This is a genomic window from Psychrobacter sp. AOP30-A2-5 (assembly GCF_052378115.1).
Lineage (GTDB): Bacteria > Pseudomonadota > Gammaproteobacteria > Pseudomonadales > Moraxellaceae > Psychrobacter.
This window is the reverse complement of sequence record NZ_JBQSXK010000005.1, coordinates 1-57671: the sequence shown is the minus strand read 5'-3', so window position 1 is coordinate 57671 and position 57671 is coordinate 1. Positions and strand designations below refer to the sequence as shown.

Sequence of the window (57671 nt, the reverse complement as noted above, 5' to 3'; positions counted from 1 at the left end):
ATTTTTTACCTTTAGCTTTATTTTTCCTGTAATTTTTTTATAACCTCGCCATCAAGCTGTTATCATAAAGAGAAAGCTTTGATTAAACTGTGCAATTTTACGCTTATGCCATTTTATGCTTATATAGTATCTAAACCTTATAACAAATAATAAATCCTCAACCTCGTTTCATCGTTATAGAGACCATTATGACCTCTCCTTCTCAGTCTATACCAACCGTCACGCCTTCGAAGCAAAATGCCGATAAAACACTCACTCATAAGTTATTGCTGGTTAATGGGGTCAATTTGAATTTATTGGGTAAGCGCGAACCTGAGATTTATGGTCATACGACACTAGCAGATATCGAGGAACGTCTGATCGCACGTGCAGCTCAGTACGGTATTGAATTGATATGTATACAATCCAATCATGAAGGTAAACTGATAGATGACATCCAATATCATGGACTTTTAGCGGATACCGCCCTGCAAGTAGATGCCATTATCATTAACCCCGCCGCCTTTACTCATACCTCGGTTGCGTTACGTGATGCGCTCTTGGCCACACAAAAACCGTTTATAGAGGTACACTTATCCAATGTGCATGCGCGCGAACCTTTTCGCCATCATTCCTATCTAAGCGACGTCGCTGTTGGTGTTATTTGTGGTTTGGGGCATCTGGGTTATCAAATGGCATTGTCCTACTGGCTTGATAGCCTCTACTCTGTCACAATCAGCGACTAATGGTTAATTCTGATAACCGAAAACCGAAAACCGAAAACCGAAAACCGAAAACCATGAATGGTATAACTATGCTTTATCAATAGCACACGAGTTAAACAGCAATTGTTTGACTAAAATACTAAAATTATGGCTGAGCAAACAACCCACTATATGGTGATATGAATGGCAAAATCGTCTGGAAAGCGCTTTATGAAATTGGCTGGCATGACAGCAAGCATTGCCGGCAAAGCAGCTAAAAACTCATTTAAGCACCTCTCAAGTGACGAAGAAAAACGTTTGCAAGCACGCTCAGAGCTGATGCAAGATGTGGGCATTCAGATAGCCGAAACGTTGGGTGAAATGAAAGGCGCGGTGATGAAGGTCGGACAAATTGCCTCGCAATATAAAGATGTGTTCCCACCAGAAGTGGCGACAGCGTTAGAAAAGCTGCAAAAAGATGCGCCGCCCATGCCCTATGCACAGATACGTGCACAAATTGAGCGCGAGCTTAAAGCGCCTGTTGCAGAATTATTTAGCGAATTTGAAGAAACACCGTTTGCGGCGGCTTCCATCGGTCAAGTGCATAAAGCCGTTTTGCCATCTGGTCAAAAAGTGGTGGTTAAAGTTCAATATCCTGATGTCGATGAAAACTGTGACAGTGACCTCAAACAAGTACGCATGGCACTAAAAATCGCGGGTGTGCTCAATATGAGCAAACAATTGCAAGAGCAACTGTTCAACGAGATTCGCCAAAGTTTACATGATGAATTGGACTATATTAAAGAAGCGCATAACTTACGAGTGTTTGGCGCATTTCATGCAGAAGACAAAGGTCTTATTATTCCTAAAGTCATTAGCAGCCACTCTTCTAAACGGATTTTAACCCTAACAGAAGAGATGGGAGAAACCCTAACGGTCGCGGCGACTTGGGATAATGACATCAAACAAGACATAGCCAAGCGCCTGTTCCACTTTACCGCAGGACAACTATTTGGCTTATACCGTATGCACTGTGACCCACATCCCGGCAACTTTGCCTTTCGCAAAGATGGCAGTGTGGTGGCTTATGATTTTGGCGGCATTCGTAGCTATAGTGACAGCGAAGTTCAATTGTTCCGCCGTTTTGCCAGGCATGCCATTAAAGGAGATGTGACTGCCCTTGAGCAGGATCTCATCGCTCTTGATATTCGCCGTGATGACGATAAAAATATCCCCGGAGAGTTTTATGAGAAATGGCTATCCATTGGGCTAAAGCCTCTGTCTATTCAACCTTATCAACAAGGCGCTTTTGATTTTGGTCAAAGTCAGGTTCATCACGAAGTCATTGCTCAAATGCGGACGTCGTTGAAGTACTTTGGTCAATTCCAACCTTCTGCAACCACCATGATGCTAGATCGCACGGTATCAGGACAATACTGGAACTTGGTCAACCTCGGTGTTGAGATTGACTTATCACCGCTCGTTAGTGAATACATTGATGTATAACGATATAAAATATAAATATTTACGAAAGCAGACAACGCACAAACACGGCTAAATATGCAAAGCGTGTCCACAACGATCACAGAATTCTGCTGCAATGGCATGACCGAACTTGCCACAATTAGGACAGGTGACGGGATTGAGTTGCGGACGCATATTACGTGCCAGCTCAGAAGTAAAAATCCCCGTTGGCACTGCAATGATCGAATAACCCGTAATCATGACCATGCTCGCAATCGCTTGACCTAGCGGTGTTTTGGGTGACATATCACCGTAACCGACCGTGGTCATGGTGACGACTGCCCAGTAGATAGACAGCGGAATACTGGTAAAGCCATTTTCAGGGCCTTCTACCACGTAAATAATCGAGCCGAAAATCGTGACCAATAATACCAGCGACAAAAAGAATACCGTGATTTTTTGCTGACTGGTTTTAAGCGCCGAGGCCAAAAATCCCGCTTGTTGCATATAAGCTTTGAGCTTGAGTACGCGAAACACACGTAAAATACGCAAAACCCGTATCACTAATAGATACTGTACCCCCACAAACATAAGGCTTAGGTAACTTGGTAGCACAGACAATAAATCGACTACCCCAAAAAAACTAAAGACGTAACGCACGCGGTTTGGTGCTGAAAACAACCTGAGCGCATACTCTATCGTGAATAAAATGGTAAAAAACCATTCAGCATAGAAGAATATAGTGCCATATTGCAGGCGCATGTATAGCACACTGTCAAGCATGACCACAGCCACACTGGTCAAAATCGCAATCAATAATACAATATCAAAAAGTTTACCCAAACGGGTATCTGTGCCTTCAATAATAATATGAATGCGGTTACGCAGGTGGGTAATGGCTTCAGCCGTCGGTTGCTTCATATAGTCAGTAGTATCGAGTCAGTAGCGATATAAAATTAATGGATTGATGGCAACCAATGATTTAAAATACGCTGGATAAGGCCAAGTTAGTCAAAATAGATAAAATTGGTTTATAATATTGCTCACAGGTCACATGTGAATACAATCACTAAGTTGCCACAGTGTAGCAAAAAAGCACTCTCAACAAAATACAAATCGTTAACGTGTGGGTAGCTCTGTTACTTCAAAGAGATAGTGAAAGCTATATCATAGAAACAGGTAATCTGAGGTGTGTCATCATGCAGATTGAAAAATCTTAAAATGTATAAATACGCTCATTCATGACACACTCATAGTAAAAGATTGTTATTAAAACTTGTTTTAAGCACAATAAATAATACGCAAAACTTAAGGATGTTATATGGCAGGCCATTCAAAATGGGCAAATATTAAACACCGTAAAGCCCGTCAGGATGCGGTAAAAGGTAAAGTATTCACTAAAATTATTCGTGAAATTGTCTCTGCTGCCAAGCAAGGTGATCCTGACCCTAACAAGAATCCGCGCCTACGTGCTGTCATTGAAAAAGCCCTGTCTGTCAATATGACACGAGATACCATCAACCGTGCAGTAGCTCGTGGTACAGGCGGTGATGACAATGACAATATGGACGAAGTAAGCTATGAAGGCTATGGCATCGGCGGCGTTGCAGTACTTGTCGAAACCTTGACTGACAATCTTAACCGAACAGTCAGTGAAGTACGCCACGCCTTTACCAAAAATGAAGGCAATCTAGGTACTACTGGCTCGGTCGCTTATCTATTTAATAAGCGCGGTGAAATCATCTTTAATGATACAAGCCTAGAAGATGAAGTCATGCTAGTGGCATTAGATGCAGGTGCGCTTGATATCGAGAATGATGGTGACAGCTTGCTCGTCATCACTGAATGGGAAAATTTCGGTCATGTTAAAGATGCGCTTAATGCTGCAGGTTTGGTCTCCGACAATGCTGAAGTGACCATGGCACCGTCTACCAGTGCTGAAATAGACAATGTCGATGATGCACTAAAAGTCATGAAAATGATTGATATGTTAGAAGATATCGATGATGTGCAAGAGGTTTATAGCAATGTGAACTTCTCAGATGCGGTAATGGCGCAACTTGAGCAATAGTTTTATCCAGCAACCCTTTATGTCTCACACATCAAAAAGCCAAACGTTTTAAATGTTTGGCCTTTTTTTGTTTAGCAATATGTGACGAATGCTTCGCTCCTACTAGGTTTTGCAAGTGACACCTTCGAGCGCTAGCAAGTATGTTTTCTTATCTAGTCCACCTGTATAGCCACCAAGCTTACCATCGCTAGCAATGACTCGATGACACGGAACAATAATGCTAAAAGGGTTTTTACTATTAGCATTAGCAACCGCGCGAAACCCTTTGGGACTAGCGACATTTTGTGCCAGTGTCGCATAGCTTATTGTTTCGCCATAGCCAATATCTTGTAACGCTTGCCAAACTCGTTGCTGAAACTTGGTTCCTAAGCTTATATCTAATGGCAAATTGAATGCCTGACGATCACCTTTAAAATACGATTTTAATTGCGCTATAGTCTCTATGAGTAGCGCTTGGGCAGGCTCATTTTCGCTTAGGCTGTCCTCATTGATAAACGTAAAGCTCTGATCGACAAGCCCATAATGCTTCTTAAGTTTGGGAATAGATTTTGAGCTATGCCAAGAGTCACCTGCTATCAGCCAATTGACTTCTACCAGCTTAGGACGACTATGCTCATTGACACTCGCAATTAACGTTAGCTGGTGTGCGCCAAAAGCGGCTGTGGTGACTATCATGATGCTTCCTTTCAAATGATGATATTTTCAAAAATCGTTCATCGACTAAAATGATCTATTAAAATGACCTATCGAGCGCTACTCTTTATCATCGGTCTCAAATAAGGCGGCGACAAATTGTTTTGGACTAAAGGCACGTAAATCATCAATCGACTCACCAACACCAATATAGCGAATCGGCACATCCGTCGTTTCAGCAATATTAAAGACCACGCCACCTTTTGCAGTGCCATCTAGTTTGGTAATGGTAATACCGGTTAATGGTACGATTTTGTTAAAGAGTTCTACTTGATTAATCGCATTTTGACCCGTGCCAGCATCGAGGACAATCATGCCTTCGTGCGGTGCGCTTGGATCAGCTTTACGCATGACGCGTACCACTTTTTCAAGCTCTGCCATCAGGTGGGTTTTATTCTGCAAGCGTCCAGCAGTATCAGCGATTAATACATCGATATTTTTTGCTTTGGCAGACTGCATGGCATCAAAGATAACAGAGGCACTATCAGAGCCGTGACCTTGAGCGACGACTGGAATGTTATTACGCTCACCCCAAATTTGTAGCTGTTCAGTAGCAGCGGCACGGAAGGTATCGCCAGCAGCCAGCATAACGGATTTACCTTCGCCTTGTAGACGCTTGGCAAGTTTACCAATCGTCGTGGTTTTACCGACACCGTTGACACCCACAACTAAAATCACAAAAGGTTTTTTGCTGGTATCAATAATGAGTGGTGCGACTTTTGGCGTTAAAATATCAACCAATTCAGTTTGCAACGCTTTATATAATGAATGTGCATAAATTAAATCACCACGATCTGTCTGCTCGGTCAGACTTTTGATAATACGATTGGTCGCGTTGACACCGATATCGGCCACCAATAACTGATCTTCGACTTCTTCCAATAGCTCATCATCAATCTCTTTGCCACCGATCAAAATACTGACCATACCTTCGGCAAGATTTTTACGCGACTTACTTAGCCCCGTTTTCATGCGGTTAAACCAGCTGCCTTTTTTCTTGTTTTCTTGCAGCTCTGTAGATTCGATTTCTGCTTGAGTGGTCGCTTGTACCGCACTACTCGCAGGACTGACATTTGGGCTATCGCCAAGCTGCTCTTGTAATGGCATGGTTGGGGCAGTAGAAATAGTGCTAAGCTTAGTATCAATATTTTTATTATTATCGTTATCAGTTGAGGAAGCGCTTATAAAGCTTTCAGAGGCGTTCTTAGACGTGCTTTGCTCTTCTGTCCTCACAATTGGCGCACCCAAAGCAATGTTTTGTGCCGCACCAGCACTTGAGACATCTTTGTTTATCGTGCTGTCTTGTTGCTGATCTTCGATGCTTTGATCATTGGGCGCTTGGATGGAGCCTGCATCTTCTTTCTCATCGATAATGGGCACAGATTGCGAAGGCAGACTGGGTAAGGTAATATCATCGTCATCTAAGTCATCAAGATTGCCATCGAGATTAATGATTACACGACTGCTATTATTGGAGTTATTCATAAGCTTGCCCTAAAAGTTATCACGGTCAGTTATTTGATTATTTTAAATGGGTTGGTATATCGTCATGTTTTTGTCATGGACCATGACCCACGACAGTCAATTTTTAGCCTAGTTTATCATAATTCGAGTTGTGCTCAGACCTTACCATCATAGCCTATCGTCAATTTTTGCAAATCTGGCAAGTCATACCATCCCTTTAGAAAGTTTCGCTTAAGATTTGGCAACAAAAATCTGACCTTACACATGCTAAACTTCGCCTACTCTACCAGAGTTTATTGTAGAACAAGCCTTATTCCAAAACTTAACAACTACTTCACTATCGCTCACTCAACCCTCATTTTTAGGAATTATCTATGCCATCACTATCTAATACTGACAAAACGTACGGTAAAAAAGCAATCAGCATCAGCGCAGCTTTATTAGTAGCAACACTGGTGCTATCTGCGACAGGATGCAATACCACCCAAGAATTTAAGCCAACAGCCAGTGTGATGGTTGGGGCACATAAATCTTTATAAAACCTGCTATCTATCGCTAGTATTGAGAGTGTTCTAACCACTGATCAATTTACAAGTTGCCATTTTATATAAGTAGAATATACCATGCCACTGCCTTTATCACCGTCGCCCTTACCTGCCGCCTCTCTACGTCTTGCCTGTGCCTTAGCAATAGCAACGACTCTTGCTGCTTGCCAAACCAGTACTATCAGCGCCAACACATTGTCGACTGCTCAGAAGCCAGTCATTCAAAATACCTTGGGTAAAGATGGGCTAAATACCGCTAAATCAGGTCAAGACATTCAGCCCTCATCAGCATTGACCATGGATATGTCAGGTCGACACGAATATCAATTAGAAAACGGTCTAAAGGTAGTGGTAAAAGAAGACCATCGCGCACCTGTGGTAATGACTCAAATCTGGTATCGAGTTGGGTCAGCAGATGAGCCACTGGATAAAGGGGGCATCTCGCATTTGCTTGAGCATATGATGTTTAAAGGCACTACTAACGTTTCGAGCGACGACTATGAGCGCTTGATTGCTAAATTTGGCGGCGTCAATAATGCGTTTACTAGCTACGACTATACGGGCTATTACGAGCTATTCCCTGCCAACCGCTTTCCTTTGGCATTAGAGCTAGAAGCGGATCGTATGAAAAACCTACTGTTTAATGAGCAGGAATTTACCAAAGAGCACCAAGTGGTCATGGAGGAGCGCCGCCAACGCACTGATGATAATCCACTTGCCAAGGCTTATGAGTCATTTCGCTTATTGGCACTCCCGAATAGTCCAAAAGGCGAATCCGTTATTGGTCCGATGGATGAGCTTGAATCCATCACCCTTACAGATTTAAAAGACTGGTATAAAACATGGTACGCACCAAACAATGCAACGTTAGTCATCGTTGGCGACGTTAAACCGCAAGAGGTGTTGGCTCAAGTCAAACGTTACTTTGGTGAGCTAACACCAAGCGATCTACCTAAACGTCCTGCCGTCAGTCAAAAAGGCTTCCGTGGCTATCAACAAGTCGACTCCGAGCAAGCCGTACAAGTGCCAGTATTGTTAATGGGTTATAACGTACCCAGTCTCGTCACTGCTGGTGCAGCTAATGAAAAACAAGCTTATGCGCTCTCACTGGCTCAAGATGTATTAGACGGTGGTCTCTCTGCGCGCCTTGAAAGTCGATTGATACGCGAGCAAGGTCTGCTGACCACAGTGGGCACTTCATATGACTTGCTAGATCGTGGCGATGGACTGTTTTTGATACAAGCGACTCCACGTGAAGGTGTCAGCTTAGAGCAAGCACAACAAGCCATTATTGCTGAAATAGAAAAGCTCAAAACCGATCCCATCGCCGCCGATGAAATCGAGCGTGCCAAAACCAATACGGTCACAGGGCTCGTCTATGCGCAAGACAGTATGGAAGGTCAGGCGCAGATGATTGGCTCATTACAGTCTATCGGTCTTGACGATACGCTGCTTGCTGAATTGCCCACCAAACTCGATAGCGTGACGATTGCTGACATACAAGCTGCTAGCAAAAAGTATTTGGTAAAGGAGAATTTAACAGTGATGCATGTCATCCCACCTAAAAACCAAACAGCCACAGAGAAATAATCGCGCCGTGTTAGCTCTTTATTCGATACAAGCGCCAATCATAAAGACCTTATTTATAAGAAGAAAACCATGACTCAAAATAGTGATTTGTTGCAAAATAGAAAAAAAGCGTGCAGCTCAATACCATCAGCAACCGCCACCATGCAAAAACTGTCGCATCTTAGTGTTGGCATCTTGCTAGGTCTAACAACGTTGACGATGACAGCACAAGCAAACACAACAGGTGCTGAAGAATATCGTGGCTCTTCGGCAGTGGATACCAGCGCACCGATTGCCGCACTATCAAAGCTAACTAGCCTTGACGATGATAAACCGTTAACCGTTACCATCCCAACGATTCAGCAGTTCAAAACCAAGGCAGGCGTTCCCGTACGTTTTGTACAAACAACAGCCTTACCGATTGTCGATATCGACTTGCGTTTTAACGCTGGTAGCGCCCGTGATGGCAGTATTAGTAACACAGGTTTTGGTATTGCTAATATGACTGCCACTATGTTGACGCAAGGCTCTAAACGCTTAGACGAAAATGAATTTACTCGCGCTGTCGAAACCTTGGGCATCAATCTAAACAGTAGTGCTTATAAAGACATGTTTATTGTCTCGCTACGTAGCTTATCTGATGATAAGCATCTACTTCCAGCCGTTGATTTAATGACTCAGATGCTCAGCGAACCCGCTTTTGACGACAGCATCCTAGCACGTAATAAAGCACGATTATTGGTTGGCTTACAGCAGCAAAAACAAGATCCCAACAGCCTTGCTAGCATCGCATTTAGCAAAGCATTGTATGGCGAGCATCCTTACGCCCATCCATCAGCGGGTACGCTTGAAAGCGTTCCTACTATCGAAAAGCAACAGCTAATAGATTTCAAAAACCGCTACTTAGTCGCAGCAAATGCCTCTGTTGCCATCACTGGTAATCTAACCTTAGAGCAAGCAAAAAAACTTGCGGAAGATATCACTAGCAAATTACCGAAGGGTCAGCCTGCAACTGAGCTGCCTGAACCAAAACCACTGAGCCAAGCCAAGCACATTCATATCCCTTTTCCAAGTACTCAAACCACCGTACTTATGGGACAATTGGGAGATAAGCGCGCCACCAATCCCCAGTCTCAGCAGAAGCAAACCAACTTTGCGGTTGGTAATGAGGTACTTGCAGGCGGTGATTTTAATGCGCGACTCATGACTGAGATTAGACAAAACTTGGGCTACACTTATGGCATATCAGGCTCTATGAATCCCATGCTGGCACGAGGACCGTACCAAATCGGTTTTTCAACGCGTAATGACAAGGCGCGCGCGGCCATTGATGCCAGCTTAGCCGTTATCAATGACACTTTAGAAAAAGGTATCACCAGCACTGAGATGCGCTTAACGACGGACAATCTTAAGAATAGCTTTCCGATGGGTTTTGCGAGCAATGCGGGAATTAATGGCTTACTTGGGATGATGAATTTTTATCAATTACCAAATAGCTATCTGACTGATTATGTCAAACGTGTGGACCAAGTACAGCTATCAGAAGTCAATCAAACCATGCAAGATACCCTTAAGCCTGATGATTTCCTGATTATCACCGTTGGACAAGAGGATCCTTGGAAAGATAAAAAGACCAATAAATAGCCGCACAAAAAAATGCTGGGCAACACTATTTAGTATTGCCCAGCACTTCTTTATAGGTTAGCACTCTTTATGAGTGGTAATAAAAGTCGATAGTGGGTTGTCCATACAAAAAATAAGGGGCTGTAATAGATAAGGATTAAATATCACACCATATTCTTAGTATCTTAAGCTGATTAGACGGTGCGCCATAGTTAGCCCTAAACTCGCACTCTTTCAAAAATAAATGGAAATGCTTCTTATCGATCCCATTATGTTTTCTGAGTGTTCGTTTAGACTGATTCCAAAAGTTCTCAATGCCATTGATGTGATTGCTTTTACCGCAAGTAAACTCTTTAAAGTGATTGACTCTGAGGTGTTTAAACTCGCTCACATCCAATGCATGGTAAATTCGATAACTATCAGTATAAACAAAGCTGTCAGGCTTGATTTTACGCTTGATAACGGGCATTAGGGTAATCTGATTCTTGTAATACTTACAATACAGCTATTTCATATGATATGTCATATGAATAAGTCGCAAGTTAGAAAGCTAAAAACCCTTTATACTATTTTTCGCATAGCATAAAGGGTTTTTAGCTTTCTTAGATGACGTTGCCAATGTTCAACACGCCCTAATTTATTAGCTAGCGAGCTTAAGCTTTTTTACATTACCCATAAGTGCACTAAGATTTTTCTCAAGTTTACTTTTTTCTAGCTTCATTCTAACGACAACCTTAATAATCTCATCAGCCATCTCTTTATTGCCTTCAGCCACTGCCTGCTGCAATGCTAGGCCTTCACGCATAATAGCAACCCTTAAAGGCTCGATCTTATAAATAATGCGGTTGATAGATTTATGCAGATCCGACTGTCTATAGCACTTTTTTACCTTAGATGATTTATATAAGAGACTGTTTTTATCACTTTTTGCGCGGGCTAACGTCTCGATATAATCAGCCGCTATCTTGTCAGCATAATCATCTTGAATACCAATCTCTAAAATATTTTTTACTAATATGATATCTGTTTTTTCTAATTCAGTTTCTTTAATGGCACTTTTTAACATTTCAAACAGTCCTTCGTAAATGTTGGGATTAGGGTTGAATTAAGTGGTTATCGCGTATAAAAAGCAAAGCCATCGGCGTCACTATAACTGGCATGTGGATTCGTTGTTTGCGCACTCTTATATTCACACTCGTACAAAAGTTACTTTCACAACCATGCCAATCAATTCGTAATTGAGCTCACTCAAGAATATTTATATAATGATACACTTATGTTCATTCTAACCTAAGAGTACAAGTGTACACAATAGACATTCAACCCCTTTGATACAAAGGTTATGAAAAGCGGCTATCAAACCGCCATAGATTGATATTTATTTTGAGAATAGTACTGTTGAGGTCTATCAAGATAGTGAGGGTAAACAGCTCCTTCACTATTAGAGATTGTTTAATGACGCGTGGATTCTTGCTAGACATATCTAAAATAGATTGATGAAATATTTACAAAGAAATGAGTGAGCTACTTTTGCTAAGAAGGGAAAATCACTGGCTCATCGCCATCTTGCCAAGGTTGAAACTTGGTCATGGCTTGTATGAATAATGGATGCGCAAGCCAGTTTTTTAGCCATATTTGCAGCTTCGGATAAGGCAAACTGTAAAAAACGTCGCGATCTACATGAGCAAATTGGCGGACAAATGGCATAATACCGATATCGGCAATGGTCACACTGTCTCCTAGCAAATAAGTATTTTTAGTAAGCAACTCTTCTAAAATCTGTAGAAATGCTTCACCTTTTTGCCGATATTCTGTTTGGGTCATTTCAAGATGACGGTCAGCATATTTATAGCGATCTAGCCAATGCTTAAACTCCTGATCGTTTTGCTCAATTAACGTATTACCTTGATGCAAAGTCTTAGGGTTCAACAGCTCTTGTGGATCTTGCTGTTCAAGCGCCCACTCCATTATTTCCCGACTCTCTTCAATCACAACACCATCAGCGAGCTGTAAAACGGGCACGGTGCCTTTTGGACTAATCGCTAGCATTTTCGCAGGTTTGTTTTTTAAGGTTATCTCCCGTAGCTCTACCGGCAACTCGGCAAACAACAGACCGAGACGCGCGCGCATGGCATAAGGACAGCGACGAAAAGAGTAAAGACAAGAAAGGGAGTAAGCAGTCATATATTTTTTCACAGTTAAAACGAGATCAGCAGCCTTAGAGTCACTAACATCAAGAGTCATTTAGTTTCGTTACTGATCTCTATTAAGGGTTGGTAAAATTAATACTTCAAAGCATTGAACAAAGCCAGTATCATAGCGGCATTGAAAAACCCTTACCTTATTTATTATAAAACAAAAGGAAGATATAGTGTCGCAGGCTCAGACAACTATCACAGAGACACCTCATCTCACAAAAGATCAGAACTCTGTATTAAAGATTCTTACGATCATGGGTTACTTAGAAGGTACGTCCTTTTTATTACTACTTTGCATCGCCATGCCGCTAAAATATATGATGGGTATTGCAGAAGCGGTCACCTACATAGGGATGGCTCATGGCGGATTGTTCATCGCGTATATTTTAATGCTGTTGATAGCCACTACCAAAATAAAAATGCCGCTTTGGGCGATGCCAGCAGGGGTACTCGGATCCTTTTTGCCCCTTGGTCCGTTTATATTCGATCATTTATTAAAAAAGAGCTTGAATAAAAAAGCTTAAAACCCCTTCAAAGTAATGTCAAATAACTTACTGAACATGACGAACATTGGTGATTTTAAGATATAGCGCTATTTAAGCGCTGGACGGTATGTATTAATGACTGATCATGATGGCTGATTATAGTTATTCGTCAGTCATTAATTTTCCTATAAAAACTATTCACTTACTGCGACTGGCACTTTACGAATCAGCCATAAAAAGTACGCACCACCAATGATAGCCGCAATCGTACCCGCAGGCAGCTCATAAGGGAAAATGACATAACGCCCAATCCAGTCTGCTATTACCATCACCCCTGCGCCTAACAAAGCCGCTAATGGCAACTGGCGCTCAAGCTTTACCGCACCAAGTGACGTCGCCAAATGTGGCACCATTAGACCAATGAAACTCAATGGCCCAACCGCAAGCGTACTGGCAGTACTTAGCGCCGCTACCAACACCAATAACGCGAGTGTCACTGGTGTCACTGCCACCCCTAAATTACGAGCGACCCCTGTACCCAAACCAAGCACTCTTAAGGGTTTGATAAGCAGTAAGCTGAGGGCAAATAGAATGAGAGCAATGCCGATAAGATACCACACCGTGCTAGGCTGAGCGCTATAAGTGGTTCCAGACAACCAGCTAAGCATCGCCTCTAAACGAGGGTCGCCAGATAGCTTGACCATGTGCATCACCCCATCCATCATCGCGGCAATACCGATACCGACCAGTAATAGATAGCCAGAACTTACCTTACGTGCCAGCCAAATCACCAGCAATAACACAGCCATCGCTCCTGATAGTCCTGAGATTAATAAAGTACCAGCTCCGGCAGATAGCCCTAAGCTTGGTAGCAGTAAAAACCCTAAGATAACCCCAAGCGCCGCGCCCGAGCTCACACCCAATACTTCTGGACTTGCCATCGGATTGCGGGTGAGCGTTTGCAATAATACACCAGCGATGGCCAACATCAGACCCGTTGCCGCAGCGCTCAAACTGCGCGGTAGCCGATACTGCTGGGTGATCGCCCAATCGGTACTTAGTCCCCAGCCACTGACGTCTTGGACAAAAACACAGGCAACTATAATTATCATTACCACGCCAAGACCCCAGCGCCACCATGACACAGGTGCATGCTTGCCCGTTAGCATCGGGGTTACTGTTTCTATCCGCTCACGGCGCTGACGCAAAATCAGCCAAATAATCAGTGGTGCACCGAGAATACCCGTCATCGCCCCTGCTGGAATTTGCATATTTAGGATGGGTTCGAGTAATAAAGCAACATTGCTAGTCAGCCATAAAAGCAGCGCCCCTAAGACAAAGGCTGCAAGCAGACGTTTGCTAATAGAAGCAACTCCCAACGCATTGACCAGACTGGCAGCGCCAAGACCGATAAAACCAATTAGACCAACTTCGCTAACCACCAAGGCGGTAACGACCGCCACAATAAGCACCACCAATGCACGGATACCGTTAATCGGCACGCCCAAGCGCTTGGCTTGTGAGTCATCGAGACTCATCAAGGTTAATGGTTTTAACAAGGGTAGACAGACAACCGCCATCACGACGGCCGTTATCACTAGCATCGTACTGGTATGCCAGCTATTCTGTGCTAAAAATCCCGCCGCCCACGACAGCATACCATTACTACGTTCAGCAAAAAACAACACCAAAACATTGGCCACGGCGGCAAGTAGAATGTTTACCACCAAGCCTGCCAATATTAAAATGAGCGGATTAAAACGACTGGGTGCTGACAATACAAAGACCAGTCCCATACTAATAAGCGCGCCGACAAAGGCCACATAAAGTCCGCCATAAATCGCTAAGCTTGGCAAAAACAAGGTCACAATGAGCATAGCCAATTGCGCACCAACACCGACGCCCAATGTGGTATCTGACGCTAATGGGTTTTTGACCAATTGCTGTAGCAAAATACTGACAACCCCAAGCAGACCACCTGCCAATAGCGCCACTATGCTGGTCGCCACTATATGCAGCTGCGTCGCAAGACTGATAATATCCAATTGCGAGCTTGGAATAAACAAATCACTGATTGGGCGTGTCCACTCCTGAGCGATTAATGCCCACGTGCTCCATACTGACAATATTACAAGGATAATCATTACTGCCCAGATGCGCCATGTATCCTCAAATACCGAAGGTGGTTGCCGAGGTAATTTTGGTGCTGGATTGGGAGGTTTTTGCATGAGCTTGGAGTGTTGCTCTGATGGTGTTTTCAATGTGGGCGACTGAGACGCTGCAAGTGAAGTCATAGGTTTGACATAATCAGTAGTATTATTGGTATGAGAGTGATGAGTCTGTGGGGCAGTATTAATAGTCATGATGCTGCCCCACCTTTTAATGTCACTGTTGATAAATTATTTGCCAAACCGACCAGTGACGACATGCCACCATAAATCCATATGGGTGGCAGCTCACCTACGCAACGCTCGTCGCCATAGCCTAGACGCTGCCAAACCAAACTGTCTTTAATCTCAGATCGGGTTATCGGGCTTAAAGGATCGATGATTAATAGGCAGGTCTCATTATCCAATTGAGCCAAGTCGCCCATTCGAATAGGGACAAACCCCCATTGATTGCCTTTGCCTAATACATCCAGCTCTTTGCCCATCTGGCTTAGCACGGGCTGAAACAAACTATTTTTGACATACATGCGCATGTTATTGGCATCAGCAAACTGCACAACGGCAAATCTCTTTACTTTTGGATAGCGCTGCTGCAGACGCTCACTTGCCAGTTTGATATCTTTCTGACTTTTTGTAATATAGCTTTCAGCCAAGACTGGTTCATCAATTAGCTGTCCCAACTGACGAGTCGGCTCAGTATAATCTGCCCAAGTTGCAGTATCACCTTTAGCGGCGAACATGACCGACTCAGAGGGCACATCTCCATAGAGATTGCGGGCATGCTCATAAAAAAAGTTATCGACGACCAAATCGACAGGCAATTGGGCAACCAATTCCGCATTAGGCTGATAGCGAATGCCCAAATCAATGATTGAGGTTGGCAATTCAGGCGTACCTACCCATCTGTCCCACACCCTCACATCACCCGTCGCTATCGGGGGGTAACCCATAGCGGTCAAGGTTGCCGCATTGCCCCAATCAGGTGAGACTATATTGATGTTAGCGTTATCTGCATTGCCCACTTGAGCGTCTTTTTGTGCCGTTATTGGTTGGTGACAGGCCGTCAGCACCATGCTCAGTGTTAAGCTTGCTATAAGCGGCAACCACTTATATTTACTGATAGTGAGATTTGAGCCAGCTTTTATAAAAGGTTTTATGAAAGATTTTATGGCTATTAAAGAGAACAGATATTTATAAAGAGCAGGAAACATAGCGGCCTATCTTTTGCGCGAATAAGAGAAAATCAGAAATGAAAAAGATGAGGCAAATACTAGGGCATGCCCTCATTTTAAAAATGGTTATAAAAATTTAACCCTTTTTAGCCTACTTATTCATTTTCGTTCAGATTGATGATATGCCCTACTAGGCAACAGCGACTGGCTGCCCCGTTATAGGATGACTAAGCAGCTGCATATCGACGTTAAAAATCTTGTGCAATACTGTCGGTTGCATGGTGCTGCCGATATCACCATTATGGCAAATACGGCCGTTTTTTAAGGCGATAACTCGATCGGCATACTGCGCGGCCAAATTAATATCATGCAAAATAATAACCACACTCAAACCCTGCTCATCCACCAAACGACGTATAAGCTGGATAACTTCAAGCTGATAGTGCATATCAAGCGCGGCTAATGGCTCATCAAGTAATAAATATCTGGTGTCTTGTGCCAGACACATAGCAAGCCAAACGCGAGCACGCTCGCCACCTGAAAGCGTGGCCGTAATGCGGTCAGCGAACGCCTCTGTTTGGGTGATGCGCATGGCTTCTATTACTTTATCTTTATCAATTTGGTTGGGCTTTTGCAGCCATTTTTGGTGCGGATAACGTCCTAGCATGACCAACTCACGTACTGAAAACCCAGCGGCTTCTGGTAGTTGTTGTGGCAAATATGCCATTTGTCGCGCCAGCGCTTTGCTACTGTAATCACTGATACGGCGCTCATCCAAGCTGATACTACCGCCACTACTCATCATCTCGCCTGCCAACGCTTTGATTAAAGTCGATTTTCCTGAACCATTATGTCCAACCAAAGCGACCAATTGGTTGCTATCAATCTCACAGCTTACATTGTCTAGTAAGGTATTACCTTGGCGACTGATGGTCAATTGGTTTGCACGTAACATATCGGTACTCATCATTAATTTAAATCGTTGTATTTATATTGGACAGCCAATAAAAACTGATTTTACTCGTAAACGATAATAAAAACAATTATCATTAACTTAAAATGCCATTCTTTTTATTCCCGTTCGCTGTTGCTTGTAAGTATCTATACGACCGATTTTCTTTTATCTGTGACACGCAACCCTTAAATACAAGCATAATTCTTTATCACTTTTATCCCCTTAATCATTTTTGAACTCGCACAAACCATTACTCAACTCAATGAAGAACACTTCCATGAGTTGAGATAAGCTGATTGGATTTTTAGTCGCTTTTATTTCTTTAAACACCGAAGAGCTGTCGAATACCAACGTCAGTAACGACTATCTATGCCGAAGCAATGGCTGTACAAGTATTATTGAAAGACACAAAAAAACGTCTGCTCAATCTCTTGAACAAACGTTTTTAATCCCACGTACAGCACCTACTACTCAACTTAGCGAGCTACAAATCTGGTATATCGTACTCAACACCTATCAGCTTGTCTCAAATGATTGCAAGGGTATAAATAAAAATTAAGGCTTGTTGTGTTGTCTTAGAAGACACAAGCCCTAGCGTTTTAATGCAGAGTTTAGAGACAAAAGTTTTTCGGGTCACTGACTCTTGAGTCGGCTGATGGTAATTCCCGTAAAACCAAACAATATCGTTAGTAACAGCGATAAATAACAGAAGAACGCATAAGGCAGATAATCAAGCACAGGCACGCCTAATGCTTGGCTGATAAACACACCGCACACACTCCACGGCACTAGAGGATTGATGACCGTACCTGCATCTTCAATGGTACGAGACAGATTTTTAGGATGTAAATTCAAACGCTCAAACGTCGGACGAAAGGCAGTACCAGATAATAAAATACTCAAATACTGCTCGCCAATAAGCACGTTAATACTCAGAGCAGACATGGCAGCGGCAAATATGGCGCGTCCTGATGTGGTTAATGTGTCTTTAATCCCCGATAACAGTGCTGGCAAGATACCCAATGCTGTGAGCAAGCCACCAAGACTGAGTGCCAATATCACAATCGCTTGAGTGAAGAACATACTCTGCACACCGCCACGCGATAGCATACCACCGACTTCACCCAGCTCTAACGATTCAGCTGGTGCATAGCCTGCAAATAAATAGCCGCCTAATTGTCCAAAGCTCGGCGAGCTGTGCAAGTAAGTAATAATCAATGCTGCCACAATGGTACAGATAATCGTATAAATGGCATTGACACGAAAAACCGCCAACCCAACCAGTACCACAAATGGCAATACCGCATAACCATGTACCAAACCACTTTCAATCAACTGACCTTGCAATACGGTTACTTGACTCAAGTCAGAGCCTGCGGTCTGCCCAGAGAAAAACCAAAAAATAATGACCGTGAGTATCCACGCTGGTACCGTGGTATACATCATATTGCGAATATGCTCAAACAAATCAATACCCACCACCGATGAAGCAATGGTACAGGTGTCTGATAACGGCGACATTTTATCACCGAAAAACGCCCCTGAAACCACAGCACCAGCCGCAATCGCCACATTGGCATCAAAGGCATTACTCATACCAATAAAAGCCACGCCCAATGTCGCCGCGGTGGTCAAGCTACTGCCCAAGGCAATACCAATAATAGAGGTCAATACAAAGGCTGAAATGTAATAATACTCTGGCGATATCAACTGAAAACCAAAATACATCAGCGTTGGAATAGCACCAGACATCATTAAAGCGGCGACCATCAATCCAATAAAGAAGAATAGATAGATCGCACCGATACCACGCATGACACCCGATGCCATTTGCGCTTGCATATCGTCAAAGGTCAAGCCTTTAAACAGGCCAATGCCCAGCAAGACACAAATAGCGAGTATCAATGATAAATGCGGTACCCAGCCAAAACCTATCATGGTAACGCCCATAATAGCGATGACAATGGCAGAAATCATAAATGCCAGTTGAGGTGAAATTTGGGTTAATATTTTTGGAGGCATCACACATCCTTAGCTTGCCAGTCAAATCTGGCGTTAGGGTTGGCTTTGAGTCGGACAAGTTTAATGAGTTGCAATAGCGATTGCTACCCTCATTATTGATCCAGCAGACTATCGGTCTTAGCTGCCATGACAAAATCATTGCGATGCAGACCTTTAATGCTGTGTGACCACCACGTTACCGTCACCTTGCCCCACTCTACCAATATGCCAGGATGATGCCCTTCTGCTTCGGCGATGTCTGCTAATTGGTTGGCAAACTCCATCGCCTTGACGAAGTTTTTGAATTTATATTGACGTTGTAATTGCTTAATGCCATCAACCTCGATCAATGACCAATCTGGAATTTGCTGTAATAGCTCTTGTGCTTCGATGTCGCTGACCGTTGGCGCGCCAATGCGGCAGGCCTCACAGCTGGCTTGTGATAATGTCGTCATTATAATGTCCTTTTATGTTAACTATTCATTTTTTTAATACTGTTATGTTTAATACAGTTACGTCCATGTTGACGCTGTCATTTACGGCTACATCATTCAAATGATGCCGTTTGTCTTAACCATGCATTAGGCGTTTTTTACTGCATAACTAGGCTCGAACAATCCTAGTGACATGGCTTGTTTGACCATTCCCATGATATCGCTATTGACGATATCAAATAATGTATCCAAATCATCAATGACATAATAAATCGGCTGGATATGATCGATACGATAAGGGGTACGTAACACATCAAGCAAGTCAAACGCTCGGTGCTCTGGTTGATTTTGCGGTTGATGTTGAGGTTCGGCTTGCTGCTCAGAACCAGCATTGAGCGCATAAACTGTCTCAGACGGTGAGCTTAAGATGCCGCCGCCATAGATTCTACGGTTATCTTGTGTCTTTCCAACCAAACCAAACTCGATGGTAAACCAATAGAGCCGTGCCAAAAACCACCGTTCTTCTTTAGTGGCGTTAAGACCCAGCTTGCCATAAGTTTCATTGAACATCGCAAAGGCAGGATGGGTCAAAAGCGGACAATGTCCAACGATTTCATGAAAAATATCAGGCTCTTCGATATAGTCCATATCATCAAATCGACGGATAAAAGTTGCCACTGGAAAGGATTTATTGGCAAGCAATTTAAAAAACTTACCAAAACTGATTAATGCAGGGACAGCGGCAGTTTGCCAACCAGTCGTGGCTTGCAATACTGCATCAATGTCTTGCAGCTGCGGAATACGCGTAGCGGGCAAATTCAGTTTTTTTAAACCGTCTAGATAGGCTGGGCAGGCACGGTTAGGTATTTGCTCGGCTTGACGCTCAAGCAATGCCTGCCACATACCATTTTCATCATCACTATAGTGAATATGACCATGGCTATCTGGCTGATGTGACACGTAAGGTTGTTTTTTAGGCATAGAATCCTGCTTTTTATCAGCAGAATTATCGTGACTGGCAGCATCAGTGCCTAGCGTTTTGCAAGCAACGCTGTTGGCACCGATAGCTTTATTAACAGAATTCGTATGTGGTAGGCGTTCCATGCCTGCATTCCTTTTATTGCCATTGGCACTCTGAATTTTTGCTAGTCGTTTTCAATCATGACTGAACCATAGCTCAGTCATCGCATTGAACACATGGTATTACAGAGCGCAGTGGTTATTAGGGACAAGACAAACTCCTTTTGCCCTGCCCGTTTATTTTATGGATTTTTCCCTAAATGTAGAGGCGCTTACGGTGTTTCAGTTTCTGGCTGACCAACCGTGCCACGACGGACTTGATCGCGCTCGATGGATTCAAATAGGGCTTTGAAGTTACCTTCACCAAAGCCATCTTCGTAATCACCTTTACGCTGGATAAACTCGAAGAAGACAGGGCTACCTAAGATAGTTTCAGAGAAAATTTGTAGTAGCAGACGCGGTGTGCCGCCTTCAGTGGTGCCATCTAACAAGATACCGCGCATCTGTAGCTCAGAGACATTTTCGCCATGATTTGGTAGACGCTCACTCAGCATTTCATAGTAAGTCGCGGTTGGAGCGGTCATAAGCGGGATACCCGCTGCTTTTAATTTATCGATGCTGGCAAACAAATCATCGCTGGCTAAAGCAATATGCTGAATACCTTCACCGTTGAAATGCATTAAGTATTCTTCAATTTGACCGCCGCCCTGCTTTGACTCTTCGTTCAATGGAATACGGATTTTGCCATCAGGTGCTGTCATGGCTTTACTGGTCAAACCCGTATATTCACCTTTGATGTCAAAAAAGCGGATTTCGCGGAAGTTAAAGATGCGCTCATAAAAGTTTGCCCAATAAGCCATACGACCACGGTAAACGTTATGGGTTAAATGGTCGATGACTTTGAAACCATGCCCGACAGGACGACGGTCTACATCAGCAAAAAACTCGAAATCGACGTCATAAATAGACTCACCATCTTTATAACGATCAATAAGATAAATCAGTGAGCCACCGATACCCTTGATAGCAGGCAGGCGCAGCTCCATCACACCAGTGGGTACGTCTACTGGCTGCGCGCCCATTTCGATGGCACGCTCATAAGCTTTTTTGGAATTCTGCACACGAAAACCCATGCTACAAGCGCCAGCACCATGCTCTTCAACGAAATAGCTGGCTTCGCTTTTTGGTTCACGATTTAGAATAAGATTGATGTCACCTTGACGGTATAGCGCCACATCTTTTGAGCGATGGTTGGCGACATGAGCAAAGCCAAGCTGTTTGAACAATGCGTCGACCGCATCCGGTTGAGGTGAGGCGAATTCAACAAAATCAAACCCATTCAGGCTCATTGGGTTGTCAAATAAATCTGCCATTGTAATCATCCTTAATTTCAATTGGTGGTAAAAATGCGATAAAAAATGTCTTCAATCAATAATTCTTATTGACGATGTATTTATATTAGATTAGGTTTATTTATAAGACTAATTGTTTTTTATGATTTATTTATCAGGTTTACTTATGAATATCAGCATTCGCCAATTAACCGCTTTTATCCAAGTCGCTGACAATGGCAGTTTTACCCGTGCCAGCGATCAGATGCATTTGACACAATCTGCCGTTAGCGGCTTGATTAAGGAGCTAGAGTCCAGCCTCGGTATTGTGCTGTTCGACCGTACTACCCGCCAGCTGTCTCTGTCGGTAGTAGGACGGCATTTATTGCCGCAAGCACGGCGTATCTTGAATGAGATGCAGCTGTTTGAAAATGAGGCGAGCAGTTTGACGAGCTTGGCGCAGGGTCAAGTACGGCTTGCTGTCTCGCAGTTTGCAGCTTCCTCTATGCCAGCGGTCATCGCCCAGTTTTCCAAACAACATCCCGAGATTGGCGTGTCGCTATTAGATTGTTCGGCAGAAAACTTACTCAGACATATTCAGGACATTGAAGTAGATTTGGGTGTCGGTACTGAGCTTGGATTTATGGAGGCTGAGGACGATATCAATGCTGATTTGTTATATCAGCTGCCATTTTGTGTGGTGATGCCTGACAACCATGCGCTGGCACAAAAACATGAAATAACGTGGCAGGATTTATTAGACATTCCGCTCATCACGCTGCAAGGTCCTTTCATTGAACAAGTAACAGCCGAGTTGGATGACCAGATCGCCAGCCATATCCAACAGGCACGTTACAAAGTCAATTTTATGTCCACCGCGCTTGAGATGACCCGTCAAGGCTTCGGTATTACCTTATGTTTGCCCTATATGCCCGAAGTCATTGACTGGGTTAGCGCCAATGGCTTACAAATGAGGCCGCTGGCACAACCCGTTAAAATGCGGCAGTTTTTTATCTATCAGCGTTCTTCTCGTGCGTTATCACCTGCTACTATTGCTTTCAAAGACTTCTTGCAGAGCTATTTTTCCAGTCATTTTAATGACTTACAGCATACTTAAGTATCGCTGATACAGACATCATCGGTGCTTAAAAATGCTTGAAACACAATAGTCGCAATCAACTATTTTATTAATTATGCAAGATAATTGAATCTCATATTGAGTTAACCGTCAATTTGCTCTATGATTTTTGGCGGCTTGATTTATATTTCATAAGGAAACAACATGTTTGAACGTATCGACTATTATGCTGGTGATCCAATTTTAGGGCTGATGGAAAAATATACAGCAGATAACAATCCTAAAAAGGTCAATTTAGGCATTGGTATTTATTATGATGAAAATGGTGTATTGCCCGTACTTGACTGTGTAAAAACAGCCGAAGAACGCATTGCCGATCCTATTGCGCCGCGTCCATATCTACCGATGGCAGGCTTACCAGGACATCGTAAAGGCTGTCAGGAATTACTGTTCGGTAAAGACGCACAGATTTTAAAAGATGGTTTGGTCGCCACTATCGCTACGATTGGCGGTTCTGGCGCGTTAAAAGTCGGCGCTGAGTTCATCCATGAATGGTTCCCACAATCTAAATGCTATGTGAGTGATCCAACATGGGGCAACCACATTGCTATTTTTGAAGGCTCTGATGTCGAAGTGGGTAAATACCCGTACTACGACAAAGCCAACAGCAGCATCAAGTTCGATGAAATGATTGCGTTTTTTGAGACGTTGAATAAAAATGATGTGATCTTGCTGCATCCTTGTTGCCACAATCCAACAGGTCTAGATTTGACCCGTGAGCAATGGGATACCGTGCTAAACGTCGTTCAAGCGCGCGAACTGATTCCATTTATGGATATTGCCTACCAAGGCTTTGGCGAAGACATGGACAGCGATGCTTATGCGATTCGTAAAGCTGTCGATATGGGCTTGCCATTGTTTGTCAGCAACTCATTCTCTAAAAACTTATCACTATATGGTGAGCGTGTCGGCGGTCTATCAGTTGTTTGTCCAACGGTTGACGAGACAGAGCGCGTCTTCGGTCAGTTAAATGCTACCGTACGCCGTATTTACTCAAGCCCGCCATCACATGGTGGTCGTGTGGTCGATATCGTTATGAACGACGAAGCACTACATAAGCAATGGGTTGGCGAAGTTTATGCAATGCGCGACCGTATCAAAGCCATGCGTTTACAGCTAAAATCAGTATTAGAAGCCAAAATCCCGAACCGCAACTTTGACTATATTACCCGTCAAAACGGTATGTTTAGCTTTACTGGTCTGACGCCTGAGCAAGTCGAACGCTTACAAAGCGAGTTTGGCATTTACATGGTTTCCAACTCACGTATGTGTGTGGCTGGACTGAACACCAGTAACATCGACTATGTGGCCAATGCCATGGCAGACGTCTTAAAAGACTGAGTGAGCACGCATTAAAATGGTGCGGTAGTCAGTAATAGCGATTCACAAAAAGGTTGAGCGAGTGCTCAGCCTTTTTTTATGTCCTACGTTTTTCCTATTTAGTTTACCAAATAACATCAACGTCCCTAGTATCACATCTCTTTTAAGAAAACACTGCACAAAAACCCTTGCAATCTCCACTTTGATAAATTACATTATGCGTAAGTAGTTAATTATAACGTAATTCATTATATGCTTTAGCAAGGAGCACCCTATGTCAAAGATTGACAACAGCCTCACATCCTTTATCGATATCGCCGCTGATTCTGACTTCTCCATTCATAACCTGCCTTATGGTATTTTTAGTGATGCCAAAGGCGCTGATGGTAATAACAAGCGCCGCGCTGGTGTGGCTATCGGTGAGTACGTGTTGGATTTGGCTGTGCTCGAAGCAGAAGGTTTACTGAGCTTAGAGGGCGGTCCATATTTTGATCAAGCAACGCTAAACGCTTTTATTGACTCAGGTCGAGATAATTGGACTCAAGCACGCACAACCATCCAAACCCTCCTATCTAGTGTCAGCGACGCCTTGCGTGATAATCAAGACTTGCAGAAAAAGGTATTGTTGAAGCAAGCAGACGTCACCATGCATCTGCCTGTTCACGTTCCAGGTTTTACTGACTTCTATTCGTCTAAAGAGCACGCCACCAACGTCGGTACTATGTTTCGTGATCCAAACAACGCCCTGCTCCCTAACTGGACTGAAATGCCAGTCGGCTATAACGGACGCGCCAGCACCGTCATCGTCAGTGGCACTGATGTGATACGCCCCTCTGGTCAATTAAAACCAAACGCTGACGACCGCCCTATTTTCTCAGCCTGCAAGCGTTTAGATTTTGAGCTTGAGACTGCTTTTGTAGTTGGTAAAGGTAATAGCATTGGTCAACCAATTGCAGTAGACAATGCCTCTGAGCATATTTTTGGCATGGTTTTGCTCAACGACTGGTCAGCCCGTGACATTCAAAAATGGGAATACGTGCCTTTAGGGCCATTTAATGCTAAAACTTTTGCTTCTGAAGTCTCGCCTTGGATTGTGACTATGGATGCATTGGCACCTTTTAAAACAGCATGCCCAACTCAAGAGCCAAAACCATTGGCATATCTAAACGAAAAAGACAGCAATAATAATAGCTATGACATCCATCTATCAGTTGAGTTATTGCCTGAAAACTCAGATAGCGCCACTGTGGTTTGTGAGACCAACTTCAAGCATATGTATTGGTCAATGGCGCAGCAGCTAACCCACCACACCATCACTGGCTGTAAAGTGGAAGTTGGCGATATGATGGGCTCAGGTACGATTTCAGGACCAACGCCCGATTCTTATGGCTCAATGCTAGAGATTGCTTGGAATGCGACCAAACCCGTCACTTTAAAAGGCGGCGAGACCCGCAGTTTTATTGAAGATGGCGACACAGTAATCATGAAAGGCTATAGCGAAAAAGATGGTATCCGTGTCGGGTTTGGTGAAGTACGCGGCAAAGTACTGCCCGCGCTTAACTTTGATTTTGACAAATAGTCTAGAAAAAATGTGAGCACAGTGGTTTTGAGCTGCCAAGCAACCATCGACCTATAGTCAATCGGTACTGGCAGCCTATTACTCACTGCATTCCCTATCAAAAGGAGTTTGATATGAGCTTTAAAATTGAAAAAATCCATCATGTGGCCTATCGCTGCAAAGACGCTAAAGAAACCGTTGAATGGTATCAAAAATACCTAAACATGGACTTCATCCTTGCATTCGCTGAAGACCACGTGCCTTCGACCAAAGCCTTTGATCCTTATATGCATGTTTTTTTAGACGCAGGTAATGGCAACGTATTGGCGTTTTTTGAAGTGCCCAATCAGCCTGAAATGGGTTTTGATCCGAATACCCCAAATTGGGTGCAACACTTAGCCATGAAGGTGAAAGACCGTGATGCCTTAATGGCAGCAAAAAAGCATTTAGAAGAAAATGGTATTGATGTGGTCGGTGTGACCAATCACGGTATTTTCCATTCTATTTATTTCTTTGATCCTAATGGCCATCGCATGGAACTTACCTACGATGATATTACCTCAGAAGAAAAAGTCTCGATGATTACTGAATCCATGAAGTATGAGATGTTAGAAGAATGGTCACGTACCAAACGCGCACCAGCTCATACCCAGTTTTTACATGCAGAGGAACTGGCTGAAGCAAGAGAAGTCGCGCCTGTCGGTGAGTGATTGACCTGTTATTGTGTTTGCTATCTCTTTTTATATGATTAATTAGGGCGTGCCATCATTTTAAGACCATTGAATGTATCAATATACTAATTGATGACACGCCCTAGGTAGCGAACAATATCTAACCATCATGAAAGGATTCAATGATGAAAATAAAAACCCCTTTAGGAATACTCTTAGCTGCCTCGATTGCGATGACTGGCTGCTCCAATAACGATCAAGCGGTCAGCGCTGATGTAGATACAGGCGATGTGACTACTCTAAGATTCTCACACTTTATGACTGCCAATGACAACATAAACACTGAAGCATTGCAGCCATGGGCAAAGAAAATCGAAGAAGAATCAAAAGGCCGCTTAAAGATTGAGATCTACCCTTCGGCTACTCTTAGCAAACCGGGCGCTACCTATGATGCTACCGCGAAAGGTATTGTTGATATTGGTATGCAAGCGCAAGGATATACAGCAGGGCGATTTCCTTTAACTCAAATTGTAGAGCTGCCAGGTATCACCAATACTGCACAGCAGCAGAGCTGCATACTTCATAAACTGTATGATGATGGTGTCATTAAAAATGAGTACGAAGATACTCACCTGCTAGCGCTGATAGGCACTGGACAAGGTGCGCTGCATACCGTAGATAAGCCTATTCGCACGCCAGCTGATATGAAAGGTTTGCGTATTCGCCAACCTTCTGCCGTTGCCAGCCACATTATCGAAGCGACTGGCGCGGCGCCCGTTGGTATGCCTGCCAGTGATACTTATACTTCCCTTCAACGCGGTGTCATTGACGGACTTAGCTTTACTTGGCAGCCCATTCAAGCATTTCGTCTTGATGAGTTAATCAATACGCACACCAACATTCCTTTTTATAATTCTACTTTTGTTATCAGTATGAATAAAGAGAAATATAACAACTTACCTGATGATCTCAAAAAAGTGATTGATGACAATTCAGGGGCGGAGATGGCAGCACGTGTCTCCAAAGTATTTGACGTCAGTAACGCCAAAGCAATGGCTGCCGCTAAAGAAAAAGGCGATATCATGATCGATATCCCTGACCCACTCAATGACCCAGACTGGAAGGGGCCATTAATGGAAGGCTCGCAGCACTATCTAGATGAAGTGAATGCCACTGGTCTAGACGCTGACAACGTGTACGAAAAAGCAAAAGCTGCCAGTAGCGCCTGTATGGTCTAAAGGATGAATATCATTAAACGATATTCGGACAAAAATTCCTTTACGCGATAGTCGGTCAGTTTATATGATTAAAACTTATATAGTAAAAAAACCAGCTACGCAATTTGATAACGCTGCGCGATTGCTAGTATTTGCTCAACCACGTTGTGTTGCTCACTCATGGGCAATTGCTCTGTCGTTCCGATGATAGTGATAGCGTATTCTAGTAGTAGTCCTTTGCTAGCAGTTTTGCCACTAACAGCAGATAGATTAACAGCGCTATTAGCAAGCTGCGGCAATATGACAGGAATCGTAATGGCATTAATACCCATGAGCATATCACCCGTCACTGTCGCATAGCCTTGGGTACGAATCTTGGCTTGCAAGTGACTGAAATTCTGCCATTTTTCTTTGATTATTGCTTCATTGTCTGTCTGCCATTCAGCTGTGACCAATGGCTGAACGACGGCATCTGGCTGATAACTGGCAAATAATTGCCCCGTCGCCGATGTCGTCAGCGGCATACGTGAACCGATACGAGTGATAATACTAATCGGGCTATCTGGTTCAACGGACTGAATAATAATAGGACCTTCGCTAAACCATTTGGCAATCTGCACACCGCAATTCAGGGTGTCTTTGATTTCATTAGCGATGTGCGTCAGCCGCTCTAAAATATTGTTTTGACTAAATCCAGAGTGCCCCAATGCTGCCAATGTATTAACCCTATCACCTAGCCCGTAGCGACCATCATCAAGCTTACGCGCATAGTTTTTACGAATGAGACTGACCAAATAGCGGTGACACTTTGCTGGATGCATTTGCATCACTTGCGCAATGTCTTTTAGCATCATAGGCTCGTTATGATCAATAAGAACGTCTAATACCGACAATCCAATCTCCAGTGACTGGACGCCACTTTGACTTTTATTGGTTGTCACGGGATTTTCTAAAGGGTTTTCAGCTGCTGGCATGTTTTGCTCAATGAGTAATTTACTTGGCATATTAATCTAATATATTCATGAAAAACTGAAATGAAGAGGTAACGTCATAAGAGTTTTTTAATTGTATAAGATACCTTTGGTATCACTAATTATAACCGCTTATCTCATTCACAACCTACCATAATAAAAGGAATTCACAATGATGACACTTTATGGCTACTTTCGCAGCAGCACCTCGTATCGTACTCGTATCGCGATGAATCTCAAAGGCTTAGATTATGACTATATTTCGGTTAATTTAGCAAAAGATGAGCAGTTAGCAGATACGTTTAAATCACTCAACCCACAAGGATTGGTGCCTGTTTTACAGACCGATGATTTATTACTATATCAAAGCCCAGCCATTTTAGAATGGTTAGAAGAGGTTCATCCTAAAAATCCGCTATTGCCTAAAGACGCGGCTGGACGTATGCAAGTACGAGCCATTAGCGCTATGATTGGTTGTGATATTCATCCCATTAATAACCGCCGTATCTTACAATATCTACGCAATGAGCTGGCGGTAGACGAAGAAAAAGTCATGGCGTGGTGCAACCGTTGGATGAGTGAGGGCTTTGCGGCGTTAGAGAAAATACTAGCAAAAGACAAAAGCCGTGGAAAATTTTGCTACGGTGACAGCCCTACTTTTGCAGATTGCTATTTGATTCCTCAGGTCTCTTCGGCGCGACGTTTTAACGTGGATTTAAGTGCTTATCCCAATATCGTCGAAATTGACACGCATTGCCGTACGCTCAAAGCATTTGCCGACGCTGATCCTAGTATGCAGCCTGATGCGCCCAAGTCTCAATAAATAATCAAAAGGGTGCTTTCAGTAAGGGTGTTTTACTATTAAATGACTAGAAAATTAAATGATTAGAGAATTTAATAACAAAACGCCCTTATAATTGCTGGGCTCAGGGCTCAGACAAAGCAATCAAAGCGAATGACTGCCTGAAAACATGCAAAGCATTGATACTCTTAAGCCAAATATAGTATTCAATATTTCATCGAATCATCACCTCTACTTTTCATCTCAATATAATATTTCATATATTCAAATTATTGGTTGTATAGCAGTCAACTGTTGGCTATTCTTAGTATAGCCGTTGTTATATCTCAAATTTAGAATTAATTTTAGATAAACATACTGTTTTATTCATTAAAATAAGGTTGGATATTATGAGTTATACACCTTTACCAAATAACAAAGACGCTCTACCATCCCATGCCGCTCAAAATATTTATGATTTAGCCCTATCGGCCAGAGAAGAAACAGAAACCTGTAGAAAAATTGCACCGACAGTGGTCAAAAAACTGTCAGAGTTGTCGCTATTTAGGATGGGACTGCCAAAATCGTTGGGAGGATGGCAAGGCAATCCTGTGGAAACGTTAAAGGTTTATGAGACGCTGGCCAGTGCTGAAGCTTCAGTTGCTTGGATCGTTTGGAACAACCATTTGGCCTGCACATTTGGACGATTTTTAGACGAGCCTAGCATGAAGGAGATATATAGTGACCCCTCTCATGTCTATGCCAACTCAGCACGCCCTGAAGGGATTGCTAAACAAACCGCTGAAGGATATACGGTCTCAGGTCAATGGACATTAGTATCAGGTTGTGAATTGGCAGACTGGTTTGTGCTGCGCTGCTTGGTAATATCCGAAGGCTCGCCTACGACCCTTGGACCGGGTGCAAATTTAAAGCTGTTCTTTATTCCAAAAAAAGATGTGGAAGTGATTGATACTTGGCAGGTGGGCGGCCTAAATGGTACAGGCAGTCATGACATCGTCATCAAAGACGCATTTGTGCAGGAACGTTATGCGGTCGATTTTGATAGCCCTGTCGCCATCGATAATGCGTATAGCCGCCTACCAATCGGCTGTATTAATGCCGCTGGCTGTGCAGCGATGGCACTGGGTGTCTTAAAAGCAGCGACAGATGAGTTAATCCAAATTTGCCTTGAGAAAGTAATGCCCGGCAAAAGCCCAGATTTGCGTGATCGTGCAGCAGTACAAGCGACTATCGCTAGGAGCAAAACGCTATTAGCATCTAGGCGCGCACAATTACACAATAGTGTCGAGGTATTATGGAACGAAGCACAGCAACAGAATGCCTTTACCGATATACAGCTGGCTGATGTGTGGGCAGCAGCCTGTGAGGCAGCGAGAGAAGCCAGAGCCATGGTATCGGAGATTTATGCGGTCGCTGGTACGGTCTCGCTATATAAAAAACATAGAATAGAAAGAGCGCATCGAGACATTCATGCTATTTTACAACATGGTATCGTGCAGCCACATTGGATGGAGCAAGCTGGCATGGCTTATGTCGGATTGACCCCAAATGCAGCCATGTTCAGAGTATAAAATTGCTTTTATAAAAATAAGTAAGCCCTCATAGAATGAGGGCTTTTTATCGCTTGGCTATTGAGCTAAAGAAAAACAAATCATTGTTAAAAATCATATAGTGACTACCAAATAGTGATTACTAAATAGTGACCGCCAAATCATCACGCTGAAAACGTCTTCATGCTCATGTCGCAAAAAAGCAAGGCATCTGATGCCTTGCTTTTTTATGACTAATTTTTATAACTAACAAATCACTTTACTTGATAGTAGGCTTGATTGCTTTAATCAAAATGGAAGCCTGCACCAATCGAGCCGCCAGCATTACCTTGGGTATCAGCGGTGCCGTTTACCTTCATGACCCAACGACCATCATTGGATAACTTCGAGAAGCCAATAGCAACTGCACTTTCCCCATTGTACGTTCCTATACCGCCACCGATTAAGGATTTACCAGCGATGTAAGCTTGCGGTAGTGAAGACATTGCCATGGCGGCTGAAATACCAGCATTTGCATCGTCTTCGACTTCACCAATTTTATAACCTAGCTCATTCATGTTGTTGCCAAGTCTTTGACTAACAGCATCTAATTGACCCATATTCACAGCGTCTCTGGGTGCCATGCCATCAGCCACATCAGTGATCTTGTTGCCAGCGGCGTTGATACCGCTTGCAGTCATACTAGGACCACCGACAATACTGACGCCATTATTGTTGATTGTCGTATTGCCAGTTTTGACGCTATCGATATTAATATCACCGTTTAGATCAAACTTAATACTACTGCCTGCTGCTGTTGTGGTGATGTTATTACCACCTGTGAAGGTGAGGACACTGCCATCGCCTACTGGTTTGTTGATGGTAGCACCACTATCAGCACCAAAATTGAGACCCGCATCTATTTTATCCTTGTTCACTTTGATATTAGTCGTATTGGTGTCGATGTTTGTCTTATTTGTGGCAATATTCGTGGTATTAGTTTGGATATTGGTAGTGTTGGTTTGGATGTTTTCATTGATAACGACTTCTCCTTGCTTAATAGAAGCAATCGCACCGTCGATACTACTTTGACCAGTACCACCAATATTACTATTGGTAAAGGTACCATCTACAGGATTGTAGACTGTCTCACCGCCAATGATACTACTAATGCCACTACCTTGTGCATAGAGCTGACCACCATTGATAGCATCTTTGCTACCTTCAGAGACATCGCCATTCACAACGTTTGTAATCTTAGTGTCAGCAGCATTGATACCCGCTTTGGTGACACTAGGTCCACCTGTAATAGTCAGCCCATTATTATTCATAATGGTATCACCCGTCGTTACGCTATCTAAATTCAGGTCTGGATTTAAATCGAAGCTAATGTCATTGACGCCTGCCAATGGTGCAGCAGCACGTAGGTCAGGGCTAACATTATTGTCCGCTGATCTAGACACTTTAATATTACCATCTGTACTGTTCAAATCGATGGCGCTGCCTTGTTTGATCATAGTGGCAACATCACCCTGAGCCGTTAGTCCCCAACCTTGATCAAGGGCAAACGTCGTGGCGTTCAACTGTCCGACAGTCGCCGCATCTGTATCTGCAATACCAGCAGCTACATTGGTGATTCTGTTAAAACCATTGTCAAGACCGCTACTGCTCAGTCTAACCGTTCTACCGGGACCATTATCGGTAAAGGTAAAGCCATTACTATTCATAATGCTATTACCAATCTGCATGCTACCCTCATTGCCTAAATTCAACTGGTTATTCAGTTTCATCTGAACACCCGTTGCTGAGGCCATCGTCGTAATGTTGCTATCACCAGTGACGTTGATGGTATCACCTAAAGCAAACTGCTGGTCGTTGGCACTATTGCCATCACCGATTTTGATGCCTTTGGCCACGAGACTATTGGTTGCTGACAATTGGTCGAAGTTTACTGCATCCTTACCTGTGGTCGCTTCTGCAACGTTAGTAATTTTATTGCCACCGTTGTTTAGACCATTGGCTGAGATGCTGACACCGCTACCAAAGTTTGCGCTGTTAAGACCAGTTAAATCTTTCGCAAGTTTCACGGTCAATGTGCTGGTACCGTCAGCAACGACGCCAATGTTGTTGCCATTTGACAAGTCACTTGCCACGGTCGCGCCACCTTTGACTGTCAGCTTGTCACCAAGCTGACGATTAACGGTAGTACCCGTGTCACCATCGAAATCAAAACCTTTATCGATGGTCGTGGTCGTGGCTTGTAGTTGACCAAAGTTTACAGCATCGCTGGCTATTGTACCGTTAGCGACATTGGTAATTTGATTGCCACCATTGTCCAGCCCACTATTACTGAGTCTGACCGTTTGATTAGTCCCACCCATAAATGTGACACCATCAGCGTTGACGACTGTAGTTCCTGTGGTCAAGCTGGTTGAGACTAAGTCGGCAGCAGTAGCAACTTTGATACCGCCATTGTCAGCGGTCAAGACAATATTGTCACCAGTAATAAAGTTGGCTGTATTATTGTCTTTATCCAAAGTCTTGACATCAGCACCATTGATTTGTGTCACTACCGTTTGCATCGCACTATCGGCTTTTACCAAGCTTGCCTTACTACCTTCGCTTAGATCAACTTGATAGTCGGTGATATTGGTATCAGTATCTTTGACACTAGTGCTAACTGTTAGTGCATTAGCATCTGCAGTAGAAACACTGGTGCCATTGGCATTGACAGTATAGACATCCTGTCCAGTATCGCTATCGGTTGAAAAGTCAACACTGGCAACATTCGTACCTTTAACTACTTTGGTTCTCGCTCCTGCGGCTGCCATCTGTACATCACCAATATTCGCCGCATTGGTTTCTGTTGTGCCACCGCTAGCCACTCCTGAGATGACTTTATCACCTGCGTTGATACCAGTAGATGAGATACTAACACCACCAAAATCTGCACTAGTGAGGCCCGTTAAAGTTGGAGACAGACCGAGAGCAATTCCATCGCCCGTTGATAAGCCAGTGGTGGTTAAATTGCTGTCTGTATCAAACTTAATTTCTTCACCCAAGGCGAAGGTTTTTTTAAGAGTGCCGCCGCTGCTTGCATCATTCACATTAAACTTGATGCCTTTAGCAATATTGTCAGTGTTGGTGCCAATATTGGTGGTATTGGTTGAGATGTTGCTAGTATTGGTCGTGACTTGTTGGTTGGTCTGGAACAGCTGACCACCATTGATGGCGTCTTTGCTATTTAGACTGACCGTACCATTAGAAACATTGACGACCTTCTTATTACCCGCATTGACCCCGCTTTTGGTGATGCTTGGACCATTTAAAATGGTCAGACCATTGCTGGTTAACGTGGCATTGGTAGGGTTAAATATGTTTCCACCCGTTACTGTAACACCTGCACCACTGACTGTAGTGACGCCAGTAAGCACGCCGCCAGTGACAATACCTAGACCATTAACAGTCGTGCCGTTTAATAAGTTGCCAGTGCTAACGCTGCCTGTTGTACCTAGGTTTAAGTTGTCATTGAGCTCAACTTCGATTTTGCCATTTTTTACTCGGGTGTCGATGTTGCTGTTAGAGCCAACTACCTCAACGGCTTGTCCCAATGGTTTCTGTACTGTATTACCATCAGCGGCTTTTAGCGCAAAGCCTGAGGTGGATACACCAGTAATGGCACTATTCAAATCACCAATATTCGCCGCATTGGTTTCCGTTGTGCCACCGCTAGCCACTCCTGAGATGACTTTATCACCTGCGTTGATACCAGTAGATGAGATACTAACGCCGCTATTAAAGCTTGCGCTATCCAGACCTGTTAAGTTGTTGGCTAAGCCAAGTTTGATTCCATCACCCGTTGATAAGCCAGTGGTGGTTAAATTGCTGTCTGTATCAAACTTAATTTCTTCACCCAAGGCGAAGGTTTTTTTAAGAGTGCCGCCGCTACTTGCATCATTCACATTAAACTTGATGCCTTTAGCAATATTGTCAGTGTTGGTGCCAATATTAGTAGTATTGGTTGAGATGTTGCTAGTATTGGTCGTGACTTGTTGGTTGGTCTGGAACAGCTGACCACCATTGATGGCGTCTTTGCTATTTAGACTGACCGTACCATTAGAAACATTGACGACCTTCTTATTACCCGCATTGACCCCGCTTTTAGTGATGCTTGGACCATTTAAAATGGTCAGACCATTGCTGGTTAACGTGGCATTGGTAGGGTTAAATATGCTTCCACCCGTTACCGTGACACCTGTACCACTAACGGTAGTGACGCCAGTAAGCACGCCGCCAGTGACAATACCTAGACCGTTAACAGTCGTGCCGTTTAATAAGTTACCTGTGCTAACGCTGCCTGTTGTACCTAGGTTTAAGTTGTCATTGAGCTCAACTTCGATTTTGCCATTTTTTACTCGGGTGTCGATGTTACTGTTGGAGCCAACCACCTCAACGGCTTGTCCCAATGGTTTTTGTACTGTATTACCATCAGCGGCTTTTAGCGCAAAGCCTTTGTTAATAGTTGTGGTATTATTTCCGACCGCTTCATTGGTCGCATACAATTGACTACCATTCACTGCATCTGTACTAGCCGCAGTGACAGCTCCACCAGCGACGTTTTTGATCTGACGCTCAGATCCTACTACGCCCACGGATACTTGCGCACCCTCTCGTAGCATACCCTTATCATCAATGACATTACCGGCGATATCATATACCACGCCACCAACTGTCATTGTCTTTTCAGAGCTTGCACTTGTTGCTGTTGTTGAGCCTGCACCTAAAGAGACTGAACCGTCTTTGCTCGCTGACGCACCAACACCGAACGCTGAAGAAGCCGTTCCCGATGTAGTGGAATGAACACCAATGGCTGTAGACAGATCACCTTTAGACAGCGATTTTGCACCAATGGCTATCGACGCAGCACCTCCAGCTTCGGTATTGACATCGTACTGATTGTTTTCTACCAAATCTTTACCTACATAGGATTTGAAAACATCGTTAACTGTGCCACTATTTAGTGGTGACAATGGACTACCATCGATATTGGTTCTCGATGCAAAATCTAGATCATCACCGCCTATCGCGATCGAGGATGCCCCTCTAGACACGACATTAGCACCGATAGCAATCGACTGCTCACCACTTGCCATCGTCTGTTGCCCAAATTCTGAGCTGCCAATCGCAATGGTTTGGCTGCCTGTGGCTTTTGCATTTCCGCCCAGCGCCATGGCGTTATAACCTGTCGCTCCGTCGTTATTAGCATTACCGACAGCGGTTGAGTCCACGCTATAATACTTAGTTTTATTATTAGCGACAGTATTCGACAGCCCTTTTAGTTGAGCCACATTGACAGCATCACTGTCACTGCTACCTGCTGCGACGTTTACAATCTGACGGTTGCCACCCGCTGCTCCTGTTCCTACAGAGACCGCGCCAAGCGTAACGCTATCCGTTGCTTGGATGACTGAGCTATCTGCTCCTACTGGCACAAAACCACTGGCACCACCAGCACGATTTGCAATAGAGTTTGAACCTAATGCGATGCCATTTACTGCGTTAGATCGAGAGCCGACACCAAAAGCAAGACTGTTATCAGCAGTCGCTTTTGCATTACTACCAAAGGCAATCGTATCATTGCCAACTGCTTGAGTTTGTCCATTCGCTCTATAACCTACATTTGCTTGATCAGCCACTGTACCTGCATTTTCAAAATCAGTTGAACCAATCGCAATGCCACGTTTGCCTGAGGCAAGTGCTGAATGACCAACAGCAAGAGAGCCTTGACCCGTTGCTGAGGAGACATTACCGATAGCCTGAGCAAAGTCAGCAGTCGCTGCCGATTGACGTCCAAGCGCTAACGAGGTATTTCCATTAGAATACGCTGCCGCCCCAATTGCCACAGATGACCGACCAATGGCTTTTGCTTGAGTGCCTAGAGCAGTAGCGACGTCACCGGCTTCTGTCCCAGTGCCAATGGCGGTACTACCAGAGTTGTTTTGTGAACCACCCGTCCAAGTAAACGACGGATTGCCTCTATCGACCAGATTAAAGTTTTGCCCAGCGTCCGCTTCACAGCCAATGGCAACCGAATAGCTGCCTTCAGCATTCGCTTCAGTACTGTTTGTATTACAAGAAGAAATTGCCGTACCAGATCCCGTACCACCGCCGACATTCACTTGTGCAAAAGCTTGCGGTGACATTGTAAATCCAGCCGCCAGCATCCCTATGGCGATCGTGGATAGTCGGAAAAATTGGGTAGAAGAAAGATTAGAAGTCGTATTGATGGTCGCGTTTGCGCTCACGCTAGATTTGGAAGATTTGCCGCGCCCCTTTGCATATTCACCAACTGCGGTAAAACAGCTCAAGGCTTCATTCCATATTACTTTATAGATGCGGTTCATAGTGTGCACTCCCTTACAGACTGGTCAGATTTAAAAATCAGAGATAATAGCCATCTTGCAGAGAGTCGATATCACAAAATAAAACATGTTATCGGCTGACAATGATTAAATGTTTTTTGTTCATCATTTATCTTGTTAACCAACAACTAACACTTTTTATCTTGAAAAGCCCTAATCGCTCTCTGTATATTAGTATTACCGAATATATAGAGAGAGACAATGCCGCTCATCGGGCATTTATTACCGTTCATCCAATTATATAACAAAAAATGAATATATAGATGTTTTTTGCTCCTTGCTTATATTGAATGCTCCCACTTTTTTGAAATAATCCGCTTTGAAACTTAATAAAACACACGCTTACACACACACTTTAGAGATGTTTTAAGCGCGTGTTCGCCACTTTATGCTGCTCTTAGTCCCCTTCAGAGTTAACAGGCAATGTTATTTGCATCACCAGCCCTTGGATATCATCTTGGCGATTATAGACATGAATCTGACCCTTGTGTGCCATTACCACGGCATGAACGATTGCCAGCCCCAAACCATAACCCCCCGTTTCACGATGGCGAGCCGAGTCAAGCCGTACAAAGGGCTGAAAAATACGCGCCAAGTCCTTATCCGCGATGCCACCACCCTCGTCTGTGATGCTGATTTGAAGTGCAGGCTGATTGTCCTCCATCTCCACTTTTTTAATGTCAGCAATGACTGTTGAATCAGAGGCCGTATGCATAAAAGCATTACGAATGACATTCTCAAGCGCACTATGCAGCTGTTCTTGATTGCCAAGCACTGTCCAAGGGGTTGTTGAATCAGTGGTAGATGAAGCGTCTGCCACCAATGCATGACTCGGCTGCCATTGCCAACGCACGTTTTTATGCTGAAACTCAAAGCAAACGTCTTGTCCAATTTCACTGATGATGTCAGAAATATCAACCACTTCGTTTTCTATATTGTCGATGGTATATTGCTGCATTTGTAGAGATTGAATATGAATGATTTGCTCAATCAACTCATTCATCCGCGCCGACTCTTTATCTATACGGTCGAGATAACGACTGGCATTCGGTGCAAAGTCGCGAGTCAGCTCAGTCGCAACGTCTAGACGCGCCAGTGGCGATCGTAGCTCGTGCGAGATATCACTGAGCATCTGTTTGCGTGCCAGCTCACTCTCAGCCAACCGTTTTGATAGTTTAGCCACATCTTTCGCGAGTAAACCAAGCTCATCATCTCCCATTTTTGATAGGTCTGGATGGGTCTGATAATCGCCATCAATCAGACGGTGTACGGTATTTTGTACACGGCGGATACGCTGAGTCATTGTACGGCTCAGCCAAATACAAACCAAGACGCTAAAAACGAGAATAAATAGCAAACGTATGGGAAAATTGCCACGTTGCAGCGCCATAACATCAGCAAAACGCAAATGCGGACGTAACTGTATAATGACAGACTGCTCATCTGGTAAGACGACCGTCACATCAGCCAGCTCAGGGCGACTGTCGAAATCAGCTAGCGTAGCTCTATTCGGCATCATCGGTTGCAGAATATGGTTTAAGAATGACGACTTGTCATTCGACATTTTATTATTATTATCGTGACTATTAGTCCTGTTATTGTCCACATTGGGCTGAGCTGCCATTGATTGCATTGAGGGTTGCATTGGTAGTTGACCTACTTCACGCCGACTATCCTGCATACCTTTTTGCCTACGCTCATCTCTATTGCGATAACGCGGAAATATAATCGCCCCTTCTTCATCGTAAACTCTTATCTGATTCATGAGTTGACGGTCCTGACGATACATCTGCTTAACTGTACTTAAATCACCCGCTCTTAATGCCTCAACCATTTCTTGACGCTTAATCAATAAACTATCAATTTGTACGTTCATGCGAGCCGTTAGTGCTTTTTCGACCAGCCAGCGCTCCACCATGATCGATAAAATAGAGGTGATGATAATCGTTAATAACAGACTTAGAAACAAACGCCAAAACAGTGTGATTCGCACTTTAAACTTTGGGGTTTGCTTAAGCGTTTTATGGTTAATAGCTTTCTTGGAAGCGTTCATCGATGAGTCCATCATTACAATACCAGCTGATAGCCTTTACCACGAACCGCTTTGATCGGCTCATCATGAAAAGGTTGGAGTTTTTTGCGGAGTCGCGAGACATGCACATCAAGGCTACGGTCGAACGGCTGTAATTCACGTTGTAAGACATGCTCTGACAGCCATGCTTTGCTTACCACCTCGCCTTTTTGTTTCAGTAGCGCAACCAACAAATCAAACTCTGTCCCCGTCACTTGTAGCTCTATGCCATCTATCTGACAAAGCCGCTGGTTTTGATCCAGATACAAACGACTGTCTGGTAGCAGCGTATGCTCTGATGTCACTGCGCTGGTACGTTTGATGACGGCATTGATACGTGCCAGCAGTTCTCTAGGGTTGCAGGGTTTGGTAATATAATCATCAGCACCAAGTTCAAGCCCAATGATACGATCAATCTCCTCCCCTTTTGCGGTCAGCATGATGACAGGGATATCACTGATATTGGGCAATTGACGCAAGACACTCAATCCATCGATTTTTGGCATCATAATATCTAGCACCAGCAAATCATAAGCAGCAGCGCCATTCAGCACATTATTGCTCACGTTTTTGAGTTTCTGTATGACAGCCTCACCATCGTGAACGCAGTCGCATGTCACCCCATGATTGTGCAAGTATTCTTGTAACAATTGGGTCAATTCTTCGTCATCATCGCCTAGTAGTATGTGTGGCACATCTTTCTCCTTAAGCGTTAAATCGCTTTATGAGCCATATTATCAGTCAATTGCTTATCGATTCGCTATAAACGTTACCTTTCTTAATACTTCATAAATGTTCGTAACTTTTAACTGTCGTAATATAGCGTCTATCAGCGACAAATACTGATAACAAGCTGTGATGGATAGTGGCTATCCGGGACACTTAGCATTCATAAGCTAATCAGATAAAAACTGACTTTTTCGCAACCAATAACGTATGCACCATAAATTAAGGTAATGATGATGAAAAAATTATTAATGGGCTCAGTCTTAGCAATGTCTAGCATTTTCACCGTAACGGCTTGTACCAGTGTTAATGCAACCACTGATACCACACCAACGACCAGTAAAATGCAGCATAAAGATGGCATGAAAAAAGCCATGAACAAAGGCGGCATGAGAGGTCCAATGTCGCAGCTAGATCTAACAGCAACGCAACAAGCGCAAATCAAAGCCATCATGCAAGCACAACACGGCGATCGTAAAGCTGACCGTACAAAAAACAAAGCAGAACGGGCGCAAATGCAGCAACAAATGCAAGCATTAACTAATAGTAGCACTCTAAATACAGCCGCAGTTAATCGCTTAGCTGATCAGCAAGCGGCTAAAACCAAGCAGCGCTTCATTGAGCGAGTACAGACTCAACATGCTATCTCTCAAGTATTGACTGCTGAGCAACGCGCAAAACTCGCTACATTAAAAGCTGAAAAAATGGCGAAAGGTCATAAAGGCTCAGAGCACGGTAAAAGGCATGGCAAACCACATCAAGGCATGTAATTCGTCATTAATAGGCTGTTTCGCATTCATGCTGACTGTCCTATAAGACTGATTATGAACACATAAAAAAGCGCATCGTATAAACGGTGCGCTTTTTAGTTTTAATGTTGAGGCTCACATTACTTTGATATTTTAATTAACTGTAAAAAGGCGCGCTCTTCAAGAATTTTGATATCTAAACCACTCTGAATCAGCTCTTCCACTTTTCGATGCTTACTACTTTTTTCATGACCAGCAAGCAACGTTAAATCTTGAACACCAACCACAAGATAATCTAATGTCTTCGAAGCACCCGCTTTGACATTAAAACCATTTTTGGCTGCTATCTCAGCAATATCTGTTCGACTGATACTAAGGTTGCCTGTAAAGCAGATATTGAGTCCTGCATATTGTCCTGACTCATCTCCAACTTTTGTGATATGACTGGGGTAACTTCTACCATTTGCGCGTGGTTGCTGAGGATAATTACGACTGTATTGACTATTTTTTACCCAATCATGAATTGATAAACCATTTTCTCTAAGAATGGTTACGATTATAAAGCCACATGCTTTAGCATCTTCTAGCGCGTCATGATGGTCAAACCGATAATTCCATTCTCTACAAACATTCGCCAGATTATAACCTTTGACCGAAAAGCGCTGACACGTTTTACGTACCAATACCGTGGCATCGACCCACTGTAGCTCTGGTATTGGTAATTTGTGAAGCTCTAGACTTTTTGTCAACGCCCTTTGATCAAAGTCAGTATAGCTAACGACAACATTTTCACCGATAAATTTTAATATTTGCCCGTAAATGTCATACATAGACGGCGCATCTTTTACCATACTACTGGTAATACCATGCACTTCTATATTTTGACGACTAAAAGACGTCTGCGGACATACTAACGTACAGTAGGTATCAATTAACTTACCGTTCAAATATTTAGCCAAGCCTATTTGACAAATAGACCCTACGTCGCTGTTTGCAGTTTCAACGTCAATGGTCACAAAATTCACTAGCTCGTCCTCAATGTCATAGATTTAGTCTGATTTAATTTTATTTATTCAATCGCCCCAAACTTCTCTTTAGCCATTGGCATGACACTAAACATCATCTTACCCATTGCAGTACCATTGCCATCACGATAATACTGCATCAACTCGCTACCATACTCGCGCATATCAATACTATTACTGGCATTAGGCACTTGCACGTCATTTGGTAAATTGGGAAATACCATGTTTTTGGCGCTGATAGCGGAATACTGCTGCAAAACATCTATGACCATGTTCTTACTAGCGGCGGTTTCGCTCGGAAGCTCACTGCGCATATGCTGCCATTTGAGCTGACCACGCTTATCAAATCCATACAACTCTTGCGTATCTACATTTGATAGCATTGTACTTTCTGCCGTCTTGTCTTTTGCCTCTGCCATTGTTTCCTCTATTGTCTCACTGCCACTGTCCATGCCACTCTTTATCATTGCTAGCATCTGCTGCACTAACGCTTTACTGGTAAATTTATCAGCATCTGTGTTGCCTACCTCGTCAGCCGCGCTTTCTTTGACCAGTTCTGGATATCGCTGACTCATCCGCTCGTAAATGATGCGCATATAATCTTGATAAAACTGCTCATAACTCTCAGCGCTTTGTACACGGCGAATAACTTGGTTACTTGCTAGCATTGCTGGTAGCTGATGCGCGGGTAACTTGGGAGAGAGCGAGGCTAGCGTATTAGGGGCAACATAATCAAACTGGCTAATAGGTGCGGCATCAAATGTGGCATCTAACGCGGCAAAGTGGCTTTTTATCAACTCACTACCAAAGCCTTTGGGTAAGGTACCATCATCAATGGCTAACTTTAACCATTTGTTGCGCCACTTTGTGCCGAGCTTGTCATCTAACAGTTCTGAATTAAACATTGCAAAATTATCTGCCCATAGATAAATATTACCGTTTTTCAAATCCAGATAAATAGGCTGATTCATGCTGCTTTGATGATTGCGTGCTTGATACTGCACGCTCGCCAGCATCGTCGCCTTGCCAGCCATCGGTTGATAGACGCCTTGCGCATTGATAGACAGCGGCTTTAGCACATAAGCATCTAGCAACTTTGCTTTTTTGATATCTTGCGCTGTCGATCGGTCGTCGTAATTGTCAAATAACTGTTGGTAAAACGCTGGCACAGTGATTTCACTATCATATTTACTCTCTACCCATGCCTCATAGGCATCCGTACACTCAAGATAAGTGTCTTTGAGCACCGTTCGCTGAGCATCATAATCTGCCGCTAAAATATCTTTATTTTGCGCTTCTGCTTGGGTAATTAAGGCGGCATACGCTTGATCGTGTGTGTCTTCGCAGTATTCATCGATATAGCCTGAGGCGACTGGCGCTTTAGCATCTATTTTAGTATTAATATCGCTAAACTGCTGCTCGTTACTAACCTCAAGATTGCTATGGTAACTAAAAGACTGTCGGCGCTGTTTCTGTAACGCCGTCGCCAACGCTGTCTTTGCTGCCACTGGCGTTTGCTTGGCAGTCATAGCATTAGATTGGTCAAGACTGGTAGATTGGCAGCCCGTTAATAATAGTGCCCCTGTGACCAATGCACCAGCAAATAGGCGATTGCCATTAAGAACTGACGCAAGGTTCGCTGATGAAAGACGACTTGCAATGATTTGATGTGATTTTTTCATTTTTTATCCTTATTGAATATGTGCTTGAACATGACAAGATAGCGTTATTGACTGTCTACCCTGTTGTCAGCATCGTCTTCGATATCAGTGTCATATTCTGCTGCCTCATAGCCACTATCACCATCTGCATAATCGCTACTATAGTCATCATCATTGTAATCATCGCTGCTCCCACTATAGTCATAGCGGGCATCACGTGCCGTTTGCAGTCTGTCTTTTTGTTGGCGTTGCTCTGCCATCCATGCATTGCCATCGATAGCGGCTTTAGCATTTGCGCCAAAAGACTCAGCCAATAAAGGCGTTAGTGCATGGTTATTAAAGCTGCTTTTATCATAGCGTATTTGATTCAGCACGCTGGTTGTCGAACCCATCAAGTCACCACCGATATTTACCCGCTGCTGCTTAGCAAGCAGGCGATCTGAGCGGTCTAAATAATAGTAATTTATCTGATTAAAAGAGATCGGACCTATGGCTTCAATTAGCTGCAAAAGCGAACCTACATCCGCACTTTGGTAGCCTTTATTGTATAGCTGCACTTTCGCCAGCACAGTTTTTAGCATAGCGCCATCAGGATATTTCTGTGGATTGGCATCGACATAATCCTGTAGTGACTTTGTCATGTATTTTAGGGTTTTGCCGATCATCTCACCGCTTTGCTTGCTGCCAAAATAGACTTTTACCGCTCGGCTCGCACCGACTTCTTTGGCAAAGGCATCACTGCGAATATCTACCGCGCTAAAATGCTCAGGCGCTAGCTCTGCCATGCTGCTCTGTATGGCAGCAATGGCAGCATCGTAAAGCACTGCTGGCGGCAGCTGCGCGGTAATACTCTCAGGCAACCCAAAACTAACGGTATGTGAGGTCATTTGGTTAGGTAAAGGGGTGTTTTCAGGATTAACAAGCGCCACAATAGGCATGATTGCCGATGGGTCTACCGTAACTGTACTATGGTTAAAATCGAACGCTAGCGGTATCTGTATAGATGAGCTAATCGTTGGTGTCACATAGTTATAGCTATAGACGCTCTGTAGTTGTCGCTGTTTGGGTTTGTACTGACTGACACTATTAAACGTTAAATTCTGATATTGATAAGCATTTGACGCAGCTATCTGTTCCGGCGTGCGATGGAACATACTCAGCATTTGACCAATGACGCCCGTAGATGGCGTTGATTGGCTACCTTGTTCTACATCCTCTGATTGTTGTTTTGCCATCTGTATAGTTTCATAGTTTTTTAACAGAGTGTTGGGCTTTAATTTCGAAACCCCTGAGAGAATGCCGCCCTCTGCATTGCCATATTCATCATAGCCATCGCTGTCGTAACCCTCTCGATTGTAGCCATATTCATTGTAACCGTCTGGATCATAGCCGTCTTCATCGTAGTTATACTCATCATCAACAGTCTCATCGGCATCGATGACATCGTAATCGCCATATTCACTAACCTCGTCTACAGCTGTTTCCTCACTAGCTTCTGCTAGATCGGAGTCGCTATAGTCATAACTGCCATCATTATCATTCGACCCACTTTCGTTATCATCGCTATATAAAGAGTCGCTGTCTAAATAATCATTGTCTAAATCCTCAGGCTCATAAGCATAAGCTTCTATAATCGTTCTAAGTAAGCTACTAGAGCCTGCATCAATGCTGTCTGGATCAATAAAAGGAACGGCTTGATAATTGGCTTGCGAGACTGCTACGTGTTCTGTTGCAAGATGCTGACGAATAGCTGCCAGTAAATGTGATTTGGCTTGATTGTCAGTATTGGGGTATTTTTCTTGGTCGAATAATTGCTGATAACGCTCAGCTTTGGCTGTGAGGCTGGCATTAAATGCGCGTCCTTGTGCTTGGCTCTGCGCGCTATCAGCGGTACTAAAATCAATCATACTTTTTGATGCCGCAGGCGATGATAACGCTGGGCTTGATTGACAGCCCAAAAGAGCCAGAGACGTAGTGCCAACCAGCAAGGCGATAGACGTCAATTTACCTACCTGATATACATGGTCGTTATTATTGATAGACGAATGATGACTCGTCATCTCAGAATAGTGCTGTCGATTATGATTATTAATATGATTTGATGACATAGTAATCTCTTTGTATAAATAGCCAGTCTATAATTAGTGTACATTAGTACCGTTATTTATATCACAATGCGTTACAATTTAGTAATATTAGAACCTATTTATTAAGAAAATACTTAGATTTTTTTATACAAAACAACTTTCTCACTATGGCTTTCTCGCTCAAGTAAAAAGGACTTTACAATGCCAACCTCGATATCAAAAAACAACATACGCACTGCTGACAATAATCCTCAAGGTAGAGCAAATATTAAAGCGGCTATTTTGTTAATCAGTAGCACATTTTTAGTATCACTATCTGCTCACGCGCTTGAGCCGACAACCAATCAATCAACTACTATCAACCAAACATCGATTAACACTAGCGCCATCAATCTCGCGATTATGGCTGATAATCCTACTGTAATATCTGAAACTCAGCGTGTGACAAGAGCCAAAATCAATGCCCTCACTTCCACGATTAACAATGCCAAGACCGATCAAGCCATCTATTCTGAAGATGCGATTCACCACCCTGTTTGGGCAAAGAACAGCATGGTCGCCACCCAAGAAGCCCTCGCCTCTGATATTGGACTCAAGATTTTAAAAGACGGTGGTAATGCGGTTGATGCTGGCGTCGCCGTTGGCTTTGCCTTAGCAGTGACCTTACCCCGCGCTGGGAATATCGGTGGTGGTGGATTTATGATGATTTATGATGCCAAGCAAGGCAAAACGGTCGCACTCGATTACCGTGAAAAAGCACCGAGTAGTGCCTCGCGTGATATGTATCTCGATGAGGATGGCAATGCGGTCAGCGACTTGTCTCGTTATCACGGTCTAGCAGTTGGCGTACCGGGGACGGTCGCAGGATTACTTAAAGCGTTAGAAGATCATGGCACCATGAGCCGCGGACAAGTGATGGCACCTGCAATTGCACTGGCTGAGGACGGTATAGAAGTCACAGCAGGTCTGTCTGAGTCACTCACAGCATTAAGCGATCGCATGCAAAAATGGCCAAGCACGAAAAAGATATTTTTTAAACCTGATGGTAGCGCCTATCAACCCGGTGAGCGTTTAAAACAGCCTGAATTGGCAAAATCGCTTAAGCTGATTGCCGCAAAAGGGGCGGATGGATTCTATAAAGGAGAAACCGCAAGTAAGTTAGTCAAGGCTGTCAACGAGGCTGGCGGTAGCATGAGCTTACAAGATTTAGCCAACTATGAAGCTATCGCTCGCGAGCCCGTCAAAGGCGATTATCGTGGTTATGAGATTGTCTCGATGCCACCGCCGTCTTCTGGTGGTATTCATATCGTGCAAATCTTAAATATCTTAGAAGGTTATCCGCTAAAAGACTACGGTCAAAACAGCGCGCAAACCATTCATTTAATGGCCGAAGCGATGCAGCTCGCTTATGCGGATCGCTCAGAGTATTTAGGTGATTCTGACTTTATCGATGTGCCTGCTAGCGGCTTAACCTCAGAGGCTTATGCGGATAAACTACGCACCTTAATCAATCCAGACAAAGCCACGCCAGCGTCTACCATCAAAGCCAACAACCCTCTACCGTATGAAAGTGATCAAACCACGCATTTCTCTGTTGTCGATAAAGACGGCAACGCGGTAGCCAATACTTATACGCTAAACTTCTCTTATGGCACAGGGTTAGTCGCTGAAGGTACGGGTATCCTACTCAATAATGAAATGGATGATTTTTCTGCCAAACCCGGCGTACCAAATGGTTATGGATTATTGGGCGGTGAAGCAAATGCCGTTGAAGCCAATAAACGTCCATTATCGTCTATGAGTCCGACGCTGGTCTTTAAAGACAGTAAACCATATATCGTCACAGGTAGCCCTGGTGGTAGCCGCATCATTACCACTGTCACTCAAATAATCTCGAATGTCATTGATCATGATATGAATATCGCTGAGGCCACTCACGCACCGCGTATCCATGACCAATGGCTGCCTGATGAGATTCGGGTCGAAAAAGCACTGAATATTGATACGGTTAAAAAGCTTGAATCAATGGGTCATATGGTCAGTCCAAAATCAGCCATGGGTTCGACTCAGTCGATTATGATCACGCCAAATGGTGTCTATGGCTCATCTGATCCGCGTATCGTTGATGCAGCTGTGGTTGGGTATTAATCATAATACTAGAGGGTATTATGCAGATAATCAAACTCACACTAATATTGACCAGCATATTAGGCCTCACTGCCTGTATCGATTTGGGTGCACGGTTTATGTATGAACAAGACTATTTAGAAACTGACTCTGGCAATGCAGTAGGAAGATGTACCACAGAGATCAATCCAGCAACAGACAAACTTCTTTTTTCGCCACTGCCCGAAAGATCGGCAAAAGGATACTGGGAAGACAACAACTTACCTCAAGGCACACTGTATTTTGTTTGTGACGGGAGCACACCCTTATTACCAAAGGACTGTCAAGGAAACGAGCTGACCACGCCGCAGCTGCGTCGCTATTGGAAAAAATATGACTTGCCTGTGGGTACTAAAAGATTTGACTGCAGAAACGGTTTACCTAGTGTACCAGTGGATAGCTAGTTATTAATCTAATTAAGCTGTCTGTCTTATCTATCATCAAATAGTGGTGATATCACAAAGATATGGTGTAGCACTTAAATACATAATGACAGCATCATGCTATAGCATAAATAAAGGCACACTTATGAAAAGTATCAAACTCGCCATATTGTCACTGCTTATTGCATCGCTCACGGCCTGCATTGTCTTTGGAAAAGATGTATCTCGTGAATTAAAGGGAGTGTTTATGAAAGAGAGTAACACGGGGTTTTCTACAGCAGTATTTGCGCCACGCTACTACCCCATTGAGCTGGTCGCGGGTGAGTCATTTTGGATGTATGACGATGGTTCAAGACGCGGTTTTTATGCGCACGCAGGCGGCGGCTGGCGGACAGCAGGTGCAGATGCGTCAGGTGGCTATCGCATTCCTGATGGCATCAATCTCACGTGGCTGGCGCCCATAGAAGGCAAATACTATCATATCAGAGCCAGACTGTCCAAAGCAGAGATAGAAAAGAAGTTTAAGCGCAAGCTCACTATGGATTTCGAAGACACACCAGATACTGAACAGTTTAAGCAGATTCAGCTGGCGCTGGCTCCTGGTGGCTTCGTCTCTATGCGTCTCGGTTGGGCAGAAGTTGTAGAGGTAGCACAGTTTCAAGCAGAAGAAATAGATATTCCATGGGAATATTTTGCACAGGCCAATCATTTTAATCCTGAAGGCTTAAGTGAAGAAGAATATCTATCAGGGTTTGTTGAGGATCAGCCCGAAGAGATACAAGCGCAAACAGCCAACGGCATCTTTCCTATTGGCAGATGGAAAGCCTTTAATACCCAAAAGTTTCCATGGTATCTCTCCACGCCGCTTGATGTATATGGTTACACAGAATTCTTGATTAATGGGAACACGACATTTACCCCACAGTCTGAAGTAGACTTAACCACATACAAGAGTGAAAAAGCACTGCCTGCTTGGTATCGACTATACTTTAAACATGAGGGCCAACGGTATCAAGCCATTATTCGCTTTAGCCAAAGTTCTCCAAGTGCCAAAGAAATGCCCGATGGCGATGTAGAGCAGTTTGAGATTTTTAAAACTTTTTTTGCGGAAAACAAAGAGCCTGCAGCACTAATGGTCAACATTGTTGATGGTGAGCTGGTTGCTTATCTAACCGTTGATGGTGTCACCAAGCAAAATGTACCCTTACATGGTAGTTTTTATCGTCTACTAAAAGAGGATGAATATAAATGGTTCAAATAAAAAGACTCATATACTTGTAGTGGTCAACTAATTTAGGACAGATGATATGAGGTTTAGTTTATCACCCAAATATCTAAAAGCCTTTCATTCCTAAACAGAACTATAGTTCTTTCTAAACATTTCATAAATAACCGCTTTCATCGTTAAGAATGTCAGCGGTTTTTTGATAGAAAAATAATGCTTTCCCTAGCAAAAAATCTTGCCTATATCTTGTCTATTACACTGAAATAAGATCGCTGAGGTCTTTTAGTGGAATTGAAATAGCACATATCTGATGAATGCTTCCAACCTTATTACTTAGCCTAATAACTTGGAATCAGTGGTTGTCTGCGGCAAATAATGCTATTATTGACGACCCCATTTAAAACGTATCAACATGGCTATCGAGGTCTTATTTACCTTTGAACATCAATATGGATAACGGATAAACATCCTTTATTTTATCGATAGCTTATTGCTTTTGATCGTACTAGTAAGAGTCTTTTATGGCATTTGTACACTTTGGCATCCACAGCGAATATTCAATCACTGATTCTATCGTGCGTATCAAGCCGCTAGTGAAAGCTGCGGCGGCTGACCATCAGCGCGCGCTGGCATTGACCGATTTGTCCAATCTGTATGCCACGGTGAAGTTTTATCGTGCCTGCCTAGGTGCGGGTATCAAGCCCATTATCGGCAGTGAAGTCATCATGGAAAATGAAGACACACGGCTCACCTTACTCGCGATGGACAACGAGGGCTATCAAAACATCACTCGTATCGTATCGCTTGGCTTTACCGAAGGGCGCGCCGACGATGCCAATCATGGTGTACCAATCGTCAAGCGCAGTCATATTCTAGCGCATGCGGCAGGCGTGATTGTGTTATTTACTGAAAAATCAGATGTCGGTCAGGCACTGGTCGGCTCGATGCCAGAAAAAGCCGATGAGCTGCTAATAGAATGGCAGGCGCAATTTGCTGATCGCTTATATTTTGCAATTAAGCGTACCAATCGCTCAGGTGAAGACGCCTTTATTAAAGCCGCTATTCACTCTGGTGCTAAGCATCATATTCCTATCATTGCTCATAATGACGTGCGTTTCTTAGAGCAGGATGATTTCGATGCTCACGAAGCGCGGGTTTGTATCGCAGGCTCCTACGTACTTGCCGACCAAAATCGCCCGCAAACTTATTCTGATGCGCAGTATCTTAAAACCCAAGCGCAAATGCAGCAGTTATTTGCTGATATTCCGCAGGTTATTGACAATACTTTGCGCTTAGCAAGCCGTTGTAATGTGACGTTGACGCTTGGTATCAACGTATTACCTGACTTTCCTGTGCCTGAAGGTGAGACGATTGAATCGTTTTTCCGTGCAGAATCAATACGGGGTCTGAATAATCGACTAGATAAACTATTTCCCATCGAGAAACGTAGCGATAATTGGAGCGACTTTCGCCAAAGATATGATGACCGATTAGAGTATGAGCTAAAAGTTATTCTTTCAATGGGCTTTCCTGGTTACTTCCTCATCGTGATGGACTTTATCCGCTGGGCAAAAGCCAATGGCGTACCAGTCGGTCCTGGTCGTGGTTCTGGTGCAGGCTCACTCGTTGCTTATTCGCTCAATATTACCGACCTCGACCCTATTCATTACGACTTATTATTTGAGCGCTTTTTGAATCCCGAGCGTGTGTCCATGCCCGATTTCGATATTGACTTCTGTATCGAAGGTCGCGACCGCGTTATTGATTATGTGGCGCAAACCTATGGTCGTGAAGCGGTCTCGCAAATCATTACCTTTGGTACGATGGCAGCAAAAGCGGTGGTGCGTGATGTGGCACGTGCACAAAGTAAATCCTATTTCCTTGCCAGCAAAATGTCGAAACTGATACCTAAAACACCGGGTATCACCCTCAGTCAAGCACTCGAGCAAGAGCCGCAGCTCAAAGACTTAATCTCCAATCCTGACAATATGGATTATGAAGATGCCACTGAAGTGTGGGAGATGGCGATTAAGCTTGAAGGCATTTGCCGGAACGTGGGTAAACATGCTGGTGGCGTATTGATTGCGCCGCACAGAATCACAGATTTTAGCGCAATTTATTGTGATGATGAAGGTCACCGCGTCAGCCAGTTTGATAAAGATGACGTTGAAGCCGTTGGGCTAGTAAAATTTGACTTTTTGGGTCTACGTAACTTGACTGTGATTGATGCCGCTGTCAGAAATATCAACCTGCGCCGTGCAAAAGAAGGTAAAGATGCGTTGGTGTTAGAAGACCTACCGTTAGATGATAAAAAAGCCTACAAGCTCTTGCAAGATGCCAAGACCACTGCGGTCTTTCAGCTAGAAAGTATGGGCATGAAAAAGTATCTGGCGAAATTGCAACCGACCAACATCGAAGATGTGATCGCCATGTGTGCGCTTTATCGTCCGGGTCCACTCGATGCGGGTATGGTAGAGATGTATATCGACCGCAAACATGGTCGTGAGGAAGTCATCTATGACCATCCCAATCTTGAGCCGATTTTAGAAAACACCAATGGCGTTATTGTTTATCAAGAACAGGTCATGCAAATCTCGCAGGTCATGGCAGGCTATAGCTTGGGTGGCGCGGATATGCTTCGCCGTGCTATGGGTAAAAAGAAACCTGAGGAAATGGCTAAGCAGCGCGATATCTTCATCACGGGTGCAACCGAGCAAGGTATTGATGAAGCAACGTCAGGCGGCGTGTTTGACTTGATGGAGAAGTTCGCCGGTTACGGTTTTAACCGCTCGCATTCGGCTGCTTATGGTGTACTCGCTTATCAGACCGCGTATCTCAAACAATACTACCCTGCCGAATTTATGGCAGCGGTACTGACCTCTGATATGAACAATACCGATAACGTGGTGTTCTTTATCAATGATTGCCGTGAAAACTTTGATTTGACCGTGGTTAATCCATCGGTAAATCGCAGTGAATGGCATTTTGTTGCCGATACCCCAACCAATATCATTTATGGCTTGGGTGCGATTAAAGGCGTCGGTGAAGGCGCGGTTGAGTCTATCGTTGATGCACGCCGCCGTGAAGGACCGTTTAAAGATCTCTATGATTTTTGTCGCCGCGTTGATATTAAAAAGGTTAATAAACGCACTTTAGAGGGACTGATAAACGCTGGTTGTTTTGATGACTTTGCAGCCACCCTACGACCAGATTTACCAGCCGATGAAGCGTACGAGATTCGCGGCGCATTAATGAGCCAGCTGCCAAGTGCCGTACAAGCTGCTGAACAAGACCGTCAAAACCGTGAAATCGGCATGATGGATTTGTTTGGTGAAATGGATGGTGTCGTCGCCGCGCCGCCACTGGTTATGACGCCAGAGCTGATTTGGGGTGATAAACATCGTTTAAAAGCAGAAAAGAACACCTTAGGATTGTATTTGACGGGTCATCCAATCAATGAATACTTGGATGAGTTAAAACGCTATACCTCAGGCACTCGTCTCGATAAACTGACTGACACGGGCTATAACGGTAGCTGTTATTTCGCCGGATTGATTATTGATATTGCCAACTTTGGTAATCGCAATGTCATTATCTTAGATGACGGCACTTCAAGGCTGGAAGTAAGCTGCTATGCCGAGCGTTTCAATCGTGTCAAAGAACAGTTAAAAATTGATGAAGTCGTTATCATCAAAGGCAGCATTCGTGAGCGTGATGGGCGTTTATTTGCCCGTCTTGATAGTGCCATGAGCATGGTCGATGCGCGCCTAAGATGGATGAAAAAAATCAGTATCAAAATTCATGGCAGCGATATCAATCTGCTGACGCGACTGCAACCGTTACTCAAGTCCGCGCAAGCCAGCATTATTCCAGCACCAAAACTGTCTCATGACAACGAGCAAGACGAGCAAAGTGGCAGCTTTAATGGCAATAGTGGCTACGATGCAGCGATGGGCGGAAGTTTGTATGATGAAAATGGCAATGATTTATTGGCGCTAGAAAATGACATAAATCAAAATAGTGCTAATCAAAGTTATGCCAATAATGCTTTGAGCAATACCGATGCCTCCATTAATGATAATTGTCTGCCACTGGGACTGAGCATTTATGAGGAATTTGGCATCGCTAACGTAGGGCTATCTGAGCACTGGCGCATCTATCCCAACGATGACAACTTACAGCAATTAAAGAATATGGTTAGTGAAGACAATTTACATTTCCATTATAGCTAGGGCGTATCCTCACTTTAAAAATGGTAATAAAAATGAGATAAATTGCCGTCAAACAAGGAAGATAGCGCCGTTAATATCGAGATACTGATAAGCTATTGACGATGTTTAACAAAATTTAGCCATTTTTAGCCCATTTAGAGAGTAATTGATTGAATTGAGGACACGCCCTAATACCTGAAGAACATTGACGTATTTATTACAAACCCTTTACCGTTTTAACTTTTAGAATTGGACATAAAACCATGGATGAAACCCCAAATAAAAATATGGCTCACCAAGCTGAAGAAATCATTAATCATGAGCAATTTGAAGACATGCGTGATTTGTTAGAAGAAGACTTTGCTGATTTGATACAAGTGTATATCACTGACAGTCAGCAGCGAGTAAGTGCGCTGCGAGTCGCTCAGCAAGAAAATGACAATGCCAATGGTTTTGAAGTTGCTCATGCGCTAAAAGGGGCCAGCGCCAACTTGGGCACGACCCAATTAATGAACTTGAGCAGCCAGTTACAAGAGCGCTGCCGCGAGCGTCTTATCAGCGAGCAAGCGGCACTGATTGAAAATATCGCCGCCGCATTGCAACGCGCAGAACAAGAAATCAATCTAAGACTGGGGTTGTAATGAGTAATGATTCTACCCCTATATTAGCAGCATCTACTGTCAATCATACGGTGAGCGACTATTTGTCTTGTGTGCAAATTGTCATGGTTAATACCACTTTGCCTGCCAATATTGGCTCAGCAGCGCGCGCAATGCACACAATGGGCTTGTCTCGTTTGACGGTTATCGATCCCAAGCTACCAATTGATGAAACCAGTGTGTCTCATGCAGCAGGTGGCAGCGATCTGCTATCATCAGCCTTGATTGCACCTACTTTAGAATCTGCTATTGCGAATTGCCAGCTGGTATTTGCTGCCAGCAGTCGCAGTCGTCATTTGCCCCGCCCTGTCGTGACACCCACGCAAGCTGCTAAGATTATGTTTGATTTTATCGATAAACAGTCGGCGTCGAGCAAAGGCGATAGCAACGCTGATACCCTATCGGTTGCTACTACTAATAAACCAAATATCGCTATCCTATTTGGGCGTGAAGATCGTGGATTGACCAATGAAGAGTTAGCTTATGCCGATTATCATATCCAAATCGATGCCAACCCTGCTTATCCTGTACTCAATGTCGCGTCAGCCGTGCAAGTAATCGCTAGCTTTATTTTTGCTTACGCGCAATCACACACTCAGACAGCGGATAGTTTAGATACTGCTTTGAGCACTACTACTCAGCCAATGCTCGATGTACATTTACGTCAGCAATGGGATGAACCCGCCATTAGCCAGCAACAACTGCAACAGCTGACTCAGCGCACGACAGAGCTGATGGTTCAGCGCGGACTGGCCGATAGCGAAAACTTGAAGTCATTACCATCGCGGCTGTCACGACTGGGCTCACGCTTACAGCTTGATCAAAAAGAGTATCAGCTATTAAGCGCATTAATTGCCAAACTTGCAAAAGACTAAAGCTTTTAATATGCAAATTTTCAGGCGTTGAGTTGCTATTGCATTAGCAGCCGTAGCATTTACAAATGCTATGATTTTAAAAATGATAGGATTCAATAATAAAAAGGAATTGATGATGAATTGGAACGTTTATTTGTCTGGAGAAATACACACTGACTGGCGACAAAAAATCATGCAAGGCGCGAAAGACAAAGGTTTAGATATTACCTTTACCTCCGCAGTGACTGATCATGAAGCCAGCGATGCCGCCGGTGACGTACTCGGTAAAAATGACAATGGGTTCTGGCGCGACCATAAATCATCAAAAGTTAATGCGATTCGCACCAAAAACATGATTCAAAAGTGCGACATTGCTATTATTCGTTTTGGTGATAAATATAAGCAGTGGAACGCTGCATTCGATGCTGGCTACTGCGCGGCTTTAGGCAAGCCGTACATTACCCTACATGCTGAAGATATTATCCATCCGCTAAAAGAAGTCGATGCGGCGGCAATGGCATGGGCGCAAACGCCAGAGCAAGTTGTTGAGCTGCTAAAATATGTTGTCAGTGATAGTTAAATCATAAATAATTGCCTGTAGATAAATTGTCAATGATTGGCATTTTATCTGTCAGTCGTCTATTTTTATTTATCGCTCATCGCTATATTTTGTGCTGCAAAGCTGCTATAACTAAATTGATTGTAATCAAAAATACGATAGGACAATTTATGTCATTGCCAACTGCCTTATTCAAATCACTTTCACGCATCAAAAAAGACATAACAGAAGATATCGATGCGGTATTTAACCGTGACCCTGCTGCACGTAATAGCTTAGAAGTCATCCTGACCTATCCTGGTATTCATGCACTTATTTTGCATCGCGGTGCCCATTGTCTGTGGCAAAACGAGCAAAAGCTGGCGGCGCGAGTAATTTCTTATGGCTCACGCATCATCACAGGTATCGAGATACACCCTGCTGCCAAAATCGGTCGACGGTTTTTTATTGATCATGGTATGGGCATTGTCATTGGCGAAACGGCAGAGATTGGCAATGATGTGACGCTTTATCACGGGGTCACGCTTGGCGGCGTCTCTTGGAATAATGGCAAGCGCCACCCTACTTTGGAAGATGGGGTTATCGTTGGTGCTGGTGCTAAAGTATTGGGACCATTTACTGTCGGTAAAGGCGCTAAAATTGGCTCAAATGCCGTCGTAGTAAAGGCAGTACCAGCAGGTGCGACCATGGTCGGCAGCGCCGCTCGGATGATATCAGACCATCACGACGAAAAAGGCAATCCGATTGTTAAAAAGGTCGATGACGCCAAGCAACAAGAAAAAGCAGCTCAAGCTGCTTCTACAGATAATGGCATAGAGAAAAAATCAATAGATGAAAAATCCACCAACCGCTCAGCACGCGAAACCGCGTTTCAAGCTTATGGCATCGACCCATCCTCACAAGATCCTGTGGCTGAAGCGTTTGCTAAAATGCTAGAGCATATCCAACAATCAGAAAATCGCCTCGATCAACTACAAACAGCGATGTGCAAAATTGATCCTGATTTTTGCAAAAAAGAATATGACAAACTATGCTTAGAGGATATCGATGTGATTGGCCGTGCTGATATAGATGAGATAGGCGCTGAGCAGAAGTAATCTTCTAGCTGTCGTCGATACTGAATGAAAAGAGGCTAAACAGCCTCTTTTTCTATTTTAACCAATTGATAAGCAGCGCTTTATGGACTAGCCAGTTAACAGACAATTTTTATAAAAAAGATGAGTCAGGCTGCGTCAAAAACTCTATTTCTTCACTACTTGAAACTCGTCCCAAAATATCATTACGATGCGGATAACGACCAAAACGATCGATAATCACTTTATGTTTAAGCTCAGCATCCACGGTATCTGCATTGGTATATTGCTTGAATAGCTTTTCTGCTTGCTGATGAATCAGTTTTGATTCGCTGTGCATATAAGGCATCAATAAAAACTTACGTTTATCCATCTTTTCAAGTGCCTCTAATGCACCGGCAGCCACCGCCTCTTGCGCGAGCGCGAGACTCATCGCATCTTGGGCAAAAGCCGCTGGCGTATCACGATAAATATTGCGCGAGAATTGATCCAATATAATAATTTCTGCTAAACGCCCCTTTATGCTGCTTCGCCATGTATAAAATTCTACGGCGGCGGCTTGCTCAAGTATACCGCTGTATCGCTCTATTAATAATTGATCAAACGCTATGTCTTTCTCAAAAAACTTCTCACTACCCACCTCGTTAAAACAGAAATTTAATATGTCGTTGTACATCATTTCCTCACTACATTATTTAAAAAAGTCAGCCAAAAGCAT

Annotated in this window: 43 protein-coding genes and 1 pseudogene; 23 read left to right on the top strand and 21 right to left on the bottom strand. The window is 43.7% G+C overall.

The window, feature by feature from the left end; genetic code table 11:
- The first annotated feature begins 188 nt into the window (after positions 1–188).
- Together aroQ and ACT3S4_RS05630 are read left to right on the top strand one after the other, a co-directional pair.
- Complete coding sequence (gene aroQ, locus ACT3S4_RS05635; protein ID WP_314886443.1) at positions 189–725, top strand: type II 3-dehydroquinate dehydratase; 537 nt, start codon at positions 189–191, stop codon at positions 723–725.
- 162 nt (positions 726–887) lie between these two features.
- Positions 888–2189, top strand: a complete 1302-nt coding sequence (locus ACT3S4_RS05630) for an ABC1 kinase family protein (protein WP_314885083.1) — start codon at positions 888–890, stop codon at positions 2187–2189.
- Between the two features lie 48 nt (positions 2190–2237).
- Here the strand turns inward: ACT3S4_RS05630 and ACT3S4_RS05625 are convergent, their stop codons facing one another.
- On the bottom strand, positions 2238–3068 hold the full coding sequence (locus tag ACT3S4_RS05625; RefSeq protein ID WP_045446426.1) for an ion transporter: 831 nt from the start codon (positions 3066–3068) through the stop codon (positions 2238–2240).
- A 400-nt stretch (positions 3069–3468) separates the two neighbouring features.
- Here ACT3S4_RS05625 and ACT3S4_RS05620 point away from each other — a divergent pair, with 400 nt between their 5' ends.
- Positions 3469–4218, top strand: a complete 750-nt coding sequence (locus ACT3S4_RS05620) for a YebC/PmpR family DNA-binding transcriptional regulator (protein ID WP_443548434.1) — start codon at positions 3469–3471, stop codon at positions 4216–4218.
- Between the two features lie 102 nt (positions 4219–4320).
- On the opposite strand, the gene ACT3S4_RS05615 is transcribed toward ACT3S4_RS05620, so the two are convergent.
- Both ACT3S4_RS05615 and ftsY read right to left on the bottom strand, forming a co-directional pair.
- Complete coding sequence (locus ACT3S4_RS05615) at positions 4321–4893, bottom strand: methylated-DNA--[protein]-cysteine S-methyltransferase (RefSeq protein ID WP_443518380.1); 573 nt, start codon at positions 4891–4893, stop codon at positions 4321–4323.
- Between the two features lie 78 nt (positions 4894–4971).
- On the bottom strand, positions 4972–5883 hold the full coding sequence (ftsY, locus tag ACT3S4_RS05610) for a signal recognition particle-docking protein FtsY (protein WP_443518466.1): 912 nt from the start codon (positions 5881–5883) through the stop codon (positions 4972–4974).
- Between the two features lie 866 nt (positions 5884–6749).
- Here ftsY and ACT3S4_RS05605 point away from each other — a divergent pair.
- From ACT3S4_RS05605 to ACT3S4_RS05595, 3 genes are all read left to right on the top strand, one after another.
- Positions 6750–6914: a hypothetical protein gene (locus ACT3S4_RS05605; RefSeq protein WP_157908393.1), complete on the top strand. Its 165-nt coding sequence runs from the start codon at positions 6750–6752 to the stop codon at positions 6912–6914.
- An 84-nt stretch (positions 6915–6998) separates the two neighbouring features.
- Entirely contained in the window at positions 6999–8510 is a 1512-nt protein-coding gene (locus tag ACT3S4_RS05600) for a M16 family metallopeptidase (RefSeq protein ID WP_444760658.1), read from the top strand.
- Positions 8511–8579: 69 nt separating this feature from the next.
- Positions 8580–10133, top strand: a complete 1554-nt coding sequence (locus tag ACT3S4_RS05595) for a M16 family metallopeptidase (protein ID WP_444760657.1) — start codon at positions 8580–8582, stop codon at positions 10131–10133.
- Positions 10134–10269: 136 nt separating this feature from the next.
- Here the strand turns inward: ACT3S4_RS05595 and ACT3S4_RS05590 are convergent.
- The 3 genes and pseudogenes from ACT3S4_RS05590 to ACT3S4_RS05580 form a co-directional block, all read right to left on the bottom strand.
- Positions 10270–10587, bottom strand: a pseudogene (locus ACT3S4_RS05590) (IS1595 family transposase); the annotation flags it as partial.
- Between the two features lie 165 nt (positions 10588–10752).
- Positions 10753–11178, bottom strand: coding sequence for a hypothetical protein (locus tag ACT3S4_RS05585; RefSeq protein WP_443518376.1), 426 nt, complete (start codon positions 11176–11178; stop codon positions 10753–10755).
- 467 nt (positions 11179–11645) lie between these two features.
- Positions 11646–12296, bottom strand: a complete 651-nt coding sequence (locus tag ACT3S4_RS05580; RefSeq protein ID WP_443518374.1) for a glutathione S-transferase — start codon at positions 12294–12296, stop codon at positions 11646–11648.
- 187 nt (positions 12297–12483) lie between these two features.
- Between ACT3S4_RS05580 and ACT3S4_RS05575 the strand changes: the two genes are divergently transcribed.
- Positions 12484–12834: a DUF3817 domain-containing protein gene (locus tag ACT3S4_RS05575; RefSeq protein ID WP_443518372.1), complete on the top strand. Its 351-nt coding sequence runs from the start codon at positions 12484–12486 to the stop codon at positions 12832–12834.
- A 155-nt stretch (positions 12835–12989) separates the two neighbouring features.
- Here the strand turns inward: ACT3S4_RS05575 and fhuB are convergent, their stop codons facing one another.
- The 7 genes from fhuB to hppD all read right to left on the bottom strand — a co-directional run bounded on the left by fhuB (position 12990) and on the right by hppD (position 21918).
- Positions 12990–15158, bottom strand: a complete 2169-nt coding sequence (gene fhuB / locus ACT3S4_RS05570) for a Fe(3+)-hydroxamate ABC transporter permease FhuB (RefSeq protein WP_443518371.1) — start codon at positions 15156–15158, stop codon at positions 12990–12992.
- The gene (locus tag ACT3S4_RS05565; protein WP_444760656.1) at positions 15155–16174 is read right to left on the bottom strand and encodes an ABC transporter substrate-binding protein; all 1020 of its coding nucleotides are present in this window, start codon (positions 16172–16174) and stop codon (positions 15155–15157) included. The genes fhuB and ACT3S4_RS05565 overlap by 4 nt, the downstream gene beginning before the upstream one ends.
- Positions 16175–16325: 151 nt before the next feature.
- Complete coding sequence (locus tag ACT3S4_RS05560; RefSeq protein WP_443518368.1) at positions 16326–17090, bottom strand: ABC transporter ATP-binding protein; 765 nt, start codon at positions 17088–17090, stop codon at positions 16326–16328.
- Positions 17091–17723: 633 nt separating this feature from the next.
- Positions 17724–19112 (bottom strand): Na+/H+ antiporter NhaC, encoded by a 1389-nt coding sequence (gene nhaC / locus ACT3S4_RS05555; RefSeq protein WP_055124079.1) that lies wholly within the window; start codon positions 19110–19112, stop codon positions 17724–17726.
- Between the two features lie 92 nt (positions 19113–19204).
- A complete protein-coding gene (locus ACT3S4_RS05550) occupies positions 19205–19546 on the bottom strand; it encodes a 4a-hydroxytetrahydrobiopterin dehydratase (RefSeq protein ID WP_201501314.1) in 342 nt (113 codons plus the stop codon).
- Between the two features lie 126 nt (positions 19547–19672).
- The gene (gene phhA, locus ACT3S4_RS05545; protein WP_443518366.1) at positions 19673–20629 is read right to left on the bottom strand and encodes a phenylalanine 4-monooxygenase; all 957 of its coding nucleotides are present in this window, start codon (positions 20627–20629) and stop codon (positions 19673–19675) included.
- A 188-nt stretch (positions 20630–20817) separates the two neighbouring features.
- Positions 20818–21918, bottom strand: coding sequence for a 4-hydroxyphenylpyruvate dioxygenase (gene hppD / locus ACT3S4_RS05540; RefSeq protein ID WP_045447873.1), 1101 nt, complete (start codon positions 21916–21918; stop codon positions 20818–20820).
- Positions 21919–22063: 145 nt separating this feature from the next.
- Here hppD and ACT3S4_RS05535 point away from each other — a divergent pair, with 145 nt between their 5' ends.
- The 5 genes from ACT3S4_RS05535 (at position 22064) to ACT3S4_RS05515 (ending at position 27801) form a co-directional block, all read left to right on the top strand.
- Positions 22064–22993: a LysR family transcriptional regulator gene (locus tag ACT3S4_RS05535; RefSeq protein WP_443518364.1), complete on the top strand. Its 930-nt coding sequence runs from the start codon at positions 22064–22066 to the stop codon at positions 22991–22993.
- Positions 22994–23158: 165 nt separating this feature from the next.
- Positions 23159–24355: an amino acid aminotransferase gene (locus tag ACT3S4_RS05530; RefSeq protein WP_201539159.1), complete on the top strand. Its 1197-nt coding sequence runs from the start codon at positions 23159–23161 to the stop codon at positions 24353–24355.
- 253 nt (positions 24356–24608) lie between these two features.
- On the top strand, positions 24609–25913 hold the full coding sequence (fahA, locus tag ACT3S4_RS05525; RefSeq protein ID WP_443518362.1) for a fumarylacetoacetase: 1305 nt from the start codon (positions 24609–24611) through the stop codon (positions 25911–25913).
- A 113-nt stretch (positions 25914–26026) separates the two neighbouring features.
- Positions 26027–26602, top strand: coding sequence for a VOC family protein (locus ACT3S4_RS05520; protein ID WP_443518360.1), 576 nt, complete (start codon positions 26027–26029; stop codon positions 26600–26602).
- A 146-nt stretch (positions 26603–26748) separates the two neighbouring features.
- A complete protein-coding gene (locus ACT3S4_RS05515) occupies positions 26749–27801 on the top strand; it encodes a TRAP transporter substrate-binding protein (protein ID WP_443518358.1) in 1053 nt (350 codons plus the stop codon).
- Between the two features lie 95 nt (positions 27802–27896).
- On the opposite strand, the gene ACT3S4_RS05510 is transcribed toward ACT3S4_RS05515, so the two are convergent.
- Positions 27897–28784: an IclR family transcriptional regulator gene (locus ACT3S4_RS05510; RefSeq protein ID WP_443518356.1), complete on the bottom strand. Its 888-nt coding sequence runs from the start codon at positions 28782–28784 to the stop codon at positions 27897–27899.
- 142 nt (positions 28785–28926) lie between these two features.
- Between ACT3S4_RS05510 and maiA the strand changes: the two genes are divergently transcribed.
- Together maiA and ACT3S4_RS05500 are read left to right on the top strand one after the other, a co-directional pair.
- Positions 28927–29574, top strand: a complete 648-nt coding sequence (gene maiA / locus ACT3S4_RS05505; protein ID WP_443518465.1) for a maleylacetoacetate isomerase — start codon at positions 28927–28929, stop codon at positions 29572–29574.
- A gap of 368 nt (positions 29575–29942) precedes the next feature.
- On the top strand, positions 29943–31124 hold the full coding sequence (locus ACT3S4_RS05500) for an acyl-CoA dehydrogenase family protein (protein ID WP_443518354.1): 1182 nt from the start codon (positions 29943–29945) through the stop codon (positions 31122–31124).
- Between the two features lie 263 nt (positions 31125–31387).
- Here the strand turns inward: ACT3S4_RS05500 and ACT3S4_RS05495 are convergent, their stop codons facing one another.
- The 3 genes from ACT3S4_RS05495 to ACT3S4_RS05485 form a co-directional block, all read right to left on the bottom strand.
- Complete coding sequence (locus tag ACT3S4_RS05495; RefSeq protein WP_444760655.1) at positions 31388–37486, bottom strand: YadA-like family protein; 6099 nt, start codon at positions 37484–37486, stop codon at positions 31388–31390.
- Positions 37487–37901: 415 nt separating this feature from the next.
- Positions 37902–39557, bottom strand: coding sequence for a sensor histidine kinase (locus ACT3S4_RS05490; RefSeq protein ID WP_444760654.1), 1656 nt, complete (start codon positions 39555–39557; stop codon positions 37902–37904).
- A 14-nt stretch (positions 39558–39571) separates the two neighbouring features.
- Entirely contained in the window at positions 39572–40270 is a 699-nt protein-coding gene (locus ACT3S4_RS05485) for a response regulator transcription factor (RefSeq protein ID WP_443518349.1), read from the bottom strand.
- Positions 40271–40537: 267 nt separating this feature from the next.
- On the opposite strand from ACT3S4_RS05485, the gene ACT3S4_RS05480 reads away from it, so the two are divergent.
- Positions 40538–41071 (top strand): Spy/CpxP family protein refolding chaperone, encoded by a 534-nt coding sequence (locus ACT3S4_RS05480; protein WP_201539168.1) that lies wholly within the window; start codon positions 40538–40540, stop codon positions 41069–41071.
- A gap of 119 nt (positions 41072–41190) precedes the next feature.
- On the opposite strand, the gene ACT3S4_RS05475 is transcribed toward ACT3S4_RS05480, so the two are convergent.
- Genes ACT3S4_RS05475 through ACT3S4_RS05465 form a run of 3 tightly spaced genes read right to left on the bottom strand, consistent with a single transcriptional unit; the run spans position 41191 to position 45844 of the window.
- Entirely contained in the window at positions 41191–42075 is an 885-nt protein-coding gene (locus ACT3S4_RS05475; protein WP_443518348.1) for an exonuclease domain-containing protein, read from the bottom strand.
- Between the two features lie 44 nt (positions 42076–42119).
- Positions 42120–43757 carry a hypothetical protein gene (locus ACT3S4_RS05470; RefSeq protein ID WP_443518346.1) on the bottom strand — a complete coding sequence of 546 codons (1638 nt, stop codon included), beginning with the start codon at positions 43755–43757 and terminating at the stop codon, positions 42120–42122.
- A gap of 44 nt (positions 43758–43801) precedes the next feature.
- Positions 43802–45844 (bottom strand): hypothetical protein, encoded by a 2043-nt coding sequence (locus tag ACT3S4_RS05465; protein WP_444760653.1) that lies wholly within the window; start codon positions 45842–45844, stop codon positions 43802–43804.
- A 180-nt stretch (positions 45845–46024) separates the two neighbouring features.
- Here ACT3S4_RS05465 and ggt point away from each other — a divergent pair, with 180 nt between their 5' ends.
- The 8 genes from ggt to cysE all read left to right on the top strand — a co-directional run bounded on the left by ggt (position 46025) and on the right by cysE (position 56977).
- Positions 46025–47971, top strand: coding sequence for a gamma-glutamyltransferase (gene ggt, locus ACT3S4_RS05460; protein ID WP_443518343.1), 1947 nt, complete (start codon positions 46025–46027; stop codon positions 47969–47971).
- Positions 47972–47991: 20 nt separating this feature from the next.
- Positions 47992–48393, top strand: coding sequence for a hypothetical protein (locus tag ACT3S4_RS05455; RefSeq protein WP_443518341.1), 402 nt, complete (start codon positions 47992–47994; stop codon positions 48391–48393).
- Positions 48394–48517: 124 nt separating this feature from the next.
- The gene (locus ACT3S4_RS05450; protein WP_443518340.1) at positions 48518–49633 is read left to right on the top strand and encodes a DUF2931 family protein; all 1116 of its coding nucleotides are present in this window, start codon (positions 48518–48520) and stop codon (positions 49631–49633) included.
- A 485-nt stretch (positions 49634–50118) separates the two neighbouring features.
- Positions 50119–53829: a DNA polymerase III subunit alpha gene (gene dnaE / locus ACT3S4_RS05445; RefSeq protein WP_444760652.1), complete on the top strand. Its 3711-nt coding sequence runs from the start codon at positions 50119–50121 to the stop codon at positions 53827–53829.
- 242 nt (positions 53830–54071) lie between these two features.
- Positions 54072–54449: an Hpt domain-containing protein gene (locus tag ACT3S4_RS05440; protein WP_201553749.1), complete on the top strand. Its 378-nt coding sequence runs from the start codon at positions 54072–54074 to the stop codon at positions 54447–54449.
- Positions 54449–55342: an RNA methyltransferase gene (locus ACT3S4_RS05435; RefSeq protein ID WP_444760651.1), complete on the top strand. Its 894-nt coding sequence runs from the start codon at positions 54449–54451 to the stop codon at positions 55340–55342. The genes ACT3S4_RS05440 and ACT3S4_RS05435 overlap by 1 nt, the downstream gene beginning before the upstream one ends.
- A 115-nt stretch (positions 55343–55457) precedes the next feature.
- Positions 55458–55901 carry a YtoQ family protein gene (locus tag ACT3S4_RS05430; RefSeq protein WP_444760650.1) on the top strand — a complete coding sequence of 148 codons (444 nt, stop codon included), beginning with the start codon at positions 55458–55460 and terminating at the stop codon, positions 55899–55901.
- 149 nt (positions 55902–56050) lie between these two features.
- A complete protein-coding gene (cysE, locus tag ACT3S4_RS05425; RefSeq protein ID WP_444760649.1) occupies positions 56051–56977 on the top strand; it encodes a serine O-acetyltransferase in 927 nt (308 codons plus the stop codon).
- Positions 56978–57086: 109 nt separating this feature from the next.
- Here the strand turns inward: cysE and ACT3S4_RS05420 are convergent, their stop codons facing one another.
- Complete coding sequence (locus ACT3S4_RS05420) at positions 57087–57632, bottom strand: DUF924 family protein (protein WP_444760648.1); 546 nt, start codon at positions 57630–57632, stop codon at positions 57087–57089.
- Positions 57633–57671: the final 39 nt, after the last annotated feature.

Excerpts from the sequence above, each read along its gene's own strand:
- aroQ (WP_314886443.1), top strand. The coding sequence starts at position 189 with ATGACCTCTCCTTCTCAGTCTATACCAACCGTCACGCCTTCGAAGCAA.
- ACT3S4_RS05630 (WP_314885083.1), top strand. The coding sequence starts at position 888 with ATGGCAAAATCGTCTGGAAAGCGCTTTATGAAATTGGCTGGCATGACA.
- ACT3S4_RS05625 (WP_045446426.1), bottom strand. The coding sequence starts at position 3,068 with ATGAAGCAACCGACGGCTGAAGCCATTACCCACCTGCGTAACCGCATT.
- ACT3S4_RS05620 (WP_443548434.1), top strand. The coding sequence starts at position 3,469 with ATGGCAGGCCATTCAAAATGGGCAAATATTAAACACCGTAAAGCCCGT.
- ACT3S4_RS05615 (WP_443518380.1), bottom strand. The coding sequence starts at position 4,893 with ATGATAGTCACCACAGCCGCTTTTGGCGCACACCAGCTAACGTTAATT.
- ftsY (WP_443518466.1), bottom strand. The coding sequence starts at position 5,883 with ATGAAAACGGGGCTAAGTAAGTCGCGTAAAAATCTTGCCGAAGGTATG.
- ACT3S4_RS05605 (WP_157908393.1), top strand. The coding sequence starts at position 6,750 with ATGCCATCACTATCTAATACTGACAAAACGTACGGTAAAAAAGCAATC.
- ACT3S4_RS05600 (WP_444760658.1), top strand. The coding sequence starts at position 6,999 with ATGCCACTGCCTTTATCACCGTCGCCCTTACCTGCCGCCTCTCTACGT.
- ACT3S4_RS05595 (WP_444760657.1), top strand. The coding sequence starts at position 8,580 with ATGACTCAAAATAGTGATTTGTTGCAAAATAGAAAAAAAGCGTGCAGC.
- ACT3S4_RS05585 (WP_443518376.1), bottom strand. The coding sequence starts at position 11,178 with ATGTTAAAAAGTGCCATTAAAGAAACTGAATTAGAAAAAACAGATATC.
- ACT3S4_RS05580 (WP_443518374.1), bottom strand. The coding sequence starts at position 12,296 with ATGACTGCTTACTCCCTTTCTTGTCTTTACTCTTTTCGTCGCTGTCCT.
- fhuB (WP_443518371.1), bottom strand. The coding sequence starts at position 15,158 with ATGACTATTAATACTGCCCCACAGACTCATCACTCTCATACCAATAAT.
- ACT3S4_RS05565 (WP_444760656.1), bottom strand. The coding sequence starts at position 16,174 with ATGTTTCCTGCTCTTTATAAATATCTGTTCTCTTTAATAGCCATAAAA.
- ACT3S4_RS05560 (WP_443518368.1), bottom strand. The coding sequence starts at position 17,090 with ATGTTACGTGCAAACCAATTGACCATCAGTCGCCAAGGTAATACCTTA.
- nhaC (WP_055124079.1), bottom strand. The coding sequence starts at position 19,112 with ATGCCTCCAAAAATATTAACCCAAATTTCACCTCAACTGGCATTTATG.
- ACT3S4_RS05550 (WP_201501314.1), bottom strand. The coding sequence starts at position 19,546 with ATGACGACATTATCACAAGCCAGCTGTGAGGCCTGCCGCATTGGCGCG.
- phhA (WP_443518366.1), bottom strand. The coding sequence starts at position 20,629 with ATGGAACGCCTACCACATACGAATTCTGTTAATAAAGCTATCGGTGCC.
- hppD (WP_045447873.1), bottom strand. The coding sequence starts at position 21,918 with ATGGCAGATTTATTTGACAACCCAATGAGCCTGAATGGGTTTGATTTT.
- ACT3S4_RS05535 (WP_443518364.1), top strand. The coding sequence starts at position 22,064 with ATGAATATCAGCATTCGCCAATTAACCGCTTTTATCCAAGTCGCTGAC.
- ACT3S4_RS05530 (WP_201539159.1), top strand. The coding sequence starts at position 23,159 with ATGTTTGAACGTATCGACTATTATGCTGGTGATCCAATTTTAGGGCTG.
- fahA (WP_443518362.1), top strand. The coding sequence starts at position 24,609 with ATGTCAAAGATTGACAACAGCCTCACATCCTTTATCGATATCGCCGCT.
- ACT3S4_RS05520 (WP_443518360.1), top strand. The coding sequence starts at position 26,027 with ATGAGCTTTAAAATTGAAAAAATCCATCATGTGGCCTATCGCTGCAAA.
- ACT3S4_RS05515 (WP_443518358.1), top strand. The coding sequence starts at position 26,749 with ATGAAAATAAAAACCCCTTTAGGAATACTCTTAGCTGCCTCGATTGCG.
- ACT3S4_RS05510 (WP_443518356.1), bottom strand. The coding sequence starts at position 28,784 with ATGCCAAGTAAATTACTCATTGAGCAAAACATGCCAGCAGCTGAAAAC.
- maiA (WP_443518465.1), top strand. The coding sequence starts at position 28,927 with ATGACACTTTATGGCTACTTTCGCAGCAGCACCTCGTATCGTACTCGT.
- ACT3S4_RS05500 (WP_443518354.1), top strand. The coding sequence starts at position 29,943 with ATGAGTTATACACCTTTACCAAATAACAAAGACGCTCTACCATCCCAT.
- ACT3S4_RS05495 (WP_444760655.1), bottom strand. The coding sequence starts at position 37,486 with ATGAACCGCATCTATAAAGTAATATGGAATGAAGCCTTGAGCTGTTTT.
- ACT3S4_RS05490 (WP_444760654.1), bottom strand. The coding sequence starts at position 39,557 with ATGAACGCTTCCAAGAAAGCTATTAACCATAAAACGCTTAAGCAAACC.
- ACT3S4_RS05480 (WP_201539168.1), top strand. The coding sequence starts at position 40,538 with ATGAAAAAATTATTAATGGGCTCAGTCTTAGCAATGTCTAGCATTTTC.
- ACT3S4_RS05470 (WP_443518346.1), bottom strand. The coding sequence starts at position 43,757 with ATGAAAAAATCACATCAAATCATTGCAAGTCGTCTTTCATCAGCGAAC.
- ACT3S4_RS05465 (WP_444760653.1), bottom strand. The coding sequence starts at position 45,844 with ATGTCATCAAATCATATTAATAATCATAATCGACAGCACTATTCTGAG.
- ggt (WP_443518343.1), top strand. The coding sequence starts at position 46,025 with ATGCCAACCTCGATATCAAAAAACAACATACGCACTGCTGACAATAAT.
- ACT3S4_RS05455 (WP_443518341.1), top strand. The coding sequence starts at position 47,992 with ATGCAGATAATCAAACTCACACTAATATTGACCAGCATATTAGGCCTC.
- ACT3S4_RS05450 (WP_443518340.1), top strand. The coding sequence starts at position 48,518 with ATGAAAAGTATCAAACTCGCCATATTGTCACTGCTTATTGCATCGCTC.
- dnaE (WP_444760652.1), top strand. The coding sequence starts at position 50,119 with ATGGCATTTGTACACTTTGGCATCCACAGCGAATATTCAATCACTGAT.
- ACT3S4_RS05440 (WP_201553749.1), top strand. The coding sequence starts at position 54,072 with ATGGATGAAACCCCAAATAAAAATATGGCTCACCAAGCTGAAGAAATC.
- ACT3S4_RS05435 (WP_444760651.1), top strand. The coding sequence starts at position 54,449 with ATGAGTAATGATTCTACCCCTATATTAGCAGCATCTACTGTCAATCAT.
- ACT3S4_RS05430 (WP_444760650.1), top strand. The coding sequence starts at position 55,458 with ATGAATTGGAACGTTTATTTGTCTGGAGAAATACACACTGACTGGCGA.
- cysE (WP_444760649.1), top strand. The coding sequence starts at position 56,051 with ATGTCATTGCCAACTGCCTTATTCAAATCACTTTCACGCATCAAAAAA.
- ACT3S4_RS05420 (WP_444760648.1), bottom strand. The coding sequence starts at position 57,632 with ATGATGTACAACGACATATTAAATTTCTGTTTTAACGAGGTGGGTAGT.